The organism is Paraburkholderia sp. DD10 (genome assembly GCF_049177125.1).
Taxonomy (GTDB): Bacteria; Pseudomonadota; Gammaproteobacteria; order Burkholderiales; family Burkholderiaceae; genus Paraburkholderia; species Paraburkholderia terricola.
Map to the genome: position 1 here is coordinate 2,006,583 of NZ_CP185393.1, position 57,671 is coordinate 2,064,253.

Here is a 57,671-nt window from a genome sequence, read left to right on the forward strand (position 1 = left end):
GAAGCCAGGACCGATGCCTCCCCTGCCGCCCCTGCCGCCAAACCCCGCCCGGAGTCCGCATGATCCTCACCGTCCAAGGCAAGCCGGCTTACGTGTACACCGGCGGCAAGCCGTTCGATGCGAGCCTGCCGAGCGCCGTGTTCATCCACGGCGCCGAGCACGACCATAGCGTCTGGGCGCTGCAAACGCGCTACTTCGCGCATCACGGCTTCGGCGTGCTGGCGGTGGACTTGCCGGGACATTGCCGCAGCGCCGGGCCCGCGTTGACCACCGTGACGGCGATGGCGGACTGGCTGGCCGCGCTGCTCGATGCCGCCGGCGTGCAACGCGCGTTCGTGGCCGGCCACAGCATGGGCTCGCTGATCGCGCTCGACTTCGCGGGCCGCTATCCCGAGCGCGCCACGCATCTCGCGCTACTCGCCACCGCCATGCCGATGGCCGTCTCCGACACGCTGCTCGAAGGCGCGCTGCATCGCGAGCCCGATGCCATCGCCATGGTCAACGACTGGTCGCACTCGACGCTCGCGGCCAAGCCCTCCTGCCCCGGCCCCGGCTTCTGGTTGCACGGCATGAACCAGCGGCTGATGGAGCGCGTCGCGGCAACCGGCGAACCGCACCTGTTCCATACCGACTTCACGGCTTGCAATACCTACGCGGACGGCCTCGCCCGCGCCGCCCAAGTGCGTTGCGCGGTGCGCCTGATCGTCGGCCGGCGCGATGCGATGACCCCGCCGCGCGCCGCCAGGGCGCTCGCCGACGCGCTCGCGCAAAGAGGCGTGGCGATCGACACCGTGACGCTCGAAGCCGGCCATGCGCTCATGACCGAGCAGCCCGACGCCACGCTCGACGCCCTTTTCAGCTTCGCTTCCAGCCCGCCTCGCGTCGCCCGATAACGACCGGCAAACGAGAGCGGAGCCATCACGATAGCCGCGGCGAAACATGCGCGCCATCGGCCGAACGGCCAGGTTGCGCGCATGCGCCGATAGCCGCACAATGGATCGAGCCTGTCCTGTTTGCCGTGCGCTTTCGGGCATTGCGGCACGCGGCGAAGCCATTCGAAGCGACGGGCACGGAATCGGGAAGCATGGAAATTCGGAGGCCGTGATGGGTCATACCGCACACACCGATCATTTCGCGAGTTTCGCGGAGTTCTATCCGTTCTATCTGAGCGAGCATCGCAACACGGTTTCGCGGCGGCTGCATTTCGTGGGTTCGCTCGGCGTGATCGGCTGTCTCGCCATGGCGCTCGCCACCGGCCACTGGCTGTGGCTGCCGGTGGCCGTGGTCTGCGGATACGGCTTTGCCTGGGTCGGGCATTTCTTCTTCGAGAAGAACCGGCCGGCCACCTTCCGTCATCCGCTCTATAGCCTGATGGGCGACTGGGTCATGTTCAAGGACATCTGCGTCGGCAAGATCTCGCTGTAGTTTTCATGCCGCCGACGCATCGCCCGCCGGGCCGCTACGCCGCCTGATGCGGCATGGACGAAGCGCCCTGCACGCTCTCCTGCGCACGCGCCGCGCGCGAGGCCGCGCGTGCGGCCAGCAACGCCGCGAGCGTCACCTTCAGCTTGTCGTTTTGCAGCGCGGCCAGAAGCGTTGCGCCGTCCACCCGCGTGGAGTTGAGTTCAAGCTGATATTGGAGTTCGGCGCGGTCGATGATGAACAGGTCGAACAATCGCTCAACCGTGATCTGCGCCGGATTCGCCAGCAGAAGGAAATGCGGGCGCACGCCGTCTTCCTGCAATTGCGCGATCCATTCGATTTCCTCGAGCTTTTGCAGCAGGTTGATCGTGGTGTCCAGATCGCGGCGAAGCATTCGCGACAGGTCGGGCACGGTGTAGCCGCGCTCGCCGGCGTCGCGCGCCTCGGCGAGCCGCGCAAGCAGTTCGAGCGAATCGAACAGATTGCTGCCCTCGAACGTGGGCCGGTGAAACTGGCCGATGCGAATCGCCGGCAAGGCGGAGGCGATCATCGCGCCCGCCAGGGTGATGAACCAGCACAGGTACATCCACAGCAGAAACAGCGGCACCGCCGCGAATGCGCCGTACACCGCCGTGTAGGTGGGAATGCGGCGCACGTAGTAGCCGAAGCCGCGCTTGGCGAGTTCGAAGGCGATTGCGGCGGTCACGCCGCCGATCACCGCATCGCGCCATTCCACGCGGCAGTTCGGCAGATAGACGTAGAGAATCGTGAAGGCGAGCGCCGTCAACGGCAGCGCCGCGCCCGTGAGCGCCCATTCGATGACCGGCGTCATGCGCTGGGCCGCCGTGAAGGTCATGGATTGCGTGAACAGGTAGGAGGAAATCGACAGGCTCACGCCGATCAGGATCGGGCCGAGCGTGATGATCGCCCAGTAGACGAGAATGCGCTGCGCGATCGGCCGCGCCTTGCGCACGCGCCAGATCACGTTGAACGCGGATTCGACGGTCATCATGGTCATCACCGCCGTGACGAACAGCACGATCATGCCGATCGTGGTCAGCCCCTTGGCCTTTGCGGCGAACTGGTTCAGATACTTGAAGATCTGACTGTTCAGTTGCGCGGGCATCAGGTGGTCGGCGAGAAAAAACTGCAGCGACTCCTGAAACGAGGCAAAGAGCGGAAACGCGGTGAACAGCGCGAACGCCACCGTGGCGAGCGGCACCAGCGCGAGCATGGTGGTGAACGTGAGGCTGCCGGCCACCTGCGGAATGCGGTCTTCGCCACTGCGCTTCGCGGCAAACTGCGCGAGCCGTTTGAGCGTGTCGAGATCGAAACGCACCCTGGACAACAAACCTGCCTCCTTGCTTCGTGAACCGGTGTTTCAGGAGAGGACGAAGACCTGGCCGAACGGCCATGCATGGCCTCTCCAGCGGACCCAGCCCCTATAATACCCGTTCACCGATGAGGCTTATGAAAGACATTCTCGTGCTCTATTACAGCCGTCACGGCGCCACGCGCGAGCTTGCGCTGGCGATCGCGCACGGCGTGGACAGCGTTCCCGGCATGCAGGCGCGCGTGCGCACGGTGCCGGCGGTGTCCACCGTCTGCGAGGCGTCGCAGCCGGACATTCCCGCCGAAGGTCCGCCCTACGTCGAACTGCGCGACCTCGAGGAATGCGCGGGTCTCGCGCTCGGCTCGCCCACCCGCTTCGGCAACATGGCCGCGTCGCTCAAATACTTTCTCGACGGCACCACGCCGCAATGGCTCTCCGGTGCGCTCGCCGGCAAGCCGGCCTGCGTGTTCACGTCCACCGGCAGTTTGCACGGCGGCCAGGAATCCACGCTGCTCTCCATGATGCTGCCGCTTCTGCATCACGGCATGCTGATCGTCGGCATTCCGTACACCGAGAGCACGCTCACGACCACGCAAAGCGGCGGCACGCCATACGGCGCGTCGCATTTCGCGCGCGCGGGCACCACCGAACAAGGCATCTCCGCCGACGAGAAAACGCTCGCCGTCGCGCTCGGCGCACGCGTCGCGCGCACGGCGGCTTGCATGAGCGAACGGCCGTGAACGAGCCGGATGCCGGAACGCAGCGGCGTGAACCCGGTACGTCCAATGCGCCCGATGCGCCCGCGGCCGTCGACGCTGTCGATGCGCGAACGGTCGCGAGCGCGCCGCTTGCACGGCCCACCGCCAACGAGCCGCGCATGCGCGTCGCAGCCAATGCTCCGAACGCGAAACCGTCCGATCGCGACCACGATGCCGAAACGGTCGGCACCTCGGCCACAGGCACCTCGCCCATGCCCGCAACCGCCGCGCACGTGCGGCAAGGCAATGCCTGGGCACGCGGCGCCACAACCGCCCTGCCCGTGCGGCAAAAAACCGGCGCCGCGCTCGGCGCTACCACCGCCTTGCTCGCGCTGATCGTACTGTGCGCCGCCTGCGAAGGGTGGCTCGCGCCGCTGCGCCCCGGCGGCTCGGCGCTGCTGCTCAAGGCCGTGCCGCTGCTGCTCGCGCTGCCGGGCGTGTGGCGGCGCCGGCTGTACACGCTGCAATGGGCGTCGATGCTGATCCTGCTGTACTTTGCCGAAGGCGTCGTCCGCGGCTGGAGCGAGCGCGGTTTGAGCGCGCGCCTCGGCTGGCTGGAAGCCGTACTCGCCGTCGTCTTTTTCGTCTGCGCGATCGCCCATGTCGCGCCGTTCAAGCGCGCGGCCAAGGTAGCCGCGAAGCGGGCCGGTCAGCAGGCCGCCGAAGTCGGCGGCGAAGCGGGTGGCGAAGCGGGCGACGAAGTGGGTGGCGAAGTCGGCGGCGACATGGACAGCGAAGTGGCCGGCGAAGCGGGCGCCAAAGTGCGCGGCGAAGTCGACGGCAAAGCACGCGCCAAGGTGCACACCAAAGCCCAGGCGGCTGCCGAACCGGCTGCCGAACCAGCCGCTGAACCGCCCGCCGAAGTAACCGCGAAGCCAGCCGCCGAACAAGTCACGGAACCATCCGCCACGCAGGCCAAAACCCTCACCTGACGAAAACCGCGCGCCACGCCTTGATTTCTTCGTCCGAACACACCGACCGACCCACATGACTCAAGCCGCTTTCCTCTCCGCCTGCCGCGACGCCATCGGCCCCAACCAGGTGCTCACCGATCCGCACGACACCGCGCCCTACCTCACCGACTGGCGCCGCCGCTACACCGGCGCGGCCTGCGCGGTGCTCTGCCCGGCCACGCCGGCCGAAGTCGCGGCGCTCGTCAAACTCGCCGGCGAACATCGCGTCGCGCTGGTGCCGCAAGGCGGCAACACCGGTCTCGCCGGCGGCGCCACGCCCGATGAAAGCGGCGCGCAGGCGGTCATCAGCTTGCGGCGTCTGAATCGCGTGCGCGACATCGATCCGCACAACAACACGATCACCGTCGAAGCCGGCGTCGTCCTCGCCGAAGTGCAAAGACATGCCGAGGAAGCCGGCCGCCTGTTCCCCTTGAGCCTCGCCGCCGAAGGCAGTTGCACGATCGGCGGCAATCTCGCCACCAACGCGGGCGGCACCGCCGTGCTGCGCTACGGCAATACGCGCGAGCTATGCCTCGGCCTGGAAGTGGTCACGCCGCAAGGCGAACTGTGGGACGGCCTGCGCGGACTGCGCAAGGACAACACCGGCTACGACTTGCGCGATCTGTTCATCGGCGCGGAGGGCACGCTCGGCATCATCACGGCGGCGGTGCTCAAGTTGCATCCGCAACCGGCCGCGCGCGTCACGGCGCTCGCCGGGCTGGCTTCGCCCGATGCGGCGCTCGACTTTCTCGCGCTCACGCAACGCGTCGCCGGGCCGCTTCTGACCGGCTTCGAACTGATGTCGGATTTCTGCCTGCGGCTGGTGGGCCGGCACTTCGAACAGATGCGCTATCCGTTTGCCGAATCGCACGCGCAAATCGTGCTGCTGGAATTGTCGGACAGCGAAAGCGAGGAACACGCCCGCGCGCTGTTCGAGCGTCTGATGGAAACGGCGCTGGAAGAAGGTCTCGTGCAAGACGCGGTGGTCGCCGAAAACCTCGCACAGTCGCGCGCTTTCTGGAATCTGCGCGAACACATTCCGCTCGCGCAAGCCGAGGAAGGTCTGAACATCAAGCACGACATCGCGGTGCCGATCTCGCGCATCGGCCGCTTCATCGAGGAAACCGACGCCGCGATCGCCCAGGCGGTGCCGGGCGCGCGCATGGTGACGTTCGGCCATCTCGGCGACGGCAACCTGCACTACAACGTGCAGGCGCCCGCAGGCGGCGACGCGATGGCGTTTCTCGACCAGTACCAGAGCGCGATCAACCAGATCGTCTACGACAGCGTGCATCGGCATCGCGGCAGCATCAGCGCGGAACACGGGCTCGGCCAGTTGAAGATCGACGAAGCGATGCAGTACAAGCAGGACGTCGAGGTGCGGTTGATGCGCGCCGTCAAGCTCGCGCTCGATCCGCTTAACCTGATGAACCCCGGCAAGGTGCTACGCTAAGGTTTGAAGCCGCCGCGTTTCTGAACGCGTCTGAACGCTATAAATCGCAGGAGCCGTAGCCGTGAAGATTCGAGTGTTGTCCGATCTGCATCTGGAGAACGACGAGCCCGATCTGATCCCGCATGCGCAGGCGGATCTGATCGTGCTGGCGGGCGACATTCACAATCACGCGGCCGGTCCGCGCTGGGCCGCCCAGATCTTCGACGGCGCCGCGCCGGTCGTCTACGTGCCCGGCAATCACGAATACTACGACGGCGAATTCGGCGCGCTCGAAGCCGCCCTGTACGACGCGGCCGCGCAAGTCGACAACGTGCACGTGCTGAACAACGCCGCGCTGGTCGACCGCCAGGGCGGCTGGCGCATCCTCGGCACCACCTTGTGGACCGACTTCGAGCTCTACGGCGCGGACCCCGACACGCTCGCCGGATCGATCGACGCGTCGCGCCGGGTGATGCTCGACTTCCGCGGCCCGATCCAGATGAATTGGCCGCACGACCCCCACGACTCCCCGCGCGACTTCACGCCCGACGACTCGCTCGCGCTGCACCGCCGCGCGCGCGCCTGGCTCGAAAGCGAGCTTGCCAGGCCGTTCGCCGGCAAGACGATCGTCGTCACGCATCACGCGCCGCATCGGCTGAGTCTCGCCGAGCATTACGCGCAAGACCGCGCGTCGGCGGGCTTCGTCAATCATTTGCCGGGACTGGTGCGCTCGCCCGTCGCGTTGTGGATTCATGGGCACACGCACACGTCGTTCGATTACACGGTGAACGGCACACGCGTGGTCTGCAATCCGCGCGGCTACTTCGACCGGCGCAGCGGACAGTGGGAGAACCCACAGTTCGCGTGGGATAAGGTCGTCGAGGTGTAGCGCCGCCGCACTCGCGGCACTACGCTGTTGAGATCGCCGTGCCGGCGAGGCGCTGGTCCGTGGAGGTCGCTCATGTGTGGTCGAATCAGCCAGTACCGCGATCCGCATCTGTACGCCCGGCATCTCGGCCTCGCCGATCCGCTGATGCTATTCGACGCCGCCGACCGCCGTCCCGGCTATAGCCTCGCGCCGGGCACGCATCCGCTCGCGATCTACCCGGACCAGACGCTGCGCGCGATCCATTGGGGCTATTGCCCGGACTGGGCGCGCGAGCAGCATCTGCCGCAGACGATCAACGCGCGCGCCGCCACCGCGCCGAACGCGCGTTACTTCGAGCAACTGTGGAAAACCGGACGCGTGCTGGTGCCCGCGGACGGCTGGTTCGAATGGCACGCGGAAACGGCGCCCGAAAGCAGTAACAGCGCGGGCCCCGCCGCGGAGGTTGCCGCCATGGTCCGCCAGCCCTACTACGTCCACCTGAAGAGCGACGCGCCGATGTATCTGGCGGCGCTATCGAGCGTGCGCGGCACGGAGCCGCAAACCGAAGGCATGGGACTGGTGATCGTGACCGCCAACGCCGACGCGGGTCTCGTCGACGTGCACGACCGGCGGCCGCTGGCATTCGGGCCCGAGGCGGCGCGCCGCTGGCTCGACCCCGCATTGCCGGCCGACGAACTCGAACATCTGACGCGCAGCGCCTGCCTCGCGGCCGGGCGGTTCCGCTGGCACCGGGTGGGTCCCGGCGTCGATCGCGTGCTCAACGACGAGCCGGGCCTGATCGAAGCGCTGGATTAACAGCGGAAGGCGCACAGGCGCCGCTCAAGAAAAACACCTCTGCTGGCCCGCACTATCCAACGCGAGAACGACGTTCAACGGTCGTGCCGTTGTCCCCGCGCATCGGGGCGCGCGATCTTGATCGGCACGAGTTGCGGCTGTTGTTCGCGCAGGCGGCGCAGCAAATCGCGCGATGCGGCGATTCCGATCAGTCCAAGCATGACGGCCACGCCGATCATCAGATGCGTATCCATGAATCCCTCGTCCTTCCAGTTGTTGCGATTTGCCGAGCGGCGGTGAATGGAGCGCGTGCGGCCGAAGCGGCAGCGCGTGAACCACACGTTAGCAAATCGACTTGAGCACGAAAGTAAGGAAATGTTGCGGCGCGGCGGTTGTGTAACAGCCTGTCACCGCGCGGCGCGCCACCCCGTCAGGCGGGATCAGCCGCGCGCGAACTGGCGCAATTCCGCCTGATCGGCGGCCAGCGTGGCGGGCAGTTCGTCGCGCAGAAACTCCACCCACGTGCGGATTTTCGCGTCCAGGTACTGCCGCGACGGATACAGCGCATACAGATTCATTTCCTGCGACGTGTATTGCGGCAGCAACCACACGAACGCGCCGCTGCGCAAACCGCTGATCGCCGAATAGATGGGAATCAGGCCGATGCCCATGCCATTACTCACCGCCACCGCCATCGCCTCGGCGACGTTCACCTGGAACGGGGTGGGTCCGAGTGAGATCGTTTCCTCGCCGTTCGGGCCGTCGAAGGTCCATTTGTCGGACGGAAACACCGGCGCCACCATTTGCAGGCAGGTGTGATGCGTGAGATCGGCGGGCGTCTGCGGCACGCCGTGCCGTTCGAGATAAGCGGGCGATGCGCAGGCGATGCTGAAGGCGCTGCCGAGACGCTGCGACACCAGTCCCGAATCGGGCAGGCTGGTGGCCAGCGTCAGCGAGACGTCGAAGCCCTCGTCGAGCAGATCGGGGATGCGCTGCGCCAGTGTCAGTTCGACGTGCACGTCCGGATAGCGCTGCTGATAGCGGCCGACCGCCGGGACCACGTAATGCTGGCCGAAACTCGTCATCGCGTGAATTTTCAGCTTGCCCGCGGGGCGGGCGTGGGCATCGCCCGCCTCCGCTTCGGCCTGATCCACATAGGCGAGGATCTGTTCGCAGCGCTGCAGGTAACGTTCGCCCGCCTCGGTCAGCGCGATGCGGCGCGTCGTGCGGTTCAACAGGCGCGTGCGCAGATGCGCTTCCAGATCGGACACCGCGCGTGACGCGTACGCCGTGGTCGTGTTCAGGTGCTGCGCGGCACCCGTAAAACTGCCCGCTTCGACGACGCGGACAAATACGCGCATGTTTTGAAGCGTATCCAATGCCTTTCCTTGGTAATCCGGACCGATTGTTTCACGATTCGTAACGGCGATTATCTCAAATTCCGTAAAAATGCCTTGCACCGTTACGGGTTATTCCGCAATCGATCAAAAAATATAATGACGCACAAGCTTCTATAGCCAATTTTTGGAGGAATCGTGCAGTCTCCGGTGCCAAAACGGATCGCCGCAACCGCTGTTCTTACGATCCTATTAACAATCGCGGGATGTGCAAGCACCGGAGGCATCGCGCCGCAGGCGCGCGGCATCGAGCCCGCCGCGCTCGACGCGGGCAACGCCATCCGGGCCGCCAATGCCGACGCGCAATGGCCGGCCGCCGACTGGTGGCGCGCCTTTGACGATCCGCAGCTCGACGCGTGGATCGAGGCCGCGCAGGCCGGCAATCCGAGCCTCGCGGCCGCTCAGGCGCGCGTGCGCGAAGCGGCGTCGATGGCGGGCGTCGCCCGCGCGGCGCTGTCGCCGCAAGTCAACGGCAATCTGTCGATCCAGCGCCAGAAGTGGGCCGACAACCTGTACTACGGGCCGGGGCCGCTCGCCGGCGAGCAATCGTGGAACAACACGGGCACGCTGGAACTGGCGTATCACCTCGACCTGTGGGGCAAGGACAGCAACGCCGCCGAGCGTGCGCTCGACGCCGCCCACGCGAGCGCCGCCGACGCCCGCGCCGCGCAACTCGAACTGCAAGGCAATGTGGTGCGCACGTACATCGAGATGTCGATGAACTACGCGCTGCTCGACATCGCCCAAGCGACCTTGCGGCAACAGCAGCAAATCGTCGACCTGGCGAACCGGCGCTTGAAAGGCGGCCTCGGCACGCAACTGGAAGTGAGCCAGGCCGAAACGCCGATGCCGGAATACGAACGCCAGATCGACGCGCTCGAGGAAAAGATCGCGCTCGGCCGCAATCAGATGGCGGCGCTGGCCGGCAAGGGCCCCGGCGCGGGCGACTCGATCCAGCGCCCGGCGCTGTCGCTCGCCACGCCCGCCGGCCTGCCGAGCGCGTTGCCCGCCGATCTGATCGGCCATCGGCCGGACGTGGTCGCCGCGCGCTGGACGGTGGCGGCGCAGGCGCGCGGCATCGACGTCGCCAAGGCCGGCTTTTATCCCGACATCGACCTGCTGGCGTCGATCGGCGGTTATGCGGCGATGGGCCCGCTGTTCCAGTTCCTGAAGAGTCCGTCGCATAGCTGGACGGCCGGTCCCGCGCTGTCGCTGCCGATCCTCGACGGCGGGCGCCTGCGCTCGCAGCTCGGCGCGGCCTCGGCCGGATACGACGAGGCCGTCGAGCGCTATAACCAGGCGATCGTCGGCGCGTTGAAGGACATCTCCGACCAGGTGATCCGCATCCGCTCGCTCGCGACCCAGGCCGCCGACGCCGAGCGGTCGGTCGCGGCGGCGCGCAAGAACTACGACCTGTCGCGCGAAGGTTATCGGCGCGGCCTGACGGACTACCTGAACGTGCTGATCGCGCAAAACCAGTTGCTGCACGCCCAGGAAGGCGTCGCGAAGATTCAGGCCGAGCGCCTCGGCGCGCACGCGTCGCTCGTCACCGCGTTGGGCGGCGGGCTCGACGAGCCGGCCAACGGTCCGCAGGCGAATGAGACGCTGCCGGGGCATGGCAAGGGCAAGAGCCAGGCGAACAGCCAGGCGGCGGCGGGTTCGAACGCTGCGGCTGCGCTCACGCCGTCGCAAGCGGGTTCAACCGGTCGCACGAAAAACAACGTGCCCGCCACGCGTGATGCGGTCCACACGCGAAGCCCCGCTGCCACGCCGGCGAAGCCGTCACCGGCCGCGGTCAACGCGCAACCCATAAGCGCCGCGGCAGACACGCCGTCACCGGCCACGGCCAACGCGCAACCCATAAACGCCGCGGCAGCCACACCGCCGCGATCCGCCAACGCGGCTGCGCCCGCGGCCGAGTGAGGACCATCATGCCCCTCTCTTCGTCAACCGCGCCACGCCCGATGCCGCTCGGCCCGCTCCGCTCCGCCGCCGCCGACTGGGCGCGCACCGACGGCCTCACCTGGATCTATCTGTTCAAGGCGCTCGCCGCGTGCTTCCTCGCGCTCGGCATCGCAATGAAACTCGACCTGCCGCAGCCGCGCACCGCGATGACCACCGTGTTCATCGTGATGCAGCCGCAAAGCGGCATGGTGTTCGCCAAGAGCTTCTACCGGATTTGCGGCACGCTGGTCGGCCTCGTCGTGATGCTCGCGCTGCTCGGCCTGTTCGCGCAGCAACCGGAAATGTTCATCGTCTCGACCGCGATCTGGGTCGGCATCTGCACCGCGGGCGCCGCGCGCAACCGCAACTTCCGCTCGTATGGCTTCGTGCTGGCCGGCTACACCGCGGCGCTGATCGGCATCCCCGCCTCGCAGCATCCGGACGGCGCGTTTCTGAGCGCGCTCACGCGGGTCGCCGAAGTGGTGCTCGGCATCGTCTGCGCGGGCGCGGTGAGCGGCCTCGTGTTCCCGCAGTACGCCGGCTTGCAGATGCGCGGCACCGTGCGCGCGCGTTTCTCGGCCTTCGTCGAGTATGTGTCGGCGTCGCTGGCCGGCCGCAACGATCGCGCGCAAATCGAGGCGACCAACGCGCGCTTCGTCGCCGACATCGTCGGGTTCGAGGCGGCGCGCAGCGTGGCCGTGTTCGAGGGACCGGACTCGCGCATGCGCGGCGGCCGGCTCGCGCGGCTGAACAGCGAGTTCATGACGGCGTCGACGCGCTTTCACGCGCTGCATCAGTTGATGAACCGGCTGCGCGATGCGGACACGAGCGGCGCGGCCGTCGCGATCGATGCGCTCGAACCGTACTTCAAGGAAATCGCGCCGCTGCTCGCGAAGTCCGGCGAGCCCGTGCTGAGCGCCGCCGACGCCGCTCACGCCGCCGCGCAACTCGAGGCCTACAAGGCCGAGTTGCCGAAACGCGTGCGAGCGACGCGCGCGCAGCTCGACGTGTACCCCGACGCGCCGCTGCTCGACTTCGACACCGGCGCGGAGCTGCTGTACCGCTTCATCGACGATCTGCATGCCTACGCGGCCACCTATGCGTCGCTCGCCGTCGACAGCCACGAGCGCGAGCGCTGGATCGAGCGTTACGAGCCCAAAACCAACGCGATCGCGGCGGGCGTGTCGGGTCTGCGCGCCGCCATCGTGATGCTGGTGCTCGGCGCGTTCTGGATCGCCACCGCCTGGCCGAGCGGCTCGACCTTGACGTTGAACGCGGCCGCCGTGTGCGCGCTGGCCTCGTCGTCGCCGGACCCGAAGCGCACCGTGTTCCAGATGGCCGGCGGCACGCTCGCCGCTGCGGTCATGGGCATGATCGCGGTGTACGGCGTGTTTCCGCATATCGACGGATTCCCGCTGCTGTGCGCGGCGCTCACGCCGTTCCTGCTGCTCGGCGTGTTCATGACGACGCGGCCGGCGCTGGCGGGCTACGGCGTCGGCTACTGCATCTTCTTCTGCTTCCTGGCCGGCCCGGACAACGTGATTCACTACGACCCGAGCGGCTTCATGAACGACGCGCTCGCGCTCGTGCTGTCGATGCTGGTGTCGTCGGTGGCGTTCGCCGTGTTGCTGCCGCCGTCGACGCCGTGGCTGCGCAACCGCCTGCTCGTCGATCTGCGCCGTCAGGTGGCGCTGGCGAGCCGCGCGAGCCTCGGTCGCGTGCGTTCGCGCTTCGAGAGCGGCGCGCGCGATCTGATGTTCCAGATCAACTCGCTCGCGCCGAACGAACCCGAACTCAAGCGCGACACGTTGCGCTGGCTCTTCTCGGTGCTGGAAGTCGGCAACGCAGTGATCGACCTGCGCCGCGAAGTGGCGGCGCTGCCCGCCGACGCGCGCTACGCCAGGTCGATGCCGTGGCGCGTCTCGCTGCGCGCGATGCGCGGCGCGCTGACCGCGCTGTTCGACGCGCCGCGCGCGGACCGTTTCGACCGCGCGCTCGCGGCGACCGCCGATGCGATCGCCGCCGTTCAGCAGACGCTGGCCGCCTTCACGCCGCCGCGTGAGGAGCGGCATCGGTTGCAGCGCATTTTGAGTCACCTGCATTTCATTCGTACCGCGCTGCTCGATCCGCAATCGCCGCTTGAAGCGTTGATGAGCGGAACTGCCGGCGCGTCGTCAGAAGGAGTTCGCCATGCCGCGTGATATCGCCGTTTTCGACGCCTACGTGCCGGCCATCGTGCTGCTGTTCATCGCGGGCGCGCTGCTCACCTGGATGCTGGATCGCGCGATCGCCTATACGGGCCTGTATCGCGTGGTGTGGCACCCGTCCCTGTTCCGGGCCAGCTTGCTCGTGTGTGTGTGCGGCGTGCTCGGTCTCGCCGTTTATCGTTGATCAGAGTCGAAACATGACCATCCGAAATATCGTGGGCTTCATCGCGACAGCCGTTATTTTTGTCGTCGCAATCCTGATTGGACGCGTGTTGTGGGTTCATTACATGGATGAACCCTGGACGCGCGACGGACGCGTGCGCGCCGAGATCGTCAACGTGGCGCCGGACGTCTCGGGCGCCGTGGTCGATCTGCCCGTGAAGGACAATCAACTGGTGAAGAAAGGCGATCTGTTGATGCAGATCGATCCGTCGCACTACCAGATCGCCGTGGAGCAGGCGCAGGCCGCCGTGGCGGCACGCAAGGCCGAATTGCAGATGAAGCGCGACGACGCCCGCAGGCGCGCCGACATGGATGCGCTCGTCGTCTCGCGCGAGAGCCGCGAGAATGCGACGCATACGGCGTCCGCCGCCGAGGCTTCGTATCAGCAGGCGCTCGCCGCGCTCGATGCGGCCAGGCTGAATCTGGCGCGCACGCGGGTCGTCTCGCCGGTCGACGGTTACGTCACCAACCTGAACGTGTTCCGCGGGGACTATGCAACAGCGGGCATCGCCAAGCTGGCGATCGTGGATAGCCATTCGTTCTGGGTGTATGGCTACTTCGAGGAAACCAAGCTGCCGCGCGTGCGGGTCGGCGATAAAGCCGAGGTTCGGCTGATGAGCGGCGGCACGATTCAGGGGCACGTCGAGAGTATTTCGCGCGGCATCTATGACCGCGATAATCCGCAAAGCCGCGAGTTGCTGGCAGACGTGAATCCGACCTTCAACTGGGTACGCCTCGCGCAGCGCGTGCCGGTGCGCGTGAAGATCGACTCGGTGCCGGACGGGATCGTGCTCGCGGCGGGGATTACCTGCACGGTTGTCGTTAAACCGGGCTGATGGTTATTCCCGCGGTTTTCCCGCGGTTGTTCCCACGGTCGTTCCCGCGCGGCGTCAATCCAGACACTCCGCCGCCCGCTTGCGCAGCACCGCGCCGAAATCGTCGAGCCAGCCGATCGACAGACGCCAGCTCTGCCAGTACAGATCCACGTCGATGTGCTTGCCGGGCGCCATCTCCACCAGTTCGCCGCTCGCCAGATGCGCGGCGATCATCCGTTCGGGGCACATGCCCCAGCCTAGCCCCGTCACGCACGCGCGCAAGAAACCGGCGACGTGCGGAATCCAGTGCAGCGGCGGATCGATTTCCGCGCGCGTGATGCGGCGCATGAAGCGCTTTTGCAACTGGTCCTTCGGATTGAAATCGATGCACGGAGCGCGCCGCAAACTCTCGCGCGTGACGCCGTCGGCAAAATGGCGCGCAAGAAAAACCGGCGAGCAGACCGCCAGATAGCGCATGCGCCCCAGACGGGTGGACCGGCAGCCCTGCACCGGCTCGGCTTGCGTGGTCACCGCGCCTTGCACGCTGCCGTCGCGAATCCGCTGCGCGGTGTGGTCCTGATCGTCGATCACGAGATCGAGCCGCATTTCCCGTTCGACGCAGAACTGCGCGACCGCGTCGATGAACCAGGTGCCGACGCTGTCGTCGTTGACCGCCACGCGCAACGCCGGCCACGGCTCCACCAGCGCGCCGGGCAGCGCCGGCAAGCGACCCGTCAACTCCGCTTCGAGCAATTGCACGCGTTCGGTGTGGCGGCACAGCAGCGCGCCCGAGGTGGTCGCGACACACGGCTGGCCGCGCTTGACGAGCACGCTGCCGACCCGCTCCTCGAGCAGCTTGACGCGCTGCGAGACCGCCGACGGCGTCACGTTCAGTTCGCCGGCCGCACGCTCGAACGAACCGTGCCGCACCACGGCGGCCAAGGCGTCGAGCAACGCATAGTCGAGCATTAGCGTTCCTTAGTCAGCGTTAAGTAAATTAGCTTCTCTTATGGAAGCCGAAACCGCAGACTAGCCCCGTTCGCTTCACTCGTCTACTGGATCGATTATGAACTGGCTGTCTTTTTCTCACGGCGCCGCCCTGTGCGCATCGCTGATCGTCACGATCGGCGCGCAGAACGCCTTCGTCCTGCGCCAGGGCATCATGCGCTCGCATGTCGGCAAGATCGTGCTGCTGTGCGCGCTGTCGGATTGCATTCTGATCGGCGCGGGCGTGGGCGGCGCGTCGGTTCTGGTGGAGCGCTACCCGCTGTTCGTGCACACCATGCTGTACGTCGGGCTCGCTTATCTGGCGTGGTTCGGCATCAGTGCGCTGCGGCGCGCGGTGCGTCCCGGCCATGCGGTCCTGGATGCCGATGCAAACGGTGCGGCCTCCGGCGCACAGGCGCAGCGCGCCGTGCCGGTCATGCTGATGACGCTGGCTCTCACATGGCTCAATCCGCACGTCTATCTCGACACCTTCCTGCTGATCGGTACAGCCGGCGCGCGCGAACCGGCCGACGCGCGGATGGTGTTCGCCCTCGGCGCGATGGCGGTGAGCGGCGTCTGGTTCGTCGGCCTGGGTTACGGCGCGCGCGCATTGGCGCCGCTGTTTCGCCGCGCAACGGCATGGCGCATTCTGGACGGCGCGATCGGCAGCATGGTGTTGCTGCTCGCGGTGACGCAGTTGCGCTAGGCGCGGGCACGGGTGCGCCTCTCACTGCCCTGTTACTTCCGCGCTTCCTGCATGTCCAGCAATTCCCGCACGAGTTGCGCCGACACGTAATGCGGGCCGTCGAACAGATAGGTCCGATAGCCGCGATACGCGAGCAGTTGCGGCGTCAATTCCTCGGCGCGCGCCGGACGAAACGCGCCGCCCCCGGCGGGACGAAAAGCCTCGGCGATGATCCGCACGCGACGCTTGCCGAGCCGCGCGGCCAGCGCATCCGCATAGCCGCGCGCGGCGGCCGGGCCGCGTGCATAAACACCGCAACCGTCCTGCAAAAACACGCCGACGTCGCGCGGCAGCCAGCCGTCGAGCCACGCGGCGAGCGCCGCTCCGCCGATGTTCGAGTTGTCGTAGACGCTGATCCACAGAGGCCGCGGCAGTTGATCGAGCAAGGGCGCGAGCGATGCGGCGTCTTGCCAGGTCGGATCGACTTCCACCGGAAAGTAATACCCGTCGATGCGAACCGGCGGCCGCACCGCCGCCAGTTTCTTCGAGCGCTCGACCAGTTGCGCCGCTTGCGCGCGCGCCTGCTTCTCGTCGAAACGACCCGCGAGACCGACGATCACATTGCGCGCCCACGGCTCGCCGGCGATCCGCGTCCAGTCCGGCAGACGGCGGGCCGTGCGCAACGCGGTGCCCTGCGGATTGCCGAGCGGCAGAAACGACGTGTCGTCCACGGCCGTCCATTGCACCAGCAAATCGGTCACGCCGAGGCGATCCCAATCGCCGCGCGGATCCACGTGGTCCTCGTCGAGCTGCCAGACGACGCCTTGCGCCAATGCGCCGGTGTCGCCGGATGCGGGCGTCGCGCAACCATGGACGAACGCCGCGCACGCGCTCACGGCGAGCAGCGTGCGCCGGCGCGGCGATGCCGGTTCGCCGCCTTGCGCCTGAACGTGAGGCGAATTACGCATCGAGTTGCCGCTGCCGTTTGGAATGAAAGCCACCATGTTCTCCGCGCCAGCCGCGCAGGGTCGAGACACCTGGATTATCCACGCACATCGCCGGCATTGAAGTCCTTCGGCTCAATACGAGTAGATCATCCCGAAGAACACGCCGCGCGCGCGTTCGTCGCCGGCGATCTTCAGGCGGTACTGCACGGACAGATCGACATACGAACGCGGCGCGTCGTACTGGCTGTCGCGGAACCAGTAACGCGTCGAAATCCCCACGCCCGCGCCGAACGGAATGCTGTGATTGACGCTCGAGTCGTAGTCGGCGCCGATCACCGCGTAGGGGAACACCGTCCACTTCGGGCTGTAGCTGTCCATGCGGAAGGTGCGGCCCAGTTGCAGATTGGTGGTCGCGTAGACCGAGCCGGTGTTCAGATAGGCGCCCGTTTCGGCATAGAGCTTCGCGGTCCACCATGACGGCACGTCCACGCGGCGTTCGATGCCGAAGCCGCCCGAATACGCGAGCCGCGCGAGCCAGTCCGGGTTGACGCGCGAGCCGATCGGAATGATCCGTTCGAAGGCGACGATCGCGTCGATCTGCGAGAACGGCTTGGCGCGCGCGCCGACGGTGGCCTGCAAGGTCTCCACCCCGCTCGCGCCGCCGTTCTTCACGCCGAAGCTTTCGTAGCCGCGCGCGTACAGTTCGAGCATCCGCTCGCCGAGACTGCCGAACGGACGCCAGTACGCTTCCACGCCGGCTTGCCAGTTGTTTGAGGTGCCGGGCGTCGGCGACGACGCATAGCCCGGCTGCATGCCCGCGCCGCGATAATTGAGCGACGTATTGAAGCCCCAGTCGCGCGTCGCTTCGGCGTGCGCGCTGCGCATGTCGTTCAGTTGCACGGGCGTCGGGGACGGCGTGTCGCCGGCGGGGCTCGCGCTCGCGTCGATCGCTTGCTCGAAGTAGCGCGCGGCCTCGCGATTGCGATGCGCGTGGAGCGCCGCATAACCCGCGTCGGCGTGGGCGGCGGCCGGCAGCGTGCCGGCCTCGTCGGCCATGCTGAAGCGCTGGTAGGCGACGCGGTTGTTGCCGGCGCGCTGCGCGATGTACGCGGCGCTCATGTCGGGCAGCGCGTCGAGCATGCCGGCCGCGAGCATCTGTTGGGCTTCGTGCGTCGCGCCGCGTTGATCGCCGGCCGCGCTCAGTGCGTTGATCAATTGCACGCGATGTTGCGGATCGTCGGGCGCGGCCTTCACCGCGTCGCGTGCGTGGGCTACGGCAGCGCTTTTGTCCCTTGCGGCGGCGGCCAACGTCGCGGCGCGCGCCGCCGCGAAGCCGGGATCGGCGGCGTAGACGTCGCAGCTCGCGCCGAACCGGTCGACGACGCAGTCGATCACCGGGCGACGGGCGGGGTCGAGGGAAAGTTGTGGGGGGTTTGGTGCGCTCGATGCGTTCGATGCGTTCGGTGCGGTCGGTGCGTTCGACCCAACAAAGCCGCTCGCTGCGCGAGCACCGCCCGCCGCCTCGCCACCCGCGCCCACCCCACCCAACGCCTGCCGCGCCCGCTGGCGACGCAGCGCAATCGCCGCATCCGTGTCGTCACCGCCCGCCTTCAGCGGCGCGAGCAGATCGAGCGCGCGCCGCGGTTGCCCTTGCGCGATCCACACATCGGCGATGATCGCGCGCGCCACGCGCTGATCGCGCTGCGTGGCGCCAGTGAGATGCAATGCCTTGTCGAAGTCCGCCTCCGCCTCGACCGTCCTGCCTTGCGCGGCCAACGCGTAGCCGCGCAGCGTGAGCGGCATGATCGCCGTATCGTTGGCCGCGACCGCCGCGCTTGCCGCGGCCTGCGCACCCGGCAGATCGTTCGCGGCAAACAGCGCGTCGATCAGTTGCAGACGATAGCCGAGGTGGTCCGGCGCATAAGCGACGGCCTCGCGCGCGCGCGCCACGGCCTCTGCGCCGTCGCCCTGCTGTCGCGCCGCTTGCGACGCCGCGGACGGCCTCGGCGCAAGCCGGCTGCCGATAAAGCCGCGGCGCAAGCGCAACTCGTCGCTGTCGCCGAAGCGCTTGACGGCATCCTGATCGGCGTTCCACGCGTCGCTGTCCTGACCCGCCGCGCTCGCCGCGTCGATGAGAAGCAGGCGCAGCCGCAGCAGATCGGGACGCAGCGCGACCGCCTGATTCGCATACTTGACGGTCCCCGCGAAGTCCTTCGCCGCATACGCTTTGTAAGCCTGCTGCGCGGCGTTGAGCGCGGCCCCGCTCAACGCGTTCGGATCGCCCGGTTGCCGACGGGCCGGACGGGCGACCGCGCGCGTCGACACGTTGAGCGCGTCGATCTGCTTGCGGCGCGCCACCAGCGCCGGATCGCCGCCGAGCTGCGCGATGGCGTCGCCGAGCGAGCGGCTCGCCTCGCCATAACGGCGTTGCGCGGCCAGCGCGTTGGCGAGCAGCACCCGCAGCGATACGACGTCGGGCCGTTGACGAATCGCCTCGCGCGAGCGCGCGACGGCGCCCGCGTAGTCGCCGCGACCGTAGGCGTCGTACGCTTCCTGGGCGACGCGATAGGCCGCGCCGGTCAACGGCAGCGTGTCCTGCCCGGATGCAGCCGGGCGCGGCGCGTTCGCCGCGCCTTGCCCGCAGACCGGGCCGCTCACGCACAAAGCGCCGGCCAGCATCGCGGCCGCGACCGCACGCAGGGTGAAGGCCGGAGCTTGAGCCGATGCCGAAACCGGAACCAATGCGCCATAAGCCGCCACCAAGGACTCGCTCAAAGACCGACCCAAGGACCCGCCCAAAGACCGACCCAAAGAATCAGCCAAAGCCCCCGCCAAAACCACCGAACCTGAAGCCGAAAACGACGACGAAACCCGCGCCATCCCCGCACGCCGGTTGAAAAATGAATCGATCATTCGGAGGCCGCCAGAGCGCCCTGCAGGCGGCGCTGTTGCTGGATTACGTTGTCGAGCGCGTCGGGCGAGATCACGCCGCGCGCCACCATGTAGTCGCCGATCCGGCCGTGCCGGTCCGGGCGGTAGTCCTGCATCGCCGCTTCGAACGCCTCGCGGCGCACGTGGCCGTTCTCGATCAGCAGATCGCCGATCAACGGCACGCTGCGCGCCGGCACGGGCATGGCCGCGGCCTCGCCCGCGGCGCCGCGTGCCGCCGCGCCCTCGCCTTCCGGCCAGCCGATCGCGACGCCGCGCAACAGACGCAGCCCCGCGGCGATCTCGCCTTCGCGGACGATCTCCTGCTGCACCGGCCCACCCGCCAGCGCGCCCAATTCCGCGACCACCGGCTCCGCCAGCGGACTCGCGGTCAGCAAGATCGTGCGCCCGCCCGCCTCGTCGGCCTGCGGCAACACGCGATGCCGCACGATCGCCTCGAGCGGCAGCCGCGCGGCGTCCGCCTGAACGCGTTCGACGTCCAGCCGGCCACGCGGCAAATCGGACTGGAAGGCGATCGCTTCGGCGAGCGTTTCCTCGTCGAGCCAGCCCTTGGCCATCAGCACGCGGCCGAGCGGCGCCTCGCGCGCATGGCTTTCGCCGAGCGCCTGTTCGAGCTTGTCCGGGTCGATCGCCTGCCACGACAGCAGCAATTCGCCCAGGCGCTGGCGTCGATTATTGAAGCCCTCCGCGGACGGAAAGTCGTGCATGGTCTTGTCCCATGCGAGCCGCTTGCCCGTCACCAGATGCGTGATGAACATCTTCCATGCGCGCGAGACGGCCATGAAATTGACGAAGTTGCCCACCACCATGCGCGGCACCGACAACACGCCATGCTCCCAGCCGTACAGCCGGGTCACGAAGTAGATCCGCTGCACGACGCGCAACACGAGCGCACAGCCGTTGGCCCACAACAGGCCTTGCAGCCAGGCCGAATCGGCGAACGGCGAAGCGATCAGTTCCGGCATCCAGCCGAGCAGACCCGCGCCGGCGAACAGCAGGAACTGCGCGACCAGCACATACGCGAGAATGCCGACGAAGGCCGTGACGATGCCCTTGCGGTCACGGAACAGCAGATAGCGGTTAGTGAGCGAGCCGGTCCAGCCGGTCTGCTTCCACCCTTGCAAACCGATGCCGAGCGTCCAGCGCGCGCGTTGCCGGTAAGCGGTGCGGAACGTATCGGGAAAGAATTCGCGCACGCACAGCGGCATCGTCACGGTGATGTCGCGTTCCTTGCCGAAGCCGAACCACGCCTTGCGGCGCGTCGCGAACTGCACCGGAAAGCGCGCGAAAATCGACTGCATGCCCATCTTGCCCAGACGCGCGCCGACGTCGTAGTCCTCGGTCAGGCTCTCCGTGTTGAACGGCTGGTTGTCGGTCTCGGCGATCAGCCCGAGCAGCGCGCGCCGCGAAAAACAGGTGCCCACGCCCGCCGAGGGCACCGAGCCCACCAGGCTCTCGCGCACCACGAGATCTTTCGCGTGCCATTCGGCGAACTCGTCCATATAGGTGCCGGCCACGAGTTCGAACCAGTTGCGCTCGAGCGACGCCACCGGCAACTGGATCATGTCCTTGCGCGGCAGCAGGTAGTTGAAAAAGCGCAATTCCACCGGATGCAGCACGTCCTCGCTGTCGTGCAGCACCACGCCCGCGAACTCGATGCCGGCTTCCTTCTCGTACTTGAAGATTGCCTGGATCACCCAGTTCAGGCAGTCGGCCTTGCAGGTCGGACCGTCGTGCGGCACTTCCACGCGGCGCAACTGTTTGTAGCGGCGGCGCATGCGTTCCACTTCGGCGATGGTCTGCGGATCGTTCTGATAGGTGCCGACGAACACCACATAGTTGCGGTAGTCCATCACCCGCACCATGTCCTCGATCATGGCCGCGACCACGTCGTACTCGTGCCACGCGGGCACCATGATCGCGATCGGCTGCTCGTCGCGCTGATACAACTGCGCGGCGGTGAGCGGCTTATAGGCGCGCTGCACCGTCAGGCGGCGATAAAGCAGCCGGGTCCAGTACCAGAGATCGATGAACAGATCGTCGAGACTGGACAGCAGGATGATGAACGCCACCGCCGCCGCGGCGTATTCGAGCCCGTGGTAGTAATGGGCGACCGCATAGCCGCCATACCATTCGATCAGCGCGAGGCTCACGACTTGTCCTGATGCCTGCGGCGCGCCACGTTGGCGATCAGCAGCAGGACGAGCAGCAACGCGACGAGCGCGGCCGGCACGCCCCAGCGCACCCAGCCCTGCATGAACCACGGACCGTGCACGTCGCTCGCGTCGACCACCTCGCCCGGATGGCGCGTGTCGAACTGGCGCAGCGTGCCGCTCGCGTCGACGATCGCGAGGTCGCCGCGCGAGAGCCGCAGCGAGGCCGGCAGGATCGCCGCCGTGTCGCCCACCGTGCGATACGCGATGCCCGACACGTTGCCCGACCTGACCGCCTCGATCACGCCGACGCGGTTCAGACCCGACACGTCGGCGAGCATCTTGCCGGATGCGTCGGTGAGCGACAGGCGGTCTTTCGACAGACGCGCGACGCTCTTCTCGTCGGCGAGTGTGACGTCGGCGGCAAGGAAGGCGCCCTTCGGGTTCACCGCCTCGCCCTCGCGCGCGACGGTGAAGCTCGCGCGCGTCGGCGCGATGCCGCTCGCGTTCGCAAGCCGCGCGACACGCGACAGCACCAGGGTCGCGTCGTCGAGATACGAGGCCGGCACGATCACGTTCGCCTCCGACGCGAAGCGCGCCACCATGCCGGTGAAGTCGTCGTCGACCTTGGCGGCGGCGAGCGTCAGATGACTGCTCGGCAACACCGCGACCGGATGGCTCAGGCCGCGCTGGCAGCCGGCTTCCGGCTGGCGCTGGAACACCACGCGCAGCAGGTTGTTCGGCGCGAGCGCGTAATGCGGCACGCGCGCCTCGATGCGCTGCGGCTTGCCGTCGGCGCTGAGGAGTTGCGAGCCGATCAGCACGTCGTTGAAATACACCGAGGCGGTCTGCGCGCTGTTGCCGGGCGTGGGCGACGCGGCCACGTCGAGCACCACCGTCGACGGCAGCTTGCCGTTGCCGGACGCGGCGCCGAGGTCGAAATTCGCGTCCCAGGTGGCGCGGCCTTGCACGTCGAGCGTGCGCGGCTGGCCGCCGAGCAGCGACAGCGCGATTTCATCGCCGTGCGAATTCGGCGCGGTGTCGATCTGATGGACCACGAGACGGCTCGCCACGTCGATCGGCCGCCACGTGCGCGCGAGCAGCGCCACGGCGTCCTTGTCGCCGAGCACGATCGCGGTCTGTCCGCCGAGGTGCGCGACCCGCACTTCGCCCGGCGAGAGCGGCTTGGCAACGGCGTCGAGCGCGCGGGCACGCCATGCGTCGAATGCTTCGGCCGCGCCGGGGGCCGCGCTCGCCACCTGCTCGCGCAACGCATCGAGCGTGCTCTTCAGCGTGCCGCGCAGCGCATCGTCGACGACGATCACGTCCGGCGCGAACGCCGCGCGCGGCGTGAGCGCGACCAGCGCGCCGGCTTCCGCCGCATTCGCCAGCTTGCGCGAGCCGCCCGCGGCCAGCGCGGCAAACGCCGGAATCGCGCGCAGCGGCGCGGGCACCTCGATGTCGCTCAAATCGACGGTGTCGCCCACGGCGGGCCAGGCGCGGGTCAGCGGCGCGCGGCCTTCGCGTTGCAGCAGCGCTTCGACGCGCCAGCCGGCATCGAACGCCGGCGCGCCCAGCGTGCGCGCGCCGAGCATCACGACCGGCTTCTGCGGCAATGCGCTCCACGCGCCGCGCAGATCGACGATCGCGTTCGGATCGTAGCGATAGGTCAGGCGCGAGGTCGGCGCGATACGCCAGAGGTTGCCGATCGCGGTCTGGTCAGTGCACACGTCGTCGCTCAACACCGACGACCAGTCGAGCCCCACACGCACGAAACCGCTCGGCCGCGCCGCGCCGTCCACGCCGAGGCTCGCCGAGGCGTCGCCCTGCTCCTGGGTCGGACTGCGCGAGAGCACCGGCGAGCCGTCGAGCGACACCAGCAGGGTGGTACGCCCGCCGTTGCCGCGCAGATAGCCGCCGTCGATCTGCAACGACGCATCGCTCAAGGGCACGCCGGCCGGCACCGGCAGATACAGTTCCTGACGCGCGTCCGGCGCATGCAGCACGACCGGATCGCGCATGCCGAGATCGGCCAGCGATACGGTGCGTGTCGCGAGACGTCCGCTTCCGAGTTGCGCGAAACTGCCCGCGACGTCGGCCGGCTGTTGGGCGTGCGCGGCGGCGGCCAGCAACAGCAGCGCGGCGAGCGCGTTCGGGCGGGCGCGCGTGAAACGGCGCATGGGCGTATCGGAGGTCACGTCGGAGATCACCTGGTTTTGTCTCTTGATTGGCGCGCAAGCGGCGAAACCGGATTGCGCGGCATGGATAGTCTGGAACTAGTCTGGAACGGTCGGCCCGGCGCTGCGCCAGGCTTTGCGTTGGATGTCCTCGCTCGCGGCGCTACCGGGGCGGCGAGCGAATCCCTGCAATAACGGCACCGCGGGGCGTTTCCTGAACCCCGTCGCGCACGCGGCGCGTATCTTTGCCTTCGCGAGATGCGCCGCGTTCGGCATATACGCCGGCACATGCACACGCACATGCACACGCACAGCGAACACCGGCCGCCATTCTCGCGCCTCGCGCTCGAACAGCGGCGTCCCGCTTCTCTTCTCTACTGCACAACGCCAGGCAGCGGCACGCGCGGCACATAAGGCATTTCGCCGATGCCGCCGCTCGCGAATTCCTCGAACGGACGTCCGCTCAGCGCCGCGACGATCCGCTCGGAGGCATGGCCGTCGCCGTATGGGTTGACGCGATGCGCGAACTCGTCGCGCTCGCTCGCGTCTTCGAGCAGGCCCGTCACTGCGCGCACGATCGCCTCGCGCGCCGTGCCGACGAGGCGCACCGTGCCCGCCGCCACCGCTTCCGGCCGCTCGGTCACGTCGCGCATCACGAGCACCGGCTTGCCCAGCGCGGGCGCTTCTTCCTGCACCCCGCCCGAGTCGGTCAGGATGATCGTGGCGCGCTGCATCAGGCGCACGAAGCCGAGGTAATCGAGCGGCTCGATCAGATGAACGTTGCGCGCGGCGCCCAGCGTTTCCTGCACGGGACCGCGCACGTTCGGATTCAGATGGACCGGATAGACGATCTGCACCGCATTGGTTCGGGCGAGATCGGCGAGCGCCGCGCAAATGTTGGCGAAGCCCGCGCCGAAGCTCTCGCGCCGATGGCCCGTGACCAGCAGCAACGGCAGCGCGCCGTCGAGAAACGGCAGGCGCGCGTCGAGTTCGGCGCGCAACGCCGGGTTCGCGGCGATGCGCGCGGTGGTGAGATTGAGCGCGTCGATCACGGTATTGCCGGTTACGATCACCTTACCGTGCAGCGCTTCGTGCGCGATGTTCGCCTTCGAGCTCGCGGTGGGCGCGAACATCAGATCGCTCACGAGGTCGACCACGCGGCGGTTCATCTCTTCGGGCCAGGGCTGCACGAGGTTGCCGGTGCGCAGCCCCGCCTCGACGTGGCCGATCGGAATGCGGCGATGAAACGAGGCAAGCGCCGCCGCCGACGCCGTGGTCGTGTCGCCATGCACCAGCACGCGATCCGGCTTGACCGTGGCGAGCACCTCGTCGAGCGAGGCGATCAGACGCGACGCGAGGCCGTTGAGCGTCTGGTTGCCGGTCATGAGGGCGAGATTGTGATGCGGCACGATCTCGAACAGATCGAGCACCTGATCGAGCATCTGCTGATGTTGCCCGGTGACGCAGACCACCGATTCGAGGTCGGCGCTCGCTTGCAGTTGCTTGACGAGCGGCGCCATTTTGATGGCTTCCGGCCGCGTGCCGAAAATCGACAGAATTCGCGTTGGCATGGGTCCTCGTTCTTGTTGAACTCGGTGGATGGAGGGCGATGCACCAGGCGCGATGCATGGATACCGCAGGCGTACTGCGGAGGAATTCTATCGCGTATTTCCGCCGTTTCCGTGGCGGATTTTCACTGGATTCGCGAATCGCGCAGCGGGCCGTGGCACAGCCATTGCTGCTCTTCGTTCGCCGGCAAACAACCCGTCGAGGCACACGATGCCGAGGACGAGTCGCCGTTTTCAAGTCTCAATCCAGCACATCCACCGGTGGGAGGCCCCATGCTTCGATACGCTGCAATCTTCTTCGTGATCGCGATCATCGCCGCTGTATTCGGCTTTGGCGGCGTCGCCGCGGGCGCGGCGGAAATCGCGAAGGTTCTGTTCTTCATCTTCGTGGTGATCTTCCTCGTCACCTTGTTGATGGGCTTGATCCGACGCTGACGACCGCGTCGGCCGCGCGGGCGCGAAGCGCTTGCGCCGGCGCGGCTCGCGGTGGCCGCATTGCAATATTTGCCACACGGTCTTGCAATAGCTGCCGCCCGCGCCGGGTTTTACCGTTTCGCGCCCGCCATGCGCGCGGGAAATAGCGGTATTCCGATGAGTGCGGAGCGTGTGGAGTGGCGAGGAGTGCGAGCGCGGCGACGCTGAACCTCACGCCGCAGTACGGCTCGGGCCGCTGACCCGACGCCGGATTCAGGAGAAGTTTTCCGCTTCGTAAATGCGCCGCCCCGCGGCATCTTTCGCGCCGAGGATCGGCTCGAAATCGATCGGCCATTCGATGCCGATGTCGGGATCGCTCCACAGGATGCAGCGCTCGAGTTCCGGGAACCAGTATTCGGTGGTCTTCCACAGGCATTCGGCGACGTCGGAGAGCACCACGAAACCGTGTGCGAAGCCCGGCGGCACCCATACCTGCCGATAATTGGCCGCGCTCAGATACGTGCCGGACCATTTGCCGAAGTTCGGCGAATTGAGCCGCACGTCCACCGCGACATCGAACACTTCGCCGATCACCACGCGCACGAGGCGGCCTTGCGGACGCTGCACCTGATAGTGCAAGCCGCGCAGCACGCCGTGCACCGCGCGCGAATGACGGTCCTGCACGAAGTTGAAATCAGGCGCGACGTCCTCGATAAACTCGTCCGCGCTGAAGCTCTCGAAGCAGAAGCCGAATTCGTCGCAAAACACCTCGGGCTCGATGAGCTTGACCTCGGGCAACGCCGTCGACATTACGTTGTTGCCCATTGCCACTGTGCTCGTAAGAAGCCTGCCCGGCGAACAATGCGGCCCCGGGGGGCCGCGTGCAAACAGTCATGAAGCAGTCAGGAAGCGCGCCGCCGACGCGGCGCCTGCCTCGCGAATTACACCTCGGTCGCCACGCGGCTGCGCGCCCGATACTCGGTGGGCGAGAGCGCCATGCGCTTGCGAAAGATCTTCGCGAGACGATCGCCGTTGCCCGTGCCGCTGCGGCGCGCGATCTTATCGACCGGCAATTCGGTTTCCGTCAGGAAGTTGCAAGCAATGCGCAGCCGCACCTGCAGCAGATAGTCCGAGGGTGTGACGTGCATTTCGTGCTTGAAGCGCCGCAGGAAATTGCGCTCGCTCATCGCCGCCACCTGCGCGGCGTCGGCAACGGACACCTGACGGTCGCAGTTCGCCTCCATCCAGCGCGCGGCCGCACGAATTTTTTCGGCCACGCTGAGCGTGCCGCCTTCCGCCTGCAGCGGCACCCATGTCGCCGCCATGCCGGGCATCACGCGGTCGGCGACCCGGCGGGCCAGCTCCGCGCCGAGATCGCGCTTGATGAACATCAGCGCGCTGCGGGCGCACTCGTCGCGATCGCTGGACGCGGCCTCGGCCGCGACGCCGCCCAGATAGCGGGCCGCTTGCAGCGCGTCGTGGTCGGTGGGGCCGGCGGCTTCCAGCACGAGCCTGCCCTCGCCGATCGTTTCGATCGCGCGGGTGCGCATTTGCACCGAGCGCAGCCAGCCCAGCAAGCGCTCGTCGCGCGCCGCCGCGTGTGCGCCGTAGCCGCCCGCGATGAACAGCACGTCGAAACCGCTGCCGTAGCGCGTGTCGATCCGGTCGGTCCAGATTCGCGCCAACGAGGAACTGGCGACGCTGCCGCCTTCCATCGACAGAAACTGCACGTCGTAGGGCGGTTCCTCGCCGGCATGCGAGTCCGCCAGTTCGTTGGCGGTCTGGAACATCTCGACGACGGTGCCCGGCCCGAGCAGCCAGAAACCGTCGAACAGCAACACGCCGATTCGCCGCGCCACACTCCGCAAATTCGGAGCCGGCGTATGTAACCAGGTAACCCTCGCAGTATCAAGGTGCATATGCGGCATGATGTTTCCTCAAACTGTCGTTCGTTGTGGACCCATTGCTCCGCCGCCGGCTTATACGTCCAAATGAATTAGACGGCTTAAACCGCGGGCAAAGCCGATTAGCGGATTATGCGTGATGTTAGCGGAACGAATGGCTATAGTAAAACTTAAAATCAAATCACCATCGGCAAACGCAATGTATGAAGAAAACCTTGATCCGGCGTTGGATATAGCCGGCCGGGGCTGATGGCGCGACAGCGGCCGTTGGTCTTGCGTTGGTTTCGGACCACACCCGGAGAGCCGCATGGCGCGTGGCTTTGCGCCATCATCCGGGCGGCTCGCATACCACCGAAGCACGCCGCGCGCGACAGTGCCGGCTCACCTGGCCCATCGAAAAGTGTTTCACATCTGAACTCCGGAATCCGGCGATTAATAGCGATTCAATCCGGCGCTTATTCGCAAATCAGGAATTTATCGGCATTATCATTGCCCTCGCTCCGCTTATTACCGAATCACGGGAATCGGGCATTTTCGGAAATATTTTCAGAGCGATCAAAAACGTTTCTAAAATGAAACATCCGGCGTTTTCAAGTCTGATTAATCGGCGGCGCAAATAAGGTCAGACGAAAAATCCGGGCGCGGCGGTGATCGACAAAATCCTGCGCCCGCATGCCGCCGTCACGTCATGCGCGATTCGTCGAGCGCCGCGCCTTCTGCCGCCTCGTGGCGTGCGCGCCGCTCGCCGCGCTTGCGACGCAGTTGCGCGAGACGCTGCCGGCCGTGCGTCAGCGAGGCGACCGCATGAAACGCGAGCGGCGCGAACACCAGCCCGAACAGCGTGGCGGCCAGCACGCCGCCGAACACGCCGGTGCCGATCGAGCGGCGGCTCTCGGCGCCCGCGCCGCTCGACACGACCAGCGGCACGACGCCGAGCAGAAACGCCGCCGAGGTCATCACGATCGGACGGAAACGCGCGCCGGCGGCGTCCGTCACGGCACGCGCCAACGGCGCGCCGCGCCGATGCAGATCGCGGGCGAACTGCACGATCAGGATCGCGTTTTTCGCCGCGAGGCCGATCACGGTGATCATGCCGACCTTGAAGTACACGTCGTTGGGCAGGCCGCGCAACAGCACCGCGGCGACGGCGCCGATCACGCCGAGCGGCACGACCATCAGCACCGCGAGCGGGATCGTCCAGCTTTCGTAGAGCGCGGCCAGCGCCATGAACACCGCCAGCAGCGACAGGCCGATCAGCAACGGCGTGAGCCGCGCGGCCGCGGTTTCCTCGCGGGCCGCGTCGACCCAGTCGTAGCCGATGCCGACCGGCAACGCGGCGGCGAGCCGCTCCATCTCCGCCATCGCGGCGCCGGAACTGTAGCCGGACGCGGCGTGGCCGCTCACGTCGAGCGACGGATAGCCGTTAAAGCGCGTCAGCATCACCGGACCGATGGTCCATCGGCGCGCCGCGATCGCCGAGAGCGGCACCATGCCGCCCGTCGCGTTGGGCACGGCGAGCGCCAGCAGATCGTCGTCGCTCATGCGCGCGGCCGCGTCGGCGGCGATCATCACGCGGCGCATCCGGCCGCCTGCCGGGAAGTCGTCGATATAGGTGGAGCCGAAGGTGCTGCCGAGCACCTCGGCGATGCGGTCGAACGAGACGCCGAGCGCATACGCCTTCGCGCGGTCGACGACGAGTTCCACACGCGGCGCGTCCGGCAGCGCCTCCGAGTGCACCGAGGCCAGCACGGGACTCGCCCTGGCCTGCGCGAACAGTTGCTCGCGCGCGGCCTTCAGCGCGTCGAGCCCGACTCCGCCGCGATCTTCCAGGCGGAAAACGAAACCGTCCGAATGCCCGAGGCCCGGCACCGAAGGCGGCAGTTGCGCCTGCACATCGCCATCCATGATCTTGTCGAACTTTTCGTTGAGGCTGTCGCGCAGCGCGAGCGCGCCGGTGCCGCGCCTGTCCCAGTCCTTCAGTTCGACGAAGGCCATCGCCACGTTTTGCCCGCTGCCGGAGAAGCTCCAGCCGATCACGCTCGTGACGTTCGCGATGCCCGGCTCGCCGTGCAGGATGTTTTCCATGCGCTGCACGACGGCCAGCGTGCGTGCCTGCGTCGCGCCCGCGGGCAACTGCACCATCACCTGCAACTGGCCCTGATCTTCGCTCGGCAGGAAACCGCCCGGCATCCGCGCATAGAGCACGCCGCAGACGCCGACCAGCACGGCGTATATCGCGAGCATCGGCCCGATACGGCGCAGCGTGCGCGCGGTGAGGCCGCGATAGCCGTTCGCGGCGCGATCGAAGCCCGCCGTAAAGCGGCTCGCCGCGCGCGCGGCGAGGCCCGCCACACCGCGCCGCGCGTCGCGCTGACGAACCGATTGCCGCTGCGGCTTCAGCAGATTCGCGCACAACGCGGGCGTCAGCGACAACGCCATGAACGACGACACCAGCATCGACGCGATCATCGCCACCGCGAACTGCCGGTAAATGCCGCCGACGCCGCCCGGAAAGAACGCCATCGGCACGAACACCGCCGTCAACACCGCGGTCACGCCGACAATCGCGCCGCCGATCTGCGACATGGCCTTGCGCGTGGCCTCGCGCGGCGGCAGATGCTCTTCCTCCATCACGCGATGCACGCTCTCGACCACCACGATCGCGTCGTCGACGAGAATGCCGATCGCGAGCACGAGGCCGAACATCGTGAACACGTTGATCGACAGGCCGCACGCGTACATCGCGAGAAACGCGCCCATCAGCGTGACCGGAATCACCACGGTCGGCACGAGCGTGTAGCGCAGATCGCGCAGGAACAGCCACATCACGAAGAACACCAGCGCCACGGCTTGCGCGAGCGTGACGAGCACTTCATGAATCGCGATCTGCACGAAATGCGCGTTGTCGAAAGGGATTTCGACGGCGACGCCGGGCGGCAAGCCTTTGGATAGTTCGGCAAGACGCGCGCGAATCGCGTTCGACGTTTCGAGCGCGTTGCCGCGCGGCCCGAGTTGAATGCCGACCGTTGCCGCGGCCTTGCCGTTCAGCCGCGACCAGAACGCGTAGTTGTCGCGCCCGAGTTCGACCCGCGCGATGTCGCGCAAGCGCACCGCCGAGCCGTCGGGCCGCGCCTTGATGACGATCTGGCCGAATTCGGCCGGCGAGATCAGGTGCCCTTTCACGCTCACCGAGGCCGTCAATTGCTGGCCCGGCACGAACGGCGCGTCGCCCAGCGTGCCCGCCGTCACGGCCGCGTTTTGCGCGGCGATCGCGGCGTTGACTTCGGCGGCGCCGAGGCCGTACTCGCGCAGCTTCATCGGATCGAGCCAGATGCGCAGCGCTTCGTCGGCGTCCCAGAGTTGCGCGGAGCCCACGCCCGGCGCGCGCTTGAGTTCGCGCAACACATAGCGGCTCAGATAGTCGCTCAGTTGCACGGAGTCGCGCGTGCCGTCCGTGGAGGTGAGCGCGACCAGCATCAGGAACGTGTTGGCCGACTTGAACACGGTGATGCCCTGCTGCACGACCTGCTGCGGCAAGCGCGGCTCGACCTGCTTGAGGCGGTTCTGGATGTCGACGAGCGCGAGGTCGGGATTGGTGCCGGGCGCGAAGGTCGCGTCGATTTCGAGCTCGCCGAGGTTGTCGCTGGTTGTCTGGTAGTACAGCATGTTGTCGGCGCCATCGAGGCTTTCCTCGATGATGCTGCCGACATTGGCGTCCACCACTTCGGTCGACGCGCCCGGATACGTCGCGGCAATGACGATGCGCGGCGGCGCAAGACGCGGATACTGCGCGACCGGCAGCAGCGGAACGGCCAGCGCGCCCGCCACGACGATGGCGAGCGCGACGATCCACGCGAAGACCGGGCGGTCGATGAAGAAGAAAGGCACTTAGCGGTCCGGGATGGGCGGCTCGAAGCGCGGGGCGTCGACGAGGCGAGCCATATGCAGCGCGTCGGCCAACACTCCGTCGCGCAGGGCATAGGCGCGCGAGCGGCCTTCTTCGACAAAGCCGAACTTGCGATACAGCGCGATCGCCGGTGCGTTGTCGACGAACACCCTCAGTTCGATGCGCCGCAATCCGAACGAGCCGTCGGCGGCTTCCGTCAGCGCCCGCAGCAGCGCGGTGCCGACGCCGCGCCCGTGGAACGCATCGTGCACGACGAGACCCAGTTCAGCGCTGTGCGCTCGGCTCGGCCTGTAAATGTGGAGTCCCGCTTGCCCGACCATGCGGCCGTCCAGCCACGCGCCGACATTCAGCGTGTCTTTCAGCCGGCGCTCGTGCCAGGCGCGCAGGTTTTCAGCGCTGCGATAGCCGATGGTCAAAGTGCCGCGCCGCACCTCGGGTTGACTCATGACCTCGGCAAATTCGTCGATATCGGACGGTTCGAGCGCTCGCACCGTGATGCGGTTCTTCACCGCTGCATGAGTGGCTTGCAACGTTTCTTCTTGCATGGCTTTATTCCGCTGCGATGGGGGTCGCCGATTGCGTCGCCCTGTGCATCGACATCAGCGGCGCGGCGTCGCGCAACCGCGCCATGAAATAGCAGTCGATCAGCACGCCGCGGCGCAACACCGCGCCGCGCTGCCGCGCCTCGATCTCGAAGCCGAACTTGCGGTACAGCGCGAGCGCCGCGTGGTTGTCGGCGAATACGTGCAACTCGACGCGGCGCAGGCCGAGCCAGTTGTCAGCCAGATCGAGCAGTTCATTCATCAGCGCATTGCCGATGCCGCGCCGATGCCATGCGTCGTGCACGCCGATGCCGATCGAACCGGCATGCGAGCGGCGTCCCTTCAAAGGCGTCAATTCCGCTTCACCAACCAGCGTGTCGCCGATGATCGCCGCGATCGCGATCTCCGTGGGCTCCAGTTTTTCGAGGTACTCGCGGGTACTGGCGAGCGTTCGAAATGGCGCGTGCGGATTGCCGTTGACCACCGCCGGCAACTGCTGCATGGCGTGGAACTGCTCGGCGTCGGCGGGGCGCAGTGCGCGCAGCGTCAAGCCCTCGGGTGTGCTCTCGGGTTTTTCTGTTTCGAGGTGTTGATCCATACGCTCACAACGTCAATTCAAACGATCTCACCAGAATGCCGGGCAATTGCATGCCGCCCGTGGCGCGCTCGCCCCAGGTCGAATCGCTCAGCAGCAATTCCGCTTGCGCGCCGAGTTGTTCGAGTTCGCTGCCGAGCAAACGGTACAGGCTGTCGTCGAAGCGCATCGCCTCGAGCGGCGCGACGATCTCGCCGTCCTCCACCCAGAACGTCGCGAAGCGCGTCATGCCGGTGAGCCGGCAATTCATCCGGTCGGAGAAATTCACGTACCACAGGTTGCCGATATAAAGGCCGGTGCCGAGTTTCTCCAGCACGTCGTCTTCGGGCAGATCGCCGCCTTGCATCGACAGCGCCGCCGGCGATTCGCTCGCCAAGGCGCCGTTCGGCGTCAAACCGTATTCGCGCGCGCTGCGTGCGTTGGTCAGGCATTCGGCGCTGCGGCCGGCCTCGATCAACGGCACGGTGTCGCGCAGATAGCCGTCGTCGTTGAAACCGGGTGTGATGCCGAGCGTCAGATCCTCGCTGATCGTCACGCGCGGGTCGAGCGCGATTTCTCCCACATGCAGCTTGTACAACTCGCTGCGCGAGCTCGCCTGGGCGCGCGCGGAAAAGCCGCTCCATGCAGCCGTGCCGAGCAATTCCGCGAGCGCCGCGGGCGCCAGATACGCGCGGTAACGCCCCGGCGGCAAGGCGCGCGGCGTGCGCGCGAGCACGCCGAGACGGCTTGCCGCCTGTTCGAGCTTGTGCGCGAACACGGCATCGCTCCAGTCGTCGCCGGCGTAAGCGGTCTTGATCGCGCGGCCGCTCGGATCGTAGAGCGACCATCTGAAATTGAAGTTGTCCACTTCGTACCAGCCGCGGCTGCCGCTCGTGGACGCGAAGCCGCGCACGATCGTGCCGCCCGCATAGAAGCCGACGAAATCGAGCCCCCGCGCGCATTCGGCAACCGTGCGCAACAAGCCGTCCGGGTCCGGCAGCTTGCCGGAGCGCTGCGTGCTTCGCTGCCATGCCGATCTATCGAACAGCAGATGCGGATCGTCCGCCGCGCCGCGCAAGCCTTCACGCAAGGCGGCGAGCGCCGCGCTGATTTCGTCGAGATCCTGTTGCGGATCGCCGCATACGGTCAGCGTCGAATAAGCCTGGCGCGCGCCGTCGATCAGGCGCAAGGTCAGCTTGCCTTGCGACACGCTGCCCGTCTGCCGCACCTTGCCGCCATTGAAGCGGATAAAGTCCGACTGTTCTCCCGCGAACGAACTGAGCGTGGTTTCCGCGCCTTGCCGCAGGCGCTCGATCGCATCCGCGAGCAACGTGAAGTGCCGCTGCCAATCCACCGACGTGGCGGCGCGCGAGGACATGAACTGGCTCATCATGCGCCTCCGAACACGTCGACGTTGCTGAACACGCAAGCCGGCGACGCATGGCCCACGCGAATGATCTGCGCGGGTTCGCCCTTGCCGCACATCGACGTGCCGTACACCTCGCGCGTGGCCGCATTGCCCACCGCGCTCAGGCTGCGCCAGAAATTCGCCGAGATGCCGCGATAGTTCGGCTGCTTCACCACTTTCGTGAGCTTGCCGTTCTCGATCAACTGGCCGAATTCGCAGCCGAACTGGAATTTGTTGCGATGGTCGTCGATCGACCAGGACGTGTTCGTGCGCATCAGAATGCCGTGCTCGATGTTGCCGATCATCTCGTCCAGCGAACTCGCGCCGGGCTCGATGTTCAGATTCGCCATCCGGTCGATCGGCGGCCGGTTCCAGTTCGACGCGCGCGAATTAGCGACGCCCGGCATGCGCGCGCGTTGTTGCGACAGCGCGCCGCCGAGCGGACGTTCGAGCACGCCGTTGCGGATCAGATACTGCTTGTGCGCCTCGCTGCCGTCGTCGTCGAATGCGTAGGACGCGGCTTCCTCGCGCAGTTCGGGATCGAACGTGACGTTCAGCAATTCCGAGCCATAGCGATACGAGCCGAACATCTCCTGCTTCACGAAGCTCCAGCCCGCGAAGTTGCGCTCGTCGCCGAGAATCCGGTCGAGTTCGAGCGGATGCCCGATCGACTCGTGAATCTGCAACATCATCTGATCTGGCATCAGCAGCAGATCGCGCTGGCCCGAAGGGCAATTCGGCGCGGCCAGCAATTGCAGCGCCTCGCTGGCGACGCGCACGCCCGCGCCGTCGAAGCCGAAGCGCGCCAGCACTTCCACGCCGCCCTGCGCGAGCGTGCCGTAGTTGCCGCCGAGCGTGCGCACCTGGGTATCGCCGTTCGCGTGCGCGGCCACGCTCAGTTGCGGCATCAGGAAGCGGAACTGCTGGTCGATGCGTACGCCGTCGCCGGTCATGTAAAGCTGGTCGGTATGGATGATCTGCACGGACGCCACGCGCTCGACGATCCGTGCATCGAGATTCGCGCTCGCGCATTCGGCGCCCAAACGGTCGAGCCATTCGGCGCGGCCCGGCAGCGCACGTTGCGCGTTCGGCGACAGGTAGTGCCCGCTCGCCGCGGGCCGCGCCACCTCGCGATGATCGATCAGCGACACCGCCGCGCTCGCCTCGGCGCGCGCGGTGGCGATGTCGAGCGCGGCTTGCAAGCCGGACGCCGAGAGATTCGCGGTGGCCGCGTAGCCCGCTCCCGCGCCCACCCACGCGATCAGCATCGCGCCGCGGTCGCGCACCGAGCGCAGCGGCTGCGCGACGTCGTTGCGAATCTCGTGGTCGTCGATCTGTTCGTCGACAATGCGCAGCGACCAGAAGGCCGCGCGGCTCGTCAGCGTGCGGGCGGCTTGCGCCCAACGTTCGTCAATCATTGGCGGTTTCCGTATGAGTCGCCATCACGCCCGGCTGCGCGACGGTCAGCGAGGACGCCAGCAAAGACCGCGTATAAGGATGCGACGGCGCGTGCAGTACGTCGAGCGTGTCGCCGGCTTCGACAATGCGCCCCGACTTCATCACGATCACGCGATGCGCCATGGCTCGCATCACGGCGAGATCGTGCGTGATGAACAAAAAGCTTAGCTTGTACTTTTTCTGCAGATTTGTCAGCAGGTTCAGCACCTGTTTCTGGATCGATACGTCGAGCGCGCTGGTCGGTTCATCGAGCACGATGAGTTCGGGCTGCACCGCGAGCGCGCGCGCGATCGCAATGCGCTGACGCTGCCCGCCGGAGAATTCATGCGGATAGCGCAGCATCGCGTCGGCGGGCAGGCCCACTTCTTCCAGCAAGCTGCCCACGCGCGCTCGCCGCGCCTTCGCGTTCACTTCGGGACGATGCACGGCAAGCCCTTCGCCGATGATCTGCTCCACCGTCATGCGGGGCGACAGCGAGCCGAACGGGTCCTGAAACACGACCTGCATGCGCGCATAGAGCGCCCGGCGGGACGTCGCGCTCTTGAGCGTCGACAACGGCATGCCGTCGATATGAACGTGGCCCGCCGCCGGCTGCTGGAGGCCGAGCACCGCGGCGGCCAGCGTCGATTTGCCGGACCCCGATTCGCCGACGATGCCGAGCGTCTCGCCGCGCCGCACGCTCAGATCGACCTCATGCACCGCGCGAAACGTCGAGCGCCTGAACATCGAACGCCAGCCTTTCGCGGACGTGCTGTAGTCGACGGCGAGCCCCTGCACTTCGAGCAAACGCCGCGCGCCGGCTTCGACCGGTTCGATTGCGCGTTGCGGCTCGCTGTCGAGCAGGCGTTGGGTGTACGGATGCCGCGGATCGGCGAACAGCGCTTCGGTCGTATTGGTTTCGACCAGCACGCCCTTCTCCATCACCGCGACGCGCTGCGCGAAACGCTTCACCAGGTTCAGATCGTGCGTGATCAGCAGTACGGCCATACCGCGGTCGGCGGCTTCCTGTTCCTGCAACGCGAGCAACAGATCGACGATTTGCTGGCGCACGGTGACGTCGAGCGCGGTGGTCGGCTCGTCGGCGAGCAGCAAACGCGGACGGCACGCGAGCGCCATCGCGATCATCGCGCGCTGCCGCTGGCCGCCCGACAGTTGATGCGGAAAACTGTCGATGCGCCGTTCCGGCTCGGGAATGCCCGTGCGCCTGAGCAACTCGATGCCGCGCTCGCGCGCCGCGTTCGGCCGCAAGCCTTCGTGCAGGCGCAGACTTTCGGCGATCTGCTTGCCGATCGTGAAGAGCGGATTGAGCGCCGTCATCGGCTCCTGAAACACCATCGCCACATCGGCGCCGCGAATGCCGCGCATCTGCTGCTCGGTTTTTCGCAGCAGATCGTCGCCGTCGAGCAAGATGCGGCCGCTCAATTCGGCTTGCTCCACGAGACGCAAGATGGATAACGCGGTCACGCTCTTGCCCGAACCCGATTCGCCGACCAGGGCCACGCGCTCGCCGCGCGCGATCGAAAGGCTCAATTCATGCACCGCGATCGTGTCGCCGAAACGCACGGAGAAGCGGTCGATTTCCAGCAAGGGGCGGCTCGGCACTGCATCGCTCATCGCGGACCTCCGCCGAACGCCGAACCGCGCGAGCGCGTGTCGAGCGCATTGCGCAACGCGTCGCCCATGAAGGTCAGCAGCAGCAGCGTGATCACCAGCGCGGCGAACGCGGACATCGAAATCCACCACGCGTCCAGATTGTTCTTGCCTTCCTGCAGCAACTCGCCGAGGCTCGGCGTCGGCGGCGGCACGCCCAGGCCGAGAAAGTCGAGGCTCGTCAGCGAGAGAATCGCCGCGCTCATGCGAAACGGCAGAAAGGTGATCACCGGCGTGAGACTGTTCGGCAACACATGACGCCACATGATCTGCCAGTTGCCGAGGCCCATCGTGCGCGCCGCCTTCACGTAATCGAGCGAACGGTTGCGCAGGAATTCGGCGCGCACGTAGTCCGACAGCACGAGCCAGCCGAACAACGAAAGCAGGATGAACAGCAGCCATAACGTCGGCTCGAAGATCGACGCGAAGATGATCAGCAGGTACAGGTCGGGCATCGAACTCCAGATTTCGATCAGACGCTGGCCGATCAGATCGGTGCGTCCGCCGTAAAAGCCCTGCACGGCGCCCGCCGTCACGCCGATCACCACGCCGGAGACGGTCAACGCCAGCGCCATCAATACCGACAAGCGGAAGCCATACAGCAAACGGGCGAGCACATCGCGGCCGTACTGATCGGTGCCGAGCCAGTTGCTCGACGTGGGCGGCGCCGGATACGGATGCGCGGCGAAATAGTCGATGGTGTCGTAGTGAAAGTGATTCGGCGGATAGATCGCGAAGTTGCCGTTCGATTCGAGTCGCGAACGGATATACGGATCGAGGTAATTCGCACGCGCCGGAAAATCGCCGCCGAACAGGGTCTCCGAATAGTCCTTCACGATCGGAAAATAGTAGCGGCCGTCGTAGCGCACGACGAGCGGGCGATCGTTGGACAGCACCTCGCCGAGCAGGCTCACCACGAACAGCGACGCGAAGATCACGAGGCTCCAGTAGCCCAGGCGCTGGCGCCTGAAGCGCAGCCACGTGCGCCGCCACGGCGACGGCGAGGCCGCGTGCGCCGCGCCGGAGGCGTCAGCGGTCCAGGCGGTTGAATTGGATGCGGGGGTCGACGAGGACATAGCAGACGTCAGCAATGAGTTTGGTGATGAGGGCGATCAGCGTGAACAGAAACAGCGAACCGAGCACCACGGGGTAATCGCGGCGAATCACCGAGTCGTAGGAGAGTTGGCCCATGCCGTCGAGCGAGAACAGTGTTTCGATCAGCAGATTGCCGTTCAGGAACGCGCCGACAAAGGCGGCCGGCAAGCCGGTCAGCAACGGAATCGCGGCGTTGCGCAGCACGTGTTTCCACAGCACGTCGCGCTGCGGCGCACCTTTCGCGCGCGCGGTCAGCACATACTGCCGGCCGATCTCTTCGAGAAAAGTGTTCTTGGTCAGAATCGTGACGATCGCGAAGTTGCCGACCACCGAGGCCGTGACCGGCATCACGATGTGCCACAGATAATCCAGCGCCTTGCCCAACGCGCTCAACTCGCCGAAGTTATCCGACGTGAGGCCGCGCATCGGAAACACCTGCCAGAACGTGCCGCCGCCGAACAGCATCAGCAGCAGGACGCCCAGCACGAAGCCCGGAATCGCGTAACCGGCCAGCACCAGCACGCTCGTCACGGTATCGAAGCGCGAGCCGTTGCGCACCGCCTTGGCGATCCCCAACGGCACCGAGATCAGATACGTGAGCAGCACGGTCCACAGGCCGAGCGTGACCGAGACCGGCAGCTTCGAGCGAATCACCTGCCATACGCTGTCGTGCTGGTAGTAGGACTGGCCGAGGTCGAACGTCGCGTAGTGCCTGAGCATCAGCAGATAGCGTTCGAGCGGCGGCTTGTCGAAACCGAACTGTTTCTTGATCTGCTCGATCTGCTGCGGATCGACGCCCTGGCTGCCGTGATAACCGCCGCCGCCCGCCCCGGCCTCTCCGCCACGGCCAGTGCCGTGGCGGAGTTGCGTCATCACCTGTTCGACCGGCCCACCCGGCACGAACTGCGTGACGACGAAGGTCAGCGTGACCACGCCGAGCAGCGTGGGCACCATCAACAGCAATCGTCTGAGAATGTAGGCAAGCATGCTGTTCCTCTGTCGCTCAATGCGCCGTGGGCGGTTGGGTCTGCACCAGGCTCTGCGCCGCTTGCGGCTTCGCGTACCAGTAGCTGATGACCCAATCCTCGTACTGGTAGGTCGCCGGCACGATCTTCGGAAAGCCCATCGTGGCCTTGTAGCCGATGCGCGCACCCGGCGCGTAGTACTCGGGCACGAGGTAATACGAGTTGATGAGCACGCGATCGAGCGCGCGGGTCGCCGCTTGCAGGTCGTCGATCGTGGTGGCGGCAAGCGCGGCGCGAATCAGCGCGTCGACCGCCTTCGAGCGGATGCCCGGATAGTTTTCCGAACCGATCTGCGAAGCCGCCGCGCTGCCGAAGCGGCGTTGCAGCTCCGCGCCGGGAATCGTCACCGGCGGGTAGATGAAGGTGGTCATGTCGTACTGGAAATTGTCGAGGCGCTTCTGGTACAACGCGCTGTCGATCTCGCGCATGTGCGCCTCGATGCCGAGCACGCCGAGCGCCTGCATGTACGGCAGGATCAGGCGATCCATGCCGGGCTGATCGTCCATGATCTCGATGGTCATCGGCGTGCCCTTCGCATCGCGCAGCGCGCCGTCGCGGTAGTGCCAGCCCGCTTGCGCAAGCAGGTCGCGCGCGACACGCAGATTGCCGCGCAATGAATTCGGCGCGATGGTGTCGGGCTGCTTCGTCATCGGCCCGAATACCTCGGGCGGCACGCTGTCGCGATACGGTTCGAGCAGCGCGAGTTCCTTGGGTCCGGGCAGGCCGGTCGCGCCGAACGGGCTCGCGTCGAAATAGCTATGCGTGCGCCGGTATTGACCGCGGAACATCATGCGGTTCATCCAGTCGTAATCGAAGGCCATGCTCAGCGCGCGGCGCACGCGCACGTCCTGGAACATCGGCTTGCGCAGATTGATCAGCAAGCCCTGCATCTGCGCGGGGCCGTCGGCGAATTCGCCCTTTTTCAGCATGCCGTTCGTGAAGTTCTTGCCGACGTACTTGCGCGCCCACTGCGTCGCGCTGTATTCGACGACCACGTCGGCGTCGCCGGCCTTGAAGGCTTCGAGTTGCGTGTAGTGATCGCGGTACAGCTTGAACGTGATGCTCGCGAAACGGTACATGCCGCGCCGCGACGGCAGATTCGCGGCCCAATAGTTCGGATTGCGGCGGTAAGTGATCTGCTTGTCGTTCTTGCGCGACTCGATCAGATACGGGCCGCTCGCGATCGGCGCCTCCGAGGCGATCTGATCGAACGGCGGGCGCGTGCCGTCGGCGCGCATGCCCCACTTGCGCGAGAAGATCGGCAGGTCGCCGGCAATCAGCGGCGCCGAGCGCTCCGCATGTTTGAAGTCGAAGCGGACGGTGGCGTTGTCCACCACGACGGCGCGTTTGATCACCGCGAACTCCGCGTTGAACATCGGCGAAGCCTGCGGACTCGTCAACGTGTCGAACGAATATTTGATGTCCGCCGCGGTGATCGGGTCGCCGTTCGAAAAGCGCGCGGCCGGGTTGATGTGGAAGGTCGCCGAACCCAGGTCGGCGGCGACTTCCACGTCATCCGCGATCAGCGGGTACTCGGAGGCCAGTTCGTCCCAACTGCGCTGCATCAGCGTATCGAACATCAGGCGCCGGATATCGGGAGCCGGCGCGCCGCGCACCAGAAACGGATTCAGCGAATCGTAGGTTTGCAGCTCGTCGTAGTTCTGGAAGCTGAGCGTGCCGTCGGCGGGCGCGCTGGGATCGGCGTAGTCGAACTGCGTGAAATCGGCCGGGTATTTGGGCTCGTCGTATTGAGCGATCGACGGCCTCGCCTGCGCGGGCGCCGCGCTCAAAGCCAGGGTCACGGCTAGCGCCATCGTCCATGCCGTGCTCAGGCTCGGCAGTGGCGCGCGCGTCAGCGGGGGCACGGCGCGCGGCCAGCGAAACTTCACAAGTCTCATCTTCGGAATGCGTGTGGATGCGTGTGATTGCGTGTGGATAGACGCCGACTCGCGGGCCGGCCTGGCATGTCACGCACTACGTCGCGCGATACGTGACGCACTACGTCGAACCGGCGCGAGGACGGCTTGCGGCCGTCGCTCGCGTTCCCTTCCTGAAACGCGCGTTGCCGCCGCGCGCCGTGCTTACTCGTCGTCGCTCGCGGCGGTCTTGAACGAGAACGCCACTTCACCGACGTAAGCCTCCGCGTTCTTCTCGCATCGATACGACTTCGCCGCGCTGATGACCGCCTCGTTGAACACCGAGGTGGGCGGCGTGACGCGCATGATCTTCACGTCGTTCACGCTGCCGTCCGGGCTGATCGACAGATGCGCGATCACGGTCGCCGAGATGCCCTCCTGCAACGCGCGGCGCGGAATCTGCGGTTGCACGGCCTGACAATGGCCGCGGCCGTCGACCACCCCATGCAGCGCGGGCGGCGCCGCGGGCACGGGCGGTGCGGCTGCGGCCGTGGCCGGCCCGGGCGTGGCGTTCGCCGTCGCGAGGGCGGGCGCATTCGCGTTCGGATTGGCAGCCGGCGCGATGTTGGCGGGCTTCGGCGTGGGCGACGGCATCGCCGGCGGCGGCTTGGGCGTCGGCAGCGGCTTGGGCTGCACCTGCTTCGGCACGGGCTTGACCGGCGTGGGCGCGGGCGGCGGCTCGAGCTTCTTCACTTCCGGCGGCGGCGGCGGCGGCGGCGCCATCTCCACCTGCATCACCTTGCGCGCGGGCGGCGGCTCCTGTCTGAAGCTCACCTGCGAAAGTCCGGCGACGATCAGCAGCTCGACCACCAGCGCCACTCCCACGGCCGTCTTCATGGACATGCGGCCATGCTGCGCCGGCGTGGACTCTGCCCAGAGTGCGCCGTTCAGGCGACTTCGCGGGTCTTTCATGTCGAGTACCGGAGAGCTCATGTCGTCGGATTGGTCGCCAGTGCTACCGAGCTGATGCCCGCCGCGCGCACCAGGTCCATGACCTTGACGATGTTCTTGTAGCTCGTGCCTTCGTCGCCGGCGATCGCCACGTCGACCTTCTTCGAATCGTGGACGAGCCCTTCCAGATGCGCGGTCAATTCGGTCGGCGTGACGGGCTTCGCGTCCAGATAAATCTCGTCGCTCCTGGTGACGCCGATCGACACCTTCACCGTCTGCTGCAACTGCTCGGCCGTGCTCGATTGCGGCAGATCGAGCTTGATGCCCGCGCCCTGGATCATCTTCAGCGTGGCGAGCATGAAGAACACCAGCAGGAACATCATGATGTCGATCATCGGAATGATCTCGATGCGCGCCTTCTCTTCCGCGCCCAGGTAATGGCTGCGATGGTTACGCATGATCCTTCTCCTTGACGGTTCTTCAGGCGGCGAAGCGCGACACGAGCAGCGACTTGATCAGGTCGAACTGATTGACCGTCATGCGGATGCGCTTGTTGAAGTAGTTCAGGAAGATCACGCAGATGATCGCGATGGTGAGCCCGCACGCGGTGGCCGTCAGCGCGTGGCCGATGCCGCCCGTCACGCCGTTCGGGTTCGAGGTGCCGCTCGCGCCCAGTACGTTGAACGACTCGACCATGCCGATGATCGTGCCGAGCAGGCCGAGCAGCGGGCCGAGCGTCACGGCCGTATCGAGAATCCACAGATTGCGGTCGAGGCGCGGCATCTGGAACATGATGGTTTCCTCCAGTTCGCGCTCCACCACCGCTTCCGGTTTGCCCTGCACCTTCAGCGCGCTCTTGACGAGTTCGCCCTGCACGGTTTGCTTATAGTGTTCGGCGACCTTGCGCGCGTCGCCCAGATTGGCCGGCTCGACCATCTTCAGATCATGTTCGAGCGTCTTGCCCGCCTTGACCGCTCGCGAGAAGAACATGAAGCGCTCGACGATGATCGAGATGCCCAGCAGGAAGATAAAGGCCAGCAGGGGAATCAGGCCCATCGATTGAACTGAATAGTTGATAAGGGTATTGAGCACGGGGAACTCCCTATTACGTGTCGAACAAAGGCAAGCCGCTCCGGTCTCGATGACGGAGCCGGAGCGGCCGACTGACTAAACGGACTGCTGATGCATCAGAAACGGTACGTCGCGCCGACCTGGAAGAAGCGGCCGATGTTGGTGTAAAGCGACTGGTCGTAGCCGGTGATATCCGGGGTGGCCTGCCACTCCACGTCGAACGGCGGCTTGCGGTCGAAAATGTTGTTGATGCCGCCGTAGATCGTCCAGTGCTTGAAGCCGCGATACGTCGCCATCAGGTTGAACTGGCTATACGAGGCGACCGACAACGTGCCGCCGTCGCCGAACTCGGCCGCCACCGCATTGGTGTACGGGCCGGTGTATTGCCAGGTCAGCGTGGTGGTGAACTTGCGGTAGTCCCAGCTCAGGCTCGTGTTGCCCTTCCAGCGCGGATTGCTGGCGCCGAACGGTTGCAGCAGCGCGAGGTTGTTGCCGGCGAAGTCCTGGGTCGGCGCACCCGGGCTGTTCAGCTTGAAGTGCCACACGTACACCCAGTCGCCCGCCAGCGTGAAGGTGCCGTACTTCGTGCCGACCGACTTGCGGAAATTCATGTCGAAGCCGTCGGTGTCGAGCGAGCCGAGGTTGACGAACTGTTGCTTGATGTAGGCGACCGTGCCGTCGGGATTGCGGATCACCGTGGCCGGGTTGTTCGCATCCATCACCGCGTTCGGATCGTTGGTGCCGATCACGCCGTCGATGTGAATCTTGTAGAACGCCGCGCCGATATCCGTGGACGAGTCCGGCGAGAGCTGGAAGCCGATGTTGTAGTTCTTCGTGTGCTCAGGCTGCAGATCCGGATTGCCGTTGGTCTGCTCGGTCGTGAAGTGCTTGGTCGGCACGCCGCTCGGATCGTTGGGATCGACCAGGTTCTGGTGACCGAGGTACACCGCCTGCGAGTTTTCAACCAGCGTCGGCGCACGGAAGCCGCGGCTGTACGACGCGTAGGTCGTGAGCGCCTGCACCGGCTGGAAACGCAGCGCGAAGCTCGGCGAGAACGCGCCGCCGAAATCGCTGTAGTGGTCGTAACGGCCCGCTTGCGTGAACGTCAGGTTGCGGATGATCGGAATATCGACCTGGTAGTAGACGGCGGCCACGTTGCGCGAACCGTCGACCGTCTGAATGTTGGCCGGCGCGGTGATGCCCTGCGCGCTATAGGTGCGCGAGTTGATCAGCGAACTCTCGTGGCGGAACTCCGTGCCGAAGCCGACGCCGACCGGGCCGCCCGGCAGATTGAACAGGTTGCCGGTCGAGGTCTTGGCGGTCACGCTGTCGAGCTTGGAGATCGCCTGCTCGTAGTCGTTCTGGAACACGCCGTTCAAGCCATTCGGCGTGGCCGACGGGTTCGAGAAATTGAAGCCGCCGTTCTGCAGGATGCTTTCCACGCCCGCCACGTTCAGCACGTTCCGGTAGGTGGTGTCGACCGTGCTTTGCGAATGGCCGTAATCCGCGGACCAGTCCCAGTCGCCGAACTTCTGCGTGGTGAACGAGCCCTTCACGCCGGTCGACGCGCGCCAGAACGTCGATACCGTATCGGCCGAAACCGTATTCGGGAACGTGTAGCTGATCGGCGTCGCGACGCCGAAGGGGTTGTACGGGTTGCTCGCCGAGACGGTGCGCGAGAGCGGCAACGCCGAACCGGTCGCCGGATTGAACGCGTTGGTCGTGCTGGAGAGCGCGGCCGGGCCTTCGTTCTGCACGGTTTCGTTGCGGCTCACCCACAAGTCGGCGTAGGCCTGCACGTCGTCGTTGATCTTGAAGGTGCCGCGCACTTTCGCGTTCAGGCGCGTGATGCCCGGAACCAGCGAAGTGGTGCTGGCGGGATTCGATTTACACGTCGAGCCGTCGTTCGCCGACACGCTGCCGGGCGGGCACGGGCTGAGCGCGACCTTGGTGCCGTCGGGCGCGGTCCAGTACGACTGCTGGTTCGGACCGAGCGGGCCGGCGAGGCCGCCGGGGAACTGGCTGAAGTCCTGATTGGCGGTGAGCGAGCGATCGGCGAGCGACGAGCCGCTGTCGCGGTAATAGCTGGCCGCGGCTGTCACGTTGAAACGGTCCGAGTTCAGATCGCCGATGCCGCCGAGCACGCTGAAACTCCCTTGCGCGTCGCCGGGATGCTGCGCCTTGCCGAGCTGGCCGTCGATCTGCAAGCCCTGAAAGTTCTTCTTCGTGATGATGTTGACCACACCTGCGATCGCATCGGAGCCGTACACCGACACCGCGCCGGTCTTCACGATGTCGATGTGGTCGACCATGTTGAGCGGAATCGAGTTGACGTCGAAGAACGTGTCGGTGAAGTTCACCGCCTTGCCGTAGTTCGCCACCCGCTGACCGTCGACCAGCACCAGCGTGTACTTCTCGCTGAGCCCGCGCAACGCGATGCCGCCGCCGCCCTGCGCGGAGCTGTTCATCGTCGTTTGTCCCCAACTGCTGCCGGAGTTCGCGGACGTGCCGCGCAGAAAGTCCGCCACCGTCGTGTAGCCGCTCTGCTCGATTTCCTTCGGCGTGATGGTCTGCACTTCCGTGTTGCCGACCTTGTCCGACGTGCGGATCAGCGACCCGGTGACTTCCACGCGTTCCATTTTGGTCACGTTGCCCGTGTCCGTCGCGGCCGGTGCGGCTTCCGATGTCGTCGTTGCAGCGGCGCCACCGGTCGTGGCCGGCTGGCTTTGCGCGAACGCGGGAGCGGCGATAGCCGCCGACAACGCAAGTTCAGCCCAAAGTATTCTTTTGATGGCCAACGCCAATGCCCTTTGTTTCATTTTCCCCTTCTCACTCGTCAGTAAGACCACACCCTGTTGTGCAAAGAAAAGTCTTGTGAACTTCTCCGCTCGATTTACAGCGACGACGCACCACTTTTTGCAAAAGTTGCCCCGAATCTGTGCAATGCACTAAAACGAGCAAATGCATATAAATGATTCGGCAATACAAGGGCACTTAAGCTTTCTTAAAATCGCGATCGTGATTTCTTACAGAACAGTAAACCCATTGCTTTCTAATTCATTTCGATCGCCGCAAATGCAGGCGCTCGGCGGAATAATGTTTTTTCCGCGAGCGATATCCTGCGTAATCACAAGACGCACCTTCTGAATACCTAAATATTTATTTCTTGATTGCTTTAGAACTTTTGCTGTGCTGGTTCGACTGGGACAACCTGAGGTGCGAGCCAGGACAGTCGACATCTTCGGCGACTGTCTCACCAGCTCCTCGGGAAACGCCCTGTCGTCCGCGTTGTCGCGGCGGCTTGTTCCTTGTTATCGGGTGGCGGAAACATAGCAAGACAGAATCGCTTCGTCAAAATTTGTTTGATATAAGCAAATAAGTTTTCATGTGCCGTGGCGTATGAAGCTCAAAAACGGAGGTCAAAGGGCGGCGCTCGCCGCCGCTTAATCGTGCGACGGCGAGAAATCCAGCGCGAGCGAAAACCGCGGCCGCTAAATGCGGTCGCATGACTTCAAAATCGGCATGGAAAGCCTGAAGACAAATAGCAGCGCAATGCGTGCGGATGTCTCGCCGGCCAGGCGCTATTCGTGATGAAGGCGCTTGATGGAAGGGGACAATATCAAACCAAAAACGGCCGTCAAACTTTTTTTGATGAATGAAGACCTGATTGGTACACCGGCCTCATTAGATAGATGCCTCTAATTGTCGAGGCGCTCCCGGCGAATCCCACTATGTCGCGAATCGCGGCGACTAAACAACGCGCGCCGCGCACTAAACATTAATAGCGCGATAAAAACGCGCACGGCCCACATCGCTTCTCGCGATGCAGGCCGTGCGTGGATTCATGCATGAATGCCCGCGAGAGGACGGCTCGCGCTACCCGTTGGTGCCCTCGCCTGCTTCAACCGGCGCGACGACGCGTGCCGCTTCCGTGCGTTCGAGCACCGGCTTCAGCGCGGCACCCGTGTGGCTCTCGCGCACACGCACGAGTCCTTCAGGATCGGTTGCCGCAACGATGGCGCCGCCACCCACGCCGCCTTCAGGACCGAGATCGATGATCCAGTCGGCCTCGGCGATCACGTCGAGATCGTGCTCGATGACGACGACGCTATGGCCGCCATCCGCGAGACGATGCAGCACGCGGATCAGCTTGGCGACGTCGGCCATATGCAAGCCGACGGTGGGTTCGTCCAGCACGTACAGCGTATGCGGCGGCTTCTGCCCGCGCCGCGTGATGTCGTCGCGCACCTTGCTCAACTCGGTGACGAGTTTGATCCGCTGCGCCTCGCCGCCCGACAACGTAGGCGACGGCTGGCCGAGCGTGAGATAGCCGAGCCCGACGTCTTTCATCAATTGCAATGGATGCGCGATGTTCGAGATCGGCGCGAAGAATTCGACGGCCTCGTCGATTTCCATGGTCAGCACGTCGCCGATATTCTTGCCGCGCCAGGTGACCGCAAGCGTCTCGGGATTGAAGCGTTGCCCGTGGCACACATCGCAGGGCACTTTCACGTCCGGCAGAAAGCTCATGCCGATGGTGCGCACGCCCTGCCCCTCGCAAGCCGGGCAACGGCCTTCGCCGGTGTTGAACGAAAACCGCGAGGCCGTGTAGCCGCGCGCACGCGCTTCGAGCGTGCCCGCGAACAGCTTGCGGATCGCGTCCCACACGCCGATATACGTGGCCGGACACGAGCGCGGCGTCTTGCCGATCGGCGTTTGATCGACTTCGAGCACGCGGTCGATGCTTTCCCAACCGGTGATCGAATCGCAGCCCTGCCACGCATGCGTGACGTTCAGCGGAGCGCGCGGCGCCGTGCGCGCCAGCACGCTCGAACGCCGGTTCGCGGCCGGCTGTTGCTCGGCCGCCGCGCGCGCGCGCCGCGTGGCCGGCGACGACAGCACCGAGCGCCCGACCGCATCCAGCAGATTCGCCATCAACACGTCGCGCGCCAATGTCGATTTGCCCGAGCCGCTCACGCCGGTCACCGCGACGAGGCGCGACAGCGGAATGCCGACCGTGACGTTGCGCAAGTTATGCAGCCTCGCGCCATGCACCGTCAGCCAGTTTTCCGGCACCGCGGCCGCGCGCCTGGCCGGCGCGACCACCGCGCGGCGCGGCTGCAACGGATGCACGATCGGCCGCGCGAGAAACTGCCCGGTTAGCGAATCAGGCTGCGCCGACAGATCGGCCACGCTGCCCTGCGCGATCAGCGTGCCGCCGCGCTTGCCCGCGCCCGGCCCGATATCGATGATGTGATCGGCACGCCGGATCGTGTCTTCGTCATGCTCGACGACCACCAGCGTATTGCCCTTTTCGCCCAGTTTGCGCAAGGCGCTCAGCAGAATCTGGTTGTCGCGTGGATGCAGACCGATGGTGGGTTCGTCCAGCACGTAGCACACGCCTTGCAGATTGCTGCCCAGTTGCGCGGCGAGGCGGATACGCTGCGCTTCGCCGCCCGACAGACTCGGCGCGGCACGATCGAGACTCAGATAGCCGAGCCCGACTTCTTCCAGAAATTGCAGACGGCTGCCGATTTCGCTCACCACGTCACGCGCGATTTCCGCGTCGCGCCCGCTCATCTCCAGCGAGTCGATCCACGCGCGCGTATCCGACACGGTCCATTGCGCGACGTCGACAATGGACTGCGCGTTGAACGTCACCGCGCGCGCGGTGGGGTTCAGACGCGTGCCGGCGCAATCCGCGCAGGGTTCGTCGACGAGACCTTCCGGTTCCTGCTCTTCCGACGGCAAGCTCTGCTCACGCCCGCGATTGTCGTCGACGACGACGATCGTATCGTCGTAGGCGGCGCGTTGTTCGCGCGTGAGCGCGAGACCCGTGCCGACGCAAGTGGTGCACCAGCCATGCTTGCTGTTGTACGAGAACATGCGCGGATCGAGTTCCGGATAGCTCGTGCCGCATGTCGGGCACGCGCGCTTGGTGGACAGCACCTTCACGTCGCCCACTTTCGCCGTGGGATGACCGCCGTTGATCGCGTCGTGCAAACCGTCGAGCGGCGCCAGCAGGTGCATCACGCCCTTGCCGATTTCCAGCGTCTGGTCGAGCGCCTCGCGCAATCCGGTTTCATTGTCCGGCGACACGACGAGGTCGGTCACCGGCAGTTCGATCGTGTGTTCGCGGAAGCGGTCGAGCTTCGGCCACGGGTCCACCGGCACGAACTCGCCATCCACGCGCAGATGCGTGTTGCCGCGCGATTTCGCCCACTTCGCGAGATCCGTATAGACGCCCTTGCGGTTCACGACGAGCGGCGCGAGAAAGCCGACGTGCTGCCCCTTGTGATCGCGCAGCAACTGCGCGGCAATCGATTCGACGCTTTGCGACGTGACCGGCGTGCCGTCGTGAATGCAATGCTGCAAGCCGAGCTTCACATACAGCAGACGCAGGAAGTGCCACACTTCCGAGGTGGTCGCCACCGTACTCTTGCGACCGCCGCGCGACAGGCGCTGCTCGATCGCGACCGTGGGCGGAATGCCGTACACGGCGTCGACTTCAGGCCGCCCGGCCGGCTGCACGATGGAACGCGCGTAGGCGTTCAGCGATTCGAGGTAACGGCGCTGCCCCTCGTGAAACAGGATGTCGAACGCCAGCGTGGACTTGCCCGAACCGGAGACGCCGGTAATCACGTTGAACTTGCCGTGCGGAATATCGACGTCCAGCGATTTCAGATTGTGTTCGCGCGCATTGACGATGCGCACCACGTCCTCGCCCTCGATCGCCCGGCGCGCCCGCGCCGCGCTCAGCGCCTTTTGCAGCGGAATGCCTTGCGACGCCGGTTCGGCCGCCGCGTTCATCGCACGGTCGTATTGCAGCAGCGCCTCGCCGGTATGCGATTCCGCGCATTGCTTGACGTCTTCCGGCGTGCCCGCGCACAGCACGCGACCGCCGCCGTCGCCGCCTTCCGGGCCGAGGTCGATCAGCCAGTCGGCCGCGCGGATCACGTCGAGGTTGTGTTCGATCACGATGAGCGAATGACCGCTCGCGAGCAGTTTGCCGAACGCCTGCATCAGCTTGGCGATGTCGTCGAAATGCAGGCCCGTGGTGGGCTCGTCGAACATGAAGAGGCGTTTCGCAACGGCCTGTTTCGCAGCGCGCGCGCTGCGCGCCTGGGCCGATTCGGCGAGGAAGCCCGCGAGCTTGAGCCGCTGCGCCTCGCCGCCGGACAGCGTGGGCACCGGCTGGCCGAGCTTCACGTATTCGAGGCCCACGTCGACGATCGGCTGCAACACGCGCAATACCTCCGCGTCGTTCGCGAAGTAGGCGGTGGCTTCGCTCACGGTCAATTCGAGCACGTCCGCGATGCTCAACGCGCGCGCCGGTTGGCCGCGCTCGATCTTCACCTCCAGCAGTTCCGCGCGGTAACGACGCCCGTCGCAATCGGGGCAGCGCAGGTACACGTCGCTCAGGAACTGCATTTCAATGTGCTCGAAACCCGAGCCGCCGCAGGTCGGGCAGCGCCCGTCGCCGGAGTTGAAGCTGAACATGCCGGGACCGTAGCCGCGTTGTTGGGCGAGCGGCGCCCTGGCGAACAGCTTGCGGATTTCGTCGAATGCGCCGACGTAGCTGGCCGGGTTCGAGCGCGCGGTCTTGCCGATCGGCGACTGGTCGACGAACACCACGTCCGTGACCTGGTCGGCACCGCTCAGGCTTCTGAATGCGCCGGGCGATTCGGTGGCGATGCCGAAGTGCCGCGCCATGGCCGGATATAAAACGTCTTGCAGCAAGGTGGATTTGCCGGAGCCCGACACGCCCGTCACGCAGACGAGCCGCTGCAACGGAATCTCGACCGTGACGTCGCGCAGATTGTGCTCGGTCGCGCCTTCCAGCACGATGCGCGGCGTGTCGTCATTCACCGGACGCTGTGACCAGTGCGCCGCATCCGCCACATGGCGGCGGCCGCCGAGGTACTCGCCGGTCAGCGTGCCGGACGAGCGGATCGCCTCGGGCGCGCCGTCGTAAATGATCGAGCCGCCGCGCTCGCCCGGCCCCGGCCCCATGTCGATCAGACGGTCCGCCGCGAGCATTACCGAGGGATCGTGCTCGACCACCACCAGCGTATTACCCGCATCGCGCAAGCGGTGCATGGCTTCGACGATCCGGTTCAGATCGCGCGGATGCAGGCCGATGCTCGGCTCGTCGAGCACGAACAGCGTCTTGGTGAGCGAGGTGCCCAACGCCGTGGTCAGGTTGATGCGCTGCACCTCGCCGCCCGAGAGCGTGCGGCTTTGCCGGTCGAGCGTGAGATAACCGAGGCCGACGTCGCACAAATATTTGAGGCGCGTGCGCACCTCGGCGAGCAGCAGTTTGAGCGCGTCGTCGAGCAAGGCGCTCGGCAGGCTGATTTCGTCGAAGAAACGCCGGATGCGTTCGATCGGCATCAGCATCAGATCGTGTACGGTGAGGCCCGGCAAGGCCTCGAGTTGCGCGCGCGACCAGTCGACGCCGCGCGGCATGAAGCGCTGCGCGGCCGGAAGCACCTGGTCCGCGTTCGCCTTGCTGCCGAGGCGCCACAGCAGCGATTCCGTTTTCAGGCGCGCGCCGCCGCAGGTTTCGCACGGCGTATAGCTGCGGTACTTGGACAGCAGCACGCGGATATGCATCTTGTACGCCTTCGATTCCAGATACTCGAAGAAGCGCTTGACGCCGTACCAGTGGCTTTGCCACTTGCCGTTCCACTCCGGCGAGCCGTTGATGACCCAGTCGCGCTCGGCATCCGTCAGTTCGCCCCACGGCGTGCCGCGGCGGATGTCGGCTTTGGCCGCATAGCGCATCAGATCGTCCTGGCATTCCTTCCAGGCCGGCGTTTGCATCGGCTTGATCGCGCCTTCGCGCAGCGTCTTGCGCGCGTCGGGAATCACGAGGCCCAGGTCGACGCCGATCACGCGGCCGAAGCCACGGCAGGCTTCGCACGCGCCGTATGCCGAGTTGAACGAGAACAGCGCCGGCTGCGGGTCGGCATAACGCAGGTCGCTTTCGGGGCTGTGCAAACCGGTGGAGAAACGCCAGATTTCCGGCTCGGCCGGGGTCGTTTCAGGCGCATTGGGCGCAGTGGATGCATCGGGCGCGGCGGGCAACACGTAAATGTTGACGCGCCCGACACCGCGCTTGAGCGACGCCTCGATTGCCTCGACCACCCGTTGCTTGTCGACCGCGCGCAGCCGGAAGCGGTCGGCCACCACGTCGAGCAACTTGCGCTTGCCGGTGGGCGAATCGACTTCGCGTTGCGCCTGCACGCGCGTATAGCCGCTGGCCGAGAGCCACTGCTCCACTTCCTGCTCGGACGCCGACTCCGGCAACTCGACCGGGAACGTGACCACCAGCCGAGGATCATGCTGCGCGGTGCGCTCCAGCAACTCGGCGTAAATCGTTTCCGGCGTGTCGTGACGCACCTGGCGCGCCGTCTTGCGATCGAACAGTTCGGCCGCGCGCGCATAAAGCAGCTTCAAGTGGTCGTTGAGTTCCGTCATGGTGCCGACGGTGGAGCGCGAACTGCGCACCGGGTTGGTCTGGTCGATCGCGATGGCGGGCGGCACGCCGTCGACCCGGTCGACTTGCGGCCGGTCCATGCGGTCGAGAAACTGGCGCGCGTAGGCGCTGAAGGTCTCGACATAGCGCCGCTGCCCTTCCGCATACAGCGTATCGAACACGAGGCTCGACTTGCCGGAACCGGACGGGCCGGTGACGACGGTCATTTCGCCGGTTCTTACGTCGAGATCGACGTTCTTGAGGTTGTGCTGGCGTGCGCCGCGGATCTTGATAGTGCCGTTGGATGACAATTTTTTCGACCGTCTGAATGAGTGGGCCACCTCTCACGGACGCCTCGCGACCGCGCAAGTTCGATGCAGCCGGGCCGGCGGGAACACACGCCGAAGGCCTGGTTACGACGGGATACTATACTGTATATTCATACAGTTTTCCACGACGCCGCACGCTCGTGATGCCGCGTTCCGCAGGGTGCGACTTTCGCTCGCACCTGCTTTCAAAACCCTTTCCGTCGCGGCGGGCGCCGTTATACTGGCGGTCGCCGTGAACGGTCCCCGCGATTGCCGTTCATGCTTTTGCCGCCCGGCAAGCTCAGGAATCGATTTCCCGGCGTCATCGGTCATTTTCAATCAGGAGACGGATATTCATGTTCAAGCTTATGGTGTTGCTGGCGGCCGTAGCCGCGTCGAATGCGGCTTTCGCGAAGGCCGACTGCACGGCGCATCCGAAGAGCGAATGGATCAAGGAGTCGGACGCGCGCGCTCAACTGGAAGCGCAGGGCTACAAGATCAAGAAGTTCAAGGTCGACGGCAACTGCTACGAGATCTACGGCCACAATAAGGACGGCAAGAAGGTCGAGATCTATTACGACACCAAGACGCTGGCCGTCGTGAAATCGGAAATCGAGTAAGCGGCAGCGCTTGCGAACCATGCACTCATCGCACGGCGCGCGAGTCGAGACCTGGGACATCTGGGTTCGTCTCACGCATTGGACGGTAGCGGGCATCGTCCTGTGGAATCTGTTCGGCCCGACCGATCAGATACATCGGGTGCTGGGGTACTGTGCGGCCGGGCTCGTCGCATCACGTCTCGTGTGGGGTGTGATCGGCACACGGCCCGCACGGTTCTCGAGCTGGTGGCCCACACGCGCACAACTCGTCGCTTATCTGCGTTCGCTGGCCGCGGGACAGGCGCTACACCACGCGTCGCACAATCCGCTTGGCGCTTTGATGGCAGCCGCGCTGTGGTTCTTGATTGCCGCGCTCGCGCTGAGCGGGTTCGTCATGCGTCTCGATGCATTCTGGGGAGAAGAATGGCCCCAAACCGTCCACTATTGGTTATCGGTGGCATTGCAGGGCTGCGTTGTCGTTCACATCGTCGCGGCTGTCGCAATGAGCGTGTGGACTCGTGAGAACCTCATCGCCGCCATGATCACCGGCCGCAAGCGGCGCCGCGCTTAGCCTGGACCCGCTCGCCGCCAGCGCATCAGCCACGCAGCGTCGCGCGAGCACTTCGGTCGGATCGACGAGCCGCACCATCCGTCCACCCGGGCCCGCCAGCGTCGAGCCGCGCAGCAGCAGCGGCAATTCGGTACACCCCAGCACGATCACCTGCACGCCTCGGGCGACCAGATCATCGACCGCCGCGTCGACGTCGTCGCGACATTCGCCCGTGAGATGGCCCGCCTTCGCACCGTTCGCGCCATAGATGGCGCTCATCAGCCGCGCCTGGGCGGCTGCGGCCGGCGCGATCTGCACGAAGCCGCGCGCCTCGAGCGCTTTCTCGTAGACGCGGCTCGCGAGCGTGCCCGAGGTCGCCAGCACGCCGACTTCGCGCAAGCCGGGAAACGACTCGCGCAGATAATCCGCGGTACAGGTCAGCATATTGACGATCGGAACGCCGAGCGAAGGCTGAATCCGTTCGACGAACGCATGCGCCGTATTGCACGGAATCGCGATCAGATCCGCGCCGCCCTCTTCGAGCGTTTTGCATGCGGCGTAGAGCGCGAGCGTCGGATCGTCGCCGCCGCCGAGCAGCGCCTCGGTACGGTCGGGAATCTGCGGGTCGTGCTCGACCATGACCTTGATGTGATCCTGGTCGCATGCGGCGGGCGTGTTGCGCACCAGCTTCCCCATGAAGTCGACGGTGGCGGCCGGCCCCACGCCGCCCAGCACGCCCAGCTTGAAGCGCCGCCTGGGCGGCGAGTATTGCCCCGCCGTGACGTAGCGCGCATACACCAGGTTCGCATCGACGAGCGGTATGTCCAGCGTGCCGAGCGCGCGCGCGACCAGGGCGATTTCGGCGAGCCCCGGCAAAATGATTTCCGCGCCTTGCGCGACGAGATCCGCGCATGCCGCGCGCAGCAACTCCACGGGCCGGCCATGAAGATGTCCGCTTTTGATGCCGTTCTCGCCGTACACCGCATTCGTCACGCAATCGACGCCCGCTTCGTTGCGCGGATGCAGCACCTCGTAGCGCCCGGCGTCGAAATAGCGTTCGAAGAGACCGTTATCGCGAATCGCGTCCGACGTCAGCACGCCGATGCGGCGCACCAACGGATAAGCTTGCCGCACATGCGCCGACAGCGCGCTCATGAGGTTGGCGATGGGCACGGCCACGTTCGCGGAGAGCTCGTCGATAAAGACATGGCTGAGAAAGCACGGCAGGACGATCGCATCGACGCCGCGCTTTTCGAACGCGCGCATCGTGTCGAATACGTGAATCTTGAACTGCGCGTTCGCCGTGCTCTGCGAAGCCGGTCCCGGCCAGGACCGCTGTTCGAGGACGAGATCGATGGGCCGCGCGCCGCGGCGGCAGATGGCGGCCATTCTGCTCAGGACGTCGGCGCTGGCAAGCTGCGCCGCCCCGGTGACGACGCCCAGCGAACGATAGCGATTCATGATGACTTCCCCCGACATTGTTCCGATCCTCTTCGTCCGCCTCGATGCCGGGCGGCTTTTTCGCGCTTGAGGATGACATTATGTCGAGGGAGTATGACGTGGGGTTAACCACGAAAATAACAATTTCTTCGCGTTCAGCGCGGCATGGAGGCCGCGAGGGTCACTTCAATCGTCAGCTTCGCGGCGGCCCTCGTAAGCCGTCAGCATCTTGTGCGCGACCATGTCCACGGCCGGTTTCACGAGACCGTTCTTGTCGGTCCACACCTTGGGCGTCAAAGTCCCGCTGAGCGCGACGCTGTCCGCATCGCCCAACGCGAGCAGCGCCGTTTGCACGTCGTCGTCGAACGCGATCACGTTGACGAAAATCGTGTCGCCGTCATGGGTGGCGGCCCGCACCTTGCAGGTGACAAACCGCCTGCCGTTCTGCCCCGTGCGAATCTGCGCCTCGCCGTACAGCCGTCCGCCCACCAGTCCCTCGATCATCGCCCTACTCCTGTTGTTGCTTACCGTGCAAAAACCCGTGCAAAAAGCAGGATTGCCCAGCACGATTCGCATGATCCCACGAGAGACCGCGCGGCCCGCATGAAACATCGTTCGCGCGTCAGCCGGCGATCGTGAGATCGACGCCACGCACGAGGCGCTTCGCAAGGCGCGGTTGCCGCAACTGTTCGAGCCACCATTGCAACGCGCGCCCTTCATGATCGCCGCGCCACGCGACGTACAACACGTTCGGCTCGCGCGGATCGGCGGTCGCCTTCTCCACCAGCTCGCCCTTCTTCAGCAACGAAGCCACCCGCTGACGCGGCAGCCACCCGACGCCCAACCCGTCCCGCTGCGCCAGAATCTTGGCGCGCATGCTCGGCACGGCGAGCGACGCCTGTCCACCGATCACGCCGTATGCGCGCCCCGCCGTCGCGCGCGACGAATCGGCGACCACCACCGCGCGATGCTCCAGTATCCGTTCGCGTGCGAGCGGTCCCGCGACGCTCGCCAGCGGATGCCGCGGCGCGACCGCGAACACCCACTCCATCACGCCGAGCTCGAACCAGCGCAAGCCGGGGATCGCCGGCGGTTCATTGGTCGCGCCGACGATCAGATCGGCGCGGCCGTCGCGCAACGCTTCCCACGTGCCGCTCAATACTTCGTGCGTGAAGCGCAGCTTGACACCCGAGCCGAGCGCGTCGAAGGCGCGCACCACGGGCATCAGCAATTCGAATTCGAGAATCTCGTCCGTGACCACCCAGAGGCGGTCTTCCCAGCCGCTCGCGATCTGACGCACGCGCTGCGTCATGCGCGCCATGTCGAGCATCAAGCGGGCGGCTTCGTCGGCGAGCAGTTGGCCTGCCGGCGTGAGTTGCAGGCGGTAGCGGCGGCGGTCGAAGAGCAGCGCGTCGAAGCGCCTTTCCAGTTGCCGCGCGGCGTGCGAGACCGTGGACGGCGCCTTGCCGAGACGCGCCGCCGCGCGCGACAGACTGCCGGTCTCGCGAATCGCGTCGAGCAAAGCCAGTTCGTCTTCCGACAACATGTTCCATTCCTTCGAACGGTTTCGACGGGAAAATAGTACGGCAAAGGGGCGACGCGAGTCCACCATGGCGATCAGCCCCTGACGTCTCGCCAAAATGCCATGACGACGGGATTTCGAAAAATCCGCATGAGTGCTGCGTGCGCAACCCGAAGCGGCATGACGGCGAGCGCGCCGCATGATCGCGCGCACCTCGATACTTCGGCCATCATGGCCAGCGTGAAGGAGTCAATCTCGTGTCGACACATACCGTGACCACCCCGCCCGTCAGCGGACTGCGCAT

Annotated in this window: 44 protein-coding genes and 1 pseudogene (1 of these 45 only partly in view); 17 read left to right on the plus strand and 28 right to left on the minus strand. The window is 66.1% G+C overall.

Translation table 11 applies throughout. From position 1 onward, the window contains the following. The 3 genes from ACOCG7_RS24245 to ACOCG7_RS24255 all read left to right on the plus strand — a co-directional run. A protein-coding gene (locus tag ACOCG7_RS24245) for an O-acetylhomoserine aminocarboxypropyltransferase (protein ID WP_083084020.1) crosses the window boundary here: on the plus strand, positions 1-63 show its 3' portion. Its footprint begins 1,368 nt before the window's first position; the window shows 63 of its 1,431 coding nt (coding positions 1,369-1,431); the start codon falls outside the window, past its left edge; the stop codon is at positions 61-63. Then, positions 60-893, plus strand: coding sequence for an alpha/beta fold hydrolase (locus ACOCG7_RS24250; RefSeq protein WP_083084022.1), 834 nt, complete (start codon positions 60-62; stop codon positions 891-893). The genes ACOCG7_RS24245 and ACOCG7_RS24250 overlap by 4 nt, the downstream gene beginning before the upstream one ends. Before the next feature lie 211 nt (positions 894-1,104). Continuing rightward, positions 1,105-1,425, plus strand: a complete 321-nt coding sequence (locus tag ACOCG7_RS24255; protein WP_083084023.1) for an Mpo1-like protein — start codon at positions 1,105-1,107, stop codon at positions 1,423-1,425. Positions 1,426-1,459: 34 nt separating this feature from the next. Here ACOCG7_RS24255 and ACOCG7_RS24260 read toward each other — a convergent pair whose 3' ends face one another. Beyond that, the gene (locus tag ACOCG7_RS24260) at positions 1,460-2,773 is read right to left on the minus strand and encodes a YihY family inner membrane protein (protein ID WP_193615253.1); all 1,314 of its coding nucleotides are present in this window, start codon (positions 2,771-2,773) and stop codon (positions 1,460-1,462) included. A gap of 119 nt (positions 2,774-2,892) precedes the next feature. Here ACOCG7_RS24260 and wrbA point away from each other — a divergent pair, with 119 nt between their 5' ends. The 5 genes from wrbA to ACOCG7_RS24285 all read left to right on the plus strand — a co-directional run bounded on the left by wrbA (position 2,893) and on the right by ACOCG7_RS24285 (position 7,582). Further along, positions 2,893-3,495, plus strand: coding sequence for an NAD(P)H:quinone oxidoreductase (gene wrbA / locus ACOCG7_RS24265; RefSeq protein WP_421380457.1), 603 nt, complete (start codon positions 2,893-2,895; stop codon positions 3,493-3,495). Then, entirely contained in the window at positions 3,492-4,445 is a 954-nt protein-coding gene (locus ACOCG7_RS24270) for a DUF2069 domain-containing protein (RefSeq protein WP_421380460.1), read from the plus strand. Before wrbA ends, ACOCG7_RS24270 begins: the two co-directional genes overlap by 4 nt. 55 nt (positions 4,446-4,500) lie before the next feature. Further along, on the plus strand, positions 4,501-5,919 hold the full coding sequence (locus tag ACOCG7_RS24275; protein ID WP_083084026.1) for an FAD-binding oxidoreductase: 1,419 nt from the start codon (positions 4,501-4,503) through the stop codon (positions 5,917-5,919). A 61-nt stretch (positions 5,920-5,980) separates the two neighbouring features. Then, positions 5,981-6,787, plus strand: coding sequence for a metallophosphoesterase (locus ACOCG7_RS24280; RefSeq protein ID WP_083084028.1), 807 nt, complete (start codon positions 5,981-5,983; stop codon positions 6,785-6,787). A 72-nt stretch (positions 6,788-6,859) separates the two neighbouring features. Beyond that, complete coding sequence (locus ACOCG7_RS24285; RefSeq protein ID WP_083084029.1) at positions 6,860-7,582, plus strand: SOS response-associated peptidase; 723 nt, start codon at positions 6,860-6,862, stop codon at positions 7,580-7,582. A gap of 74 nt (positions 7,583-7,656) precedes the next feature. Here ACOCG7_RS24285 and ACOCG7_RS24290 read toward each other — a convergent pair whose 3' ends face one another. Both ACOCG7_RS24290 and ACOCG7_RS24295 read right to left on the minus strand, forming a co-directional pair. After that, positions 7,657-7,815: a hypothetical protein gene (locus ACOCG7_RS24290; protein ID WP_193615254.1), complete on the minus strand. Its 159-nt coding sequence runs from the start codon at positions 7,813-7,815 to the stop codon at positions 7,657-7,659. Between the two features lie 186 nt (positions 7,816-8,001). Beyond that, positions 8,002-8,940 carry a LysR family transcriptional regulator gene (locus ACOCG7_RS24295; RefSeq protein WP_083084032.1) on the minus strand — a complete coding sequence of 313 codons (939 nt, stop codon included), beginning with the start codon at positions 8,938-8,940 and terminating at the stop codon, positions 8,002-8,004. A 156-nt stretch (positions 8,941-9,096) separates the two neighbouring features. Between ACOCG7_RS24295 and ACOCG7_RS24300 the strand changes: the two genes are divergently transcribed. The 4 genes from ACOCG7_RS24300 to ACOCG7_RS24315 are packed head-to-tail and all read left to right on the plus strand — an operon-like array spanning position 9,097 to position 14,167. Next, positions 9,097-10,881: an efflux transporter outer membrane subunit gene (locus ACOCG7_RS24300; protein ID WP_083084034.1), complete on the plus strand. Its 1,785-nt coding sequence runs from the start codon at positions 9,097-9,099 to the stop codon at positions 10,879-10,881. An 8-nt stretch (positions 10,882-10,889) separates the two neighbouring features. Continuing rightward, on the plus strand, positions 10,890-13,103 hold the full coding sequence (locus ACOCG7_RS24305; RefSeq protein WP_083084036.1) for an FUSC family protein: 2,214 nt from the start codon (positions 10,890-10,892) through the stop codon (positions 13,101-13,103). After that, positions 13,093-13,293: a DUF1656 domain-containing protein gene (locus ACOCG7_RS24310; protein ID WP_073430084.1), complete on the plus strand. Its 201-nt coding sequence runs from the start codon at positions 13,093-13,095 to the stop codon at positions 13,291-13,293. The genes ACOCG7_RS24305 and ACOCG7_RS24310 overlap by 11 nt, the downstream gene beginning before the upstream one ends. Before the next feature lie 13 nt (positions 13,294-13,306). After that, positions 13,307-14,167: an HlyD family secretion protein gene (locus ACOCG7_RS24315; protein WP_083084038.1), complete on the plus strand. Its 861-nt coding sequence runs from the start codon at positions 13,307-13,309 to the stop codon at positions 14,165-14,167. Positions 14,168-14,221: 54 nt separating this feature from the next. Here the strand turns inward: ACOCG7_RS24315 and ACOCG7_RS24320 are convergent, their stop codons facing one another. Next, positions 14,222-15,115: a LysR family transcriptional regulator ArgP gene (locus ACOCG7_RS24320; RefSeq protein WP_083084040.1), complete on the minus strand. Its 894-nt coding sequence runs from the start codon at positions 15,113-15,115 to the stop codon at positions 14,222-14,224. Positions 15,116-15,212: 97 nt separating this feature from the next. Here ACOCG7_RS24320 and ACOCG7_RS24325 point away from each other — a divergent pair, with 97 nt between their 5' ends. Continuing rightward, entirely contained in the window at positions 15,213-15,839 is a 627-nt protein-coding gene (locus ACOCG7_RS24325) for a LysE/ArgO family amino acid transporter (protein ID WP_073430087.1), read from the plus strand. 32 nt (positions 15,840-15,871) lie between these two features. Here the strand turns inward: ACOCG7_RS24325 and ACOCG7_RS24330 are convergent, their stop codons facing one another. The 5 genes from ACOCG7_RS24330 to wecB form a co-directional block, all read right to left on the minus strand. Next, positions 15,872-16,786, minus strand: a complete 915-nt coding sequence (locus ACOCG7_RS24330) for a hypothetical protein (protein WP_083084355.1) — start codon at positions 16,784-16,786, stop codon at positions 15,872-15,874. A 111-nt stretch (positions 16,787-16,897) separates the two neighbouring features. Further along, positions 16,898-19,444: an NfrA family protein gene (locus ACOCG7_RS24335; RefSeq protein ID WP_421380550.1), complete on the minus strand. Its 2,547-nt coding sequence runs from the start codon at positions 19,442-19,444 to the stop codon at positions 16,898-16,900. Between the two features lie 230 nt (positions 19,445-19,674). Next, on the minus strand, positions 19,675-21,867 hold the full coding sequence (locus tag ACOCG7_RS24340; protein WP_083084042.1) for a glycosyl transferase family protein: 2,193 nt from the start codon (positions 21,865-21,867) through the stop codon (positions 19,675-19,677). After that, positions 21,864-24,047 (minus strand): cellulose biosynthesis cyclic di-GMP-binding regulatory protein BcsB, encoded by a 2,184-nt coding sequence (locus tag ACOCG7_RS24345; protein WP_083084043.1) that lies wholly within the window; start codon positions 24,045-24,047, stop codon positions 21,864-21,866. Before ACOCG7_RS24345 ends, ACOCG7_RS24340 begins: the two co-directional genes overlap by 4 nt. A 371-nt stretch (positions 24,048-24,418) precedes the next feature. Further along, positions 24,419-25,615, minus strand: a complete 1,197-nt coding sequence (wecB, locus tag ACOCG7_RS24350) for a non-hydrolyzing UDP-N-acetylglucosamine 2-epimerase (protein ID WP_083084046.1) — start codon at positions 25,613-25,615, stop codon at positions 24,419-24,421. A 270-nt stretch (positions 25,616-25,885) separates the two neighbouring features. Between wecB and ACOCG7_RS24355 the strand changes: the two genes are divergently transcribed. After that, positions 25,886-26,047 carry a DUF1328 domain-containing protein gene (locus ACOCG7_RS24355; protein WP_073430090.1) on the plus strand — a complete coding sequence of 54 codons (162 nt, stop codon included), beginning with the start codon at positions 25,886-25,888 and terminating at the stop codon, positions 26,045-26,047. Between the two features lie 252 nt (positions 26,048-26,299). Here ACOCG7_RS24355 and rfbC read toward each other — a convergent pair whose 3' ends face one another. Both rfbC and ACOCG7_RS24365 read right to left on the minus strand, forming a co-directional pair. Next, positions 26,300-26,851: a dTDP-4-dehydrorhamnose 3,5-epimerase gene (gene rfbC, locus ACOCG7_RS24360; protein WP_073430091.1), complete on the minus strand. Its 552-nt coding sequence runs from the start codon at positions 26,849-26,851 to the stop codon at positions 26,300-26,302. A 116-nt stretch (positions 26,852-26,967) separates the two neighbouring features. Beyond that, on the minus strand, positions 26,968-27,954 hold the full coding sequence (locus tag ACOCG7_RS24365; RefSeq protein ID WP_073430092.1) for a GlxA family transcriptional regulator: 987 nt from the start codon (positions 27,952-27,954) through the stop codon (positions 26,968-26,970). A gap of 290 nt (positions 27,955-28,244) precedes the next feature. Here ACOCG7_RS24365 and ACOCG7_RS24370 point away from each other — a divergent pair, with 290 nt between their 5' ends. Further along, a complete protein-coding gene (locus tag ACOCG7_RS24370; RefSeq protein ID WP_143326620.1) occupies positions 28,245-28,550 on the plus strand; it encodes a hypothetical protein in 306 nt (101 codons plus the stop codon). Positions 28,551-28,611: 61 nt separating this feature from the next. Here the strand turns inward: ACOCG7_RS24370 and ACOCG7_RS24375 are convergent, their stop codons facing one another. From ACOCG7_RS24375 to uvrA, 14 genes are all read right to left on the minus strand, one after another. Further along, the gene (locus ACOCG7_RS24375) at positions 28,612-31,818 is read right to left on the minus strand and encodes a multidrug efflux RND transporter permease subunit (protein ID WP_083084048.1); all 3,207 of its coding nucleotides are present in this window, start codon (positions 31,816-31,818) and stop codon (positions 28,612-28,614) included. After that, positions 31,819-32,382: a GNAT family N-acetyltransferase gene (locus tag ACOCG7_RS24380; RefSeq protein ID WP_083084049.1), complete on the minus strand. Its 564-nt coding sequence runs from the start codon at positions 32,380-32,382 to the stop codon at positions 31,819-31,821. Between the two features lie 4 nt (positions 32,383-32,386). Then, positions 32,387-32,977 carry a GNAT family N-acetyltransferase gene (locus ACOCG7_RS24385; RefSeq protein WP_083084051.1) on the minus strand — a complete coding sequence of 197 codons (591 nt, stop codon included), beginning with the start codon at positions 32,975-32,977 and terminating at the stop codon, positions 32,387-32,389. A gap of 4 nt (positions 32,978-32,981) precedes the next feature. Further along, the gene (locus ACOCG7_RS24390) at positions 32,982-34,343 is read right to left on the minus strand and encodes a TldD/PmbA family protein (RefSeq protein ID WP_083084052.1); all 1,362 of its coding nucleotides are present in this window, start codon (positions 34,341-34,343) and stop codon (positions 32,982-32,984) included. Continuing rightward, positions 34,343-35,779: a TldD/PmbA family protein gene (locus ACOCG7_RS24395; RefSeq protein ID WP_083084054.1), complete on the minus strand. Its 1,437-nt coding sequence runs from the start codon at positions 35,777-35,779 to the stop codon at positions 34,343-34,345. Before ACOCG7_RS24395 ends, ACOCG7_RS24390 begins: the two co-directional genes overlap by 1 nt. Next, positions 35,772-37,433, minus strand: coding sequence for an ABC transporter ATP-binding protein (locus ACOCG7_RS24400; protein WP_083084055.1), 1,662 nt, complete (start codon positions 37,431-37,433; stop codon positions 35,772-35,774). Before ACOCG7_RS24400 ends, ACOCG7_RS24395 begins: the two co-directional genes overlap by 8 nt. Continuing rightward, positions 37,430-38,545 (minus strand): ABC transporter permease, encoded by a 1,116-nt coding sequence (locus ACOCG7_RS24405; protein WP_083084057.1) that lies wholly within the window; start codon positions 38,543-38,545, stop codon positions 37,430-37,432. The genes ACOCG7_RS24400 and ACOCG7_RS24405 overlap by 4 nt, the downstream gene beginning before the upstream one ends. Continuing rightward, on the minus strand, positions 38,499-39,551 hold the full coding sequence (locus ACOCG7_RS24410) for a microcin C ABC transporter permease YejB (protein ID WP_073430100.1): 1,053 nt from the start codon (positions 39,549-39,551) through the stop codon (positions 38,499-38,501). Before ACOCG7_RS24410 ends, ACOCG7_RS24405 begins: the two co-directional genes overlap by 47 nt. Positions 39,552-39,567: 16 nt before the next feature. Beyond that, on the minus strand, positions 39,568-41,403 hold the full coding sequence (locus tag ACOCG7_RS24415; RefSeq protein WP_227470829.1) for an extracellular solute-binding protein: 1,836 nt from the start codon (positions 41,401-41,403) through the stop codon (positions 39,568-39,570). A gap of 267 nt (positions 41,404-41,670) precedes the next feature. After that, positions 41,671-42,348, minus strand: coding sequence for an energy transducer TonB (locus ACOCG7_RS24420; RefSeq protein ID WP_244744885.1), 678 nt, complete (start codon positions 42,346-42,348; stop codon positions 41,671-41,673). A gap of 86 nt (positions 42,349-42,434) precedes the next feature. Then, positions 42,435-42,854, minus strand: a complete 420-nt coding sequence (locus ACOCG7_RS24425; RefSeq protein ID WP_083084062.1) for an ExbD/TolR family protein — start codon at positions 42,852-42,854, stop codon at positions 42,435-42,437. A 22-nt stretch (positions 42,855-42,876) separates the two neighbouring features. After that, complete coding sequence (locus tag ACOCG7_RS24430; protein WP_073430104.1) at positions 42,877-43,488, minus strand: MotA/TolQ/ExbB proton channel family protein; 612 nt, start codon at positions 43,486-43,488, stop codon at positions 42,877-42,879. Positions 43,489-43,583: 95 nt separating this feature from the next. Beyond that, a complete protein-coding gene (locus ACOCG7_RS24435) occupies positions 43,584-46,286 on the minus strand; it encodes a TonB-dependent receptor plug domain-containing protein (RefSeq protein ID WP_073430105.1) in 2,703 nt (900 codons plus the stop codon). A 1,057-nt stretch (positions 46,287-47,343) separates the two neighbouring features. Beyond that, positions 47,344-53,259 carry an excinuclease ABC subunit UvrA gene (uvrA, locus tag ACOCG7_RS24440; RefSeq protein WP_421377709.1) on the minus strand — a complete coding sequence of 1,972 codons (5,916 nt, stop codon included), beginning with the start codon at positions 53,257-53,259 and terminating at the stop codon, positions 47,344-47,346. A gap of 353 nt (positions 53,260-53,612) precedes the next feature. Here uvrA and ACOCG7_RS24445 point away from each other — a divergent pair, with 353 nt between their 5' ends. Both ACOCG7_RS24445 and ACOCG7_RS24450 read left to right on the plus strand, forming a co-directional pair. Further along, a complete protein-coding gene (locus ACOCG7_RS24445; RefSeq protein ID WP_083084065.1) occupies positions 53,613-53,876 on the plus strand; it encodes a PepSY domain-containing protein in 264 nt (87 codons plus the stop codon). A gap of 19 nt (positions 53,877-53,895) precedes the next feature. After that, a pseudogene (locus tag ACOCG7_RS24450) lies at positions 53,896-54,417 on the plus strand (cytochrome b/b6 domain-containing protein); the annotation flags it as partial. Here ACOCG7_RS24450 and ACOCG7_RS24455 read toward each other — a convergent pair. The 3 genes from ACOCG7_RS24455 to ACOCG7_RS24465 form a co-directional block, all read right to left on the minus strand. Next, the gene (locus ACOCG7_RS24455) at positions 54,304-55,866 is read right to left on the minus strand and encodes an amino acid racemase (protein ID WP_083084359.1); all 1,563 of its coding nucleotides are present in this window, start codon (positions 55,864-55,866) and stop codon (positions 54,304-54,306) included. The pseudogene ACOCG7_RS24450 and the gene ACOCG7_RS24455 overlap by 114 nt on opposite strands. Positions 55,867-56,031: 165 nt before the next feature. Beyond that, a complete protein-coding gene (locus ACOCG7_RS24460) occupies positions 56,032-56,349 on the minus strand; it encodes a single-stranded DNA-binding protein (protein ID WP_073430490.1) in 318 nt (105 codons plus the stop codon). A gap of 118 nt (positions 56,350-56,467) precedes the next feature. Beyond that, complete coding sequence (locus tag ACOCG7_RS24465) at positions 56,468-57,391, minus strand: LysR family transcriptional regulator (protein WP_244744884.1); 924 nt, start codon at positions 57,389-57,391, stop codon at positions 56,468-56,470. Positions 57,392-57,671: the final 280 nt, after the last annotated feature.

Bases quoted from the DNA above. Each gene is read 5' to 3' on its own strand.
- ACOCG7_RS24290 (WP_193615254.1), bottom strand. From the start codon at position 7,815: ATGGATACGCATCTGATGATCGGCGTGGCCGTCATGCTTGGACTGATC.
- ACOCG7_RS24395 (WP_083084054.1), bottom strand. From the start codon at position 35,779: ATGATTGACGAACGTTGGGCGCAAGCCGCCCGCACGCTGACGAGCCGC.
- ACOCG7_RS24400 (WP_083084055.1), bottom strand. From the start codon at position 37,433: ATGAGCGATGCAGTGCCGAGCCGCCCCTTGCTGGAAATCGACCGCTTC.
- ACOCG7_RS24445 (WP_083084065.1), top strand. From the start codon at position 53,613: ATGTTCAAGCTTATGGTGTTGCTGGCGGCCGTAGCCGCGTCGAATGCG.
- ACOCG7_RS24255 (WP_083084023.1), top strand. From the start codon at position 1,105: ATGGGTCATACCGCACACACCGATCATTTCGCGAGTTTCGCGGAGTTC.
- ACOCG7_RS24380 (WP_083084049.1), bottom strand. From the start codon at position 32,382: ATGCAAGAAGAAACGTTGCAAGCCACTCATGCAGCGGTGAAGAACCGC.
- ACOCG7_RS24320 (WP_083084040.1), bottom strand. From the start codon at position 15,115: ATGCTCGACTATGCGTTGCTCGACGCCTTGGCCGCCGTGGTGCGGCAC.
- ACOCG7_RS24345 (WP_083084043.1), bottom strand. From the start codon at position 24,047: ATGCGCCGTTTCACGCGCGCCCGCCCGAACGCGCTCGCCGCGCTGCTG.
- ACOCG7_RS24465 (WP_244744884.1), bottom strand. From the start codon at position 57,391: ATGTTGTCGGAAGACGAACTGGCTTTGCTCGACGCGATTCGCGAGACC.
- ACOCG7_RS24410 (WP_073430100.1), bottom strand. From the start codon at position 39,551: ATGCTTGCCTACATTCTCAGACGATTGCTGTTGATGGTGCCCACGCTG.
- ACOCG7_RS24325 (WP_073430087.1), top strand. From the start codon at position 15,213: ATGAACTGGCTGTCTTTTTCTCACGGCGCCGCCCTGTGCGCATCGCTG.
- ACOCG7_RS24415 (WP_227470829.1), bottom strand. From the start codon at position 41,403: ATGGCGCTAGCCGTGACCCTGGCTTTGAGCGCGGCGCCCGCGCAGGCG.
- ACOCG7_RS24250 (WP_083084022.1), top strand. From the start codon at position 60: ATGATCCTCACCGTCCAAGGCAAGCCGGCTTACGTGTACACCGGCGGC.
- ACOCG7_RS24390 (WP_083084052.1), bottom strand. From the start codon at position 34,343: ATGAGCCAGTTCATGTCCTCGCGCGCCGCCACGTCGGTGGATTGGCAG.
- ACOCG7_RS24365 (WP_073430092.1), bottom strand. From the start codon at position 27,954: ATGCCGCATATGCACCTTGATACTGCGAGGGTTACCTGGTTACATACG.
- ACOCG7_RS24435 (WP_073430105.1), bottom strand. From the start codon at position 46,286: ATGAAACAAAGGGCATTGGCGTTGGCCATCAAAAGAATACTTTGGGCT.
- wrbA (WP_421380457.1), top strand. From the start codon at position 2,893: ATGAAAGACATTCTCGTGCTCTATTACAGCCGTCACGGCGCCACGCGC.
- ACOCG7_RS24460 (WP_073430490.1), bottom strand. From the start codon at position 56,349: ATGATCGAGGGACTGGTGGGCGGACGGCTGTACGGCGAGGCGCAGATT.
- ACOCG7_RS24310 (WP_073430084.1), top strand. From the start codon at position 13,093: ATGCCGCGTGATATCGCCGTTTTCGACGCCTACGTGCCGGCCATCGTG.
- ACOCG7_RS24420 (WP_244744885.1), bottom strand. From the start codon at position 42,348: ATGTCCATGAAGACGGCCGTGGGAGTGGCGCTGGTGGTCGAGCTGCTG.
- ACOCG7_RS24385 (WP_083084051.1), bottom strand. From the start codon at position 32,977: ATGGATCAACACCTCGAAACAGAAAAACCCGAGAGCACACCCGAGGGC.
- wecB (WP_083084046.1), bottom strand. From the start codon at position 25,615: ATGCCAACGCGAATTCTGTCGATTTTCGGCACGCGGCCGGAAGCCATC.
- ACOCG7_RS24315 (WP_083084038.1), top strand. From the start codon at position 13,307: ATGACCATCCGAAATATCGTGGGCTTCATCGCGACAGCCGTTATTTTT.
- ACOCG7_RS24330 (WP_083084355.1), bottom strand. From the start codon at position 16,786: ATGCGTAATTCGCCTCACGTTCAGGCGCAAGGCGGCGAACCGGCATCG.
- ACOCG7_RS24335 (WP_421380550.1), bottom strand. From the start codon at position 19,444: ATGCTGGCCGGCGCTTTGTGCGTGAGCGGCCCGGTCTGCGGGCAAGGC.
- ACOCG7_RS24355 (WP_073430090.1), top strand. From the start codon at position 25,886: ATGCTTCGATACGCTGCAATCTTCTTCGTGATCGCGATCATCGCCGCT.
- ACOCG7_RS24285 (WP_083084029.1), top strand. From the start codon at position 6,860: ATGTGTGGTCGAATCAGCCAGTACCGCGATCCGCATCTGTACGCCCGG.
- ACOCG7_RS24405 (WP_083084057.1), bottom strand. From the start codon at position 38,545: ATGTCCTCGTCGACCCCCGCATCCAATTCAACCGCCTGGACCGCTGAC.
- rfbC (WP_073430091.1), bottom strand. From the start codon at position 26,851: ATGGGCAACAACGTAATGTCGACGGCGTTGCCCGAGGTCAAGCTCATC.
- ACOCG7_RS24425 (WP_083084062.1), bottom strand. From the start codon at position 42,854: ATGCGTAACCATCGCAGCCATTACCTGGGCGCGGAAGAGAAGGCGCGC.
- ACOCG7_RS24305 (WP_083084036.1), top strand. From the start codon at position 10,890: ATGCCCCTCTCTTCGTCAACCGCGCCACGCCCGATGCCGCTCGGCCCG.
- ACOCG7_RS24455 (WP_083084359.1), bottom strand. From the start codon at position 55,866: ATGAATCGCTATCGTTCGCTGGGCGTCGTCACCGGGGCGGCGCAGCTT.
- ACOCG7_RS24275 (WP_083084026.1), top strand. From the start codon at position 4,501: ATGACTCAAGCCGCTTTCCTCTCCGCCTGCCGCGACGCCATCGGCCCC.